General features: G+C 68.4%; 46 protein-coding genes and 13 pseudogenes (2 of these 59 only partly in view). 21 read left to right on the top strand and 38 right to left on the bottom strand.

The annotated features are described in order from the left end of the window. On the top strand, window positions 1-76 hold the end of the coding sequence (locus tag OG883_RS41955; RefSeq protein ID WP_266553297.1) for a transposase. Its footprint begins 263 nt before the window's first position; 76 of the gene's 339 nt are visible here — the last part of the coding sequence; the start codon falls outside the window, past its left edge; it ends in the stop codon at window positions 74-76. Between the two features lie 170 nt (window positions 77-246). Here the strand turns inward: OG883_RS41955 and OG883_RS41950 are convergent. Next, window positions 247-1097, bottom strand: a pseudogene (locus OG883_RS41950) (transposase); the annotation flags it as partial. 48 nt (window positions 1098-1145) lie between these two features. Here OG883_RS41950 and OG883_RS41945 point away from each other — a divergent pair. Both OG883_RS41945 and OG883_RS47140 read left to right on the top strand, forming a co-directional pair. Continuing rightward, window positions 1146-1975 (top strand): annotated as a pseudogene (locus tag OG883_RS41945) (IS5 family transposase). 175 nt (window positions 1976-2150) lie between these two features. Further along, window positions 2151-2312, top strand: a complete 162-nt coding sequence (locus OG883_RS47140) for a DUF6233 domain-containing protein (RefSeq protein ID WP_353963153.1) — start codon at window positions 2151-2153, stop codon at window positions 2310-2312. Between the two features lie 252 nt (window positions 2313-2564). Here OG883_RS47140 and OG883_RS41940 read toward each other — a convergent pair. Together OG883_RS41940 and OG883_RS41935 are read right to left on the bottom strand one after the other, a co-directional pair. Next, window positions 2565-3313: pseudogene (locus OG883_RS41940) on the bottom strand (IS5 family transposase); the annotation flags it as partial. Between the two features lie 31 nt (window positions 3314-3344). After that, window positions 3345-3683: a helix-turn-helix domain-containing protein gene (locus tag OG883_RS41935; RefSeq protein WP_266553294.1), complete on the bottom strand. Its 339-nt coding sequence runs from the start codon at window positions 3681-3683 to the stop codon at window positions 3345-3347. 891 nt (window positions 3684-4574) lie between these two features. Between OG883_RS41935 and OG883_RS41930 the strand changes: the two genes are divergently transcribed. The 3 genes from OG883_RS41930 to OG883_RS41920 all read left to right on the top strand — a co-directional run bounded on the left by OG883_RS41930 (window position 4575) and on the right by OG883_RS41920 (window position 9336). After that, window positions 4575-5546 carry an HlyD family efflux transporter periplasmic adaptor subunit gene (locus OG883_RS41930; protein ID WP_266552871.1) on the top strand — a complete coding sequence of 324 codons (972 nt, stop codon included), beginning with the start codon at window positions 4575-4577 and terminating at the stop codon, window positions 5544-5546. Window positions 5547-5613: 67 nt separating this feature from the next. Beyond that, the gene (locus OG883_RS41925; protein ID WP_266552861.1) at window positions 5614-7341 is read left to right on the top strand and encodes a hypothetical protein; all 1728 of its coding nucleotides are present in this window, start codon (window positions 5614-5616) and stop codon (window positions 7339-7341) included. 165 nt (window positions 7342-7506) lie between these two features. After that, window positions 7507-9336 (top strand): hypothetical protein, encoded by a 1830-nt coding sequence (locus OG883_RS41920; RefSeq protein WP_266552858.1) that lies wholly within the window; start codon window positions 7507-7509, stop codon window positions 9334-9336. Between the two features lie 90 nt (window positions 9337-9426). On the opposite strand, the gene OG883_RS41915 is transcribed toward OG883_RS41920, so the two are convergent. Further along, the gene (locus OG883_RS41915; protein ID WP_266552855.1) at window positions 9427-9708 is read right to left on the bottom strand and encodes a transposase; all 282 of its coding nucleotides are present in this window, start codon (window positions 9706-9708) and stop codon (window positions 9427-9429) included. Window positions 9709-9811: 103 nt separating this feature from the next. Here OG883_RS41915 and OG883_RS41910 point away from each other — a divergent pair. Together OG883_RS41910 and OG883_RS41905 are read left to right on the top strand one after the other, a co-directional pair. Continuing rightward, window positions 9812-10601: pseudogene (locus OG883_RS41910) on the top strand (IS5 family transposase); the annotation flags it as partial. A 276-nt stretch (window positions 10602-10877) separates the two neighbouring features. After that, a pseudogene (locus tag OG883_RS41905) lies at window positions 10878-11426 on the top strand (IS5 family transposase); the annotation flags it as partial. A gap of 200 nt (window positions 11427-11626) precedes the next feature. Here the strand turns inward: OG883_RS41905 and OG883_RS41900 are convergent. Beyond that, a pseudogene (locus OG883_RS41900) lies at window positions 11627-11872 on the bottom strand (hypothetical protein); the annotation flags it as partial. Window positions 11873-11905: 33 nt separating this feature from the next. On the opposite strand from OG883_RS41900, the pseudogene OG883_RS41895 reads away from it, so the two are divergent. Then, a pseudogene (locus OG883_RS41895) lies at window positions 11906-12362 on the top strand (IS5 family transposase); the annotation flags it as partial. 264 nt (window positions 12363-12626) lie between these two features. Here the strand turns inward: OG883_RS41895 and OG883_RS41890 are convergent. Beyond that, complete coding sequence (locus tag OG883_RS41890) at window positions 12627-13148, bottom strand: RICIN domain-containing protein (protein ID WP_266552192.1); 522 nt, start codon at window positions 13146-13148, stop codon at window positions 12627-12629. A 342-nt stretch (window positions 13149-13490) separates the two neighbouring features. After that, a pseudogene (locus tag OG883_RS41885) lies at window positions 13491-14235 on the bottom strand (PP2C family protein-serine/threonine phosphatase); the annotation flags it as partial. A gap of 106 nt (window positions 14236-14341) precedes the next feature. Between OG883_RS41885 and OG883_RS41880 the strand changes: the two are divergent. The 3 genes and pseudogenes from OG883_RS41880 to OG883_RS46970 all read left to right on the top strand — a co-directional run. Next, a complete protein-coding gene (locus OG883_RS41880; RefSeq protein ID WP_266552852.1) occupies window positions 14342-15715 on the top strand; it encodes a 26S protease regulatory subunit in 1374 nt (457 codons plus the stop codon). Window positions 15716-15717: 2 nt separating this feature from the next. Continuing rightward, complete coding sequence (locus tag OG883_RS41875; RefSeq protein ID WP_266553292.1) at window positions 15718-16788, top strand: tetratricopeptide repeat protein; 1071 nt, start codon at window positions 15718-15720, stop codon at window positions 16786-16788. A 124-nt stretch (window positions 16789-16912) separates the two neighbouring features. Continuing rightward, window positions 16913-17393: pseudogene (locus OG883_RS46970) on the top strand (transposase); the annotation flags it as partial. A 108-nt stretch (window positions 17394-17501) separates the two neighbouring features. On the opposite strand, the gene OG883_RS41870 reads toward OG883_RS46970, so the two are convergent. Both OG883_RS41870 and OG883_RS41865 read right to left on the bottom strand, forming a co-directional pair. Beyond that, window positions 17502-18392: a tetratricopeptide repeat protein gene (locus OG883_RS41870; protein WP_266552849.1), complete on the bottom strand. Its 891-nt coding sequence runs from the start codon at window positions 18390-18392 to the stop codon at window positions 17502-17504. Window positions 18393-18548: 156 nt separating this feature from the next. Beyond that, the gene (locus tag OG883_RS41865) at window positions 18549-20468 is read right to left on the bottom strand and encodes a hypothetical protein (RefSeq protein WP_266552846.1); all 1920 of its coding nucleotides are present in this window, start codon (window positions 20466-20468) and stop codon (window positions 18549-18551) included. Between the two features lie 349 nt (window positions 20469-20817). On the opposite strand from OG883_RS41865, the gene OG883_RS41860 reads away from it, so the two are divergent. After that, window positions 20818-21225, top strand: a complete 408-nt coding sequence (locus OG883_RS41860) for a RidA family protein (RefSeq protein WP_266552832.1) — start codon at window positions 20818-20820, stop codon at window positions 21223-21225. A gap of 442 nt (window positions 21226-21667) precedes the next feature. Here the strand turns inward: OG883_RS41860 and OG883_RS41855 are convergent. Both OG883_RS41855 and OG883_RS41850 read right to left on the bottom strand, forming a co-directional pair. After that, a pseudogene (locus OG883_RS41855) lies at window positions 21668-22003 on the bottom strand (arsenic resistance protein); the annotation flags it as partial. Between the two features lie 29 nt (window positions 22004-22032). Then, on the bottom strand, window positions 22033-22425 hold the full coding sequence (locus OG883_RS41850) for a helix-turn-helix transcriptional regulator (RefSeq protein WP_266552829.1): 393 nt from the start codon (window positions 22423-22425) through the stop codon (window positions 22033-22035). An 80-nt stretch (window positions 22426-22505) separates the two neighbouring features. Here OG883_RS41850 and OG883_RS41845 point away from each other — a divergent pair, with 80 nt between their 5' ends. Further along, entirely contained in the window at window positions 22506-22988 is a 483-nt protein-coding gene (locus OG883_RS41845; RefSeq protein WP_266552826.1) for an ArsI/CadI family heavy metal resistance metalloenzyme, read from the top strand. 146 nt (window positions 22989-23134) lie between these two features. Here the strand turns inward: OG883_RS41845 and OG883_RS41840 are convergent, their stop codons facing one another. Further along, entirely contained in the window at window positions 23135-24400 is a 1266-nt protein-coding gene (locus OG883_RS41840) for an APC family permease (RefSeq protein ID WP_266552823.1), read from the bottom strand. 136 nt (window positions 24401-24536) lie between these two features. Here OG883_RS41840 and OG883_RS41835 point away from each other — a divergent pair, with 136 nt between their 5' ends. The 3 genes from OG883_RS41835 (at window position 24537) to OG883_RS41825 (ending at window position 26453) form a co-directional block, all read left to right on the top strand. Further along, window positions 24537-24872 (top strand): helix-turn-helix transcriptional regulator, encoded by a 336-nt coding sequence (locus OG883_RS41835; protein WP_266552820.1) that lies wholly within the window; start codon window positions 24537-24539, stop codon window positions 24870-24872. Then, window positions 24872-25591: a cation transporter gene (locus tag OG883_RS41830; protein WP_266552817.1), complete on the top strand. Its 720-nt coding sequence runs from the start codon at window positions 24872-24874 to the stop codon at window positions 25589-25591. Before OG883_RS41835 ends, OG883_RS41830 begins: the two co-directional genes overlap by 1 nt. A 76-nt stretch (window positions 25592-25667) precedes the next feature. Beyond that, window positions 25668-26453 (top strand): sulfite exporter TauE/SafE family protein, encoded by a 786-nt coding sequence (locus OG883_RS41825; RefSeq protein WP_266552814.1) that lies wholly within the window; start codon window positions 25668-25670, stop codon window positions 26451-26453. A 451-nt stretch (window positions 26454-26904) separates the two neighbouring features. On the opposite strand, the gene OG883_RS41820 is transcribed toward OG883_RS41825, so the two are convergent. The 16 genes from OG883_RS41820 to OG883_RS41745 form a co-directional block, all read right to left on the bottom strand. After that, window positions 26905-30564, bottom strand: a complete 3660-nt coding sequence (locus OG883_RS41820; RefSeq protein WP_266552811.1) for a LysM peptidoglycan-binding domain-containing protein — start codon at window positions 30562-30564, stop codon at window positions 26905-26907. Between the two features lie 8 nt (window positions 30565-30572). Next, complete coding sequence (locus tag OG883_RS41815) at window positions 30573-30959, bottom strand: hypothetical protein (RefSeq protein WP_266552808.1); 387 nt, start codon at window positions 30957-30959, stop codon at window positions 30573-30575. 62 nt (window positions 30960-31021) lie between these two features. Beyond that, window positions 31022-31480, bottom strand: a complete 459-nt coding sequence (locus tag OG883_RS41810) for a TadE/TadG family type IV pilus assembly protein (RefSeq protein ID WP_266552805.1) — start codon at window positions 31478-31480, stop codon at window positions 31022-31024. Then, window positions 31477-31896, bottom strand: coding sequence for a TadE/TadG family type IV pilus assembly protein (locus OG883_RS41805; protein WP_266552803.1), 420 nt, complete (start codon window positions 31894-31896; stop codon window positions 31477-31479). Before OG883_RS41805 ends, OG883_RS41810 begins: the two co-directional genes overlap by 4 nt. 36 nt (window positions 31897-31932) lie before the next feature. Continuing rightward, window positions 31933-32622 carry a hypothetical protein gene (locus OG883_RS41800; protein WP_266552801.1) on the bottom strand — a complete coding sequence of 230 codons (690 nt, stop codon included), beginning with the start codon at window positions 32620-32622 and terminating at the stop codon, window positions 31933-31935. A gap of 52 nt (window positions 32623-32674) precedes the next feature. Then, complete coding sequence (locus tag OG883_RS41795; RefSeq protein ID WP_266552798.1) at window positions 32675-32863, bottom strand: hypothetical protein; 189 nt, start codon at window positions 32861-32863, stop codon at window positions 32675-32677. Window positions 32864-32886: 23 nt separating this feature from the next. After that, window positions 32887-33780, bottom strand: coding sequence for a type II secretion system F family protein (locus OG883_RS41790; RefSeq protein WP_266552795.1), 894 nt, complete (start codon window positions 33778-33780; stop codon window positions 32887-32889). Next, window positions 33777-34691: a type II secretion system F family protein gene (locus OG883_RS41785; protein ID WP_266552793.1), complete on the bottom strand. Its 915-nt coding sequence runs from the start codon at window positions 34689-34691 to the stop codon at window positions 33777-33779. The genes OG883_RS41790 and OG883_RS41785 overlap by 4 nt, the downstream gene beginning before the upstream one ends. Continuing rightward, a complete protein-coding gene (locus OG883_RS41780) occupies window positions 34688-36238 on the bottom strand; it encodes a CpaF family protein (RefSeq protein ID WP_266552791.1) in 1551 nt (516 codons plus the stop codon). Before OG883_RS41780 ends, OG883_RS41785 begins: the two co-directional genes overlap by 4 nt. Continuing rightward, window positions 36231-37100 carry a hypothetical protein gene (locus tag OG883_RS41775; RefSeq protein WP_266552789.1) on the bottom strand — a complete coding sequence of 290 codons (870 nt, stop codon included), beginning with the start codon at window positions 37098-37100 and terminating at the stop codon, window positions 36231-36233. The genes OG883_RS41780 and OG883_RS41775 overlap by 8 nt, the downstream gene beginning before the upstream one ends. Before the next feature lies 1 nt (window position 37101). Beyond that, window positions 37102-37791 carry an SAF domain-containing protein gene (locus OG883_RS41770; protein WP_266552786.1) on the bottom strand — a complete coding sequence of 230 codons (690 nt, stop codon included), beginning with the start codon at window positions 37789-37791 and terminating at the stop codon, window positions 37102-37104. Between the two features lie 37 nt (window positions 37792-37828). Then, window positions 37829-38689, bottom strand: a complete 861-nt coding sequence (locus tag OG883_RS41765; RefSeq protein WP_266552783.1) for an ATP/GTP-binding protein — start codon at window positions 38687-38689, stop codon at window positions 37829-37831. Continuing rightward, window positions 38683-39213, bottom strand: a complete 531-nt coding sequence (locus OG883_RS41760) for a hypothetical protein (protein WP_266552780.1) — start codon at window positions 39211-39213, stop codon at window positions 38683-38685. Before OG883_RS41760 ends, OG883_RS41765 begins: the two co-directional genes overlap by 7 nt. A 723-nt stretch (window positions 39214-39936) precedes the next feature. Next, window positions 39937-40812, bottom strand: a complete 876-nt coding sequence (locus tag OG883_RS41755; protein ID WP_266552778.1) for a hypothetical protein — start codon at window positions 40810-40812, stop codon at window positions 39937-39939. Between the two features lie 867 nt (window positions 40813-41679). Next, window positions 41680-41889 carry a DUF397 domain-containing protein gene (locus OG883_RS41750; RefSeq protein WP_266552775.1) on the bottom strand — a complete coding sequence of 70 codons (210 nt, stop codon included), beginning with the start codon at window positions 41887-41889 and terminating at the stop codon, window positions 41680-41682. Beyond that, window positions 41886-42713, bottom strand: a complete 828-nt coding sequence (locus OG883_RS41745) for a Scr1 family TA system antitoxin-like transcriptional regulator (RefSeq protein ID WP_266552772.1) — start codon at window positions 42711-42713, stop codon at window positions 41886-41888. The genes OG883_RS41750 and OG883_RS41745 overlap by 4 nt, the downstream gene beginning before the upstream one ends. A gap of 172 nt (window positions 42714-42885) precedes the next feature. Here OG883_RS41745 and OG883_RS41740 point away from each other — a divergent pair, with 172 nt between their 5' ends. The 3 genes and pseudogenes from OG883_RS41740 to OG883_RS41730 all read left to right on the top strand — a co-directional run bounded on the left by OG883_RS41740 (window position 42886) and on the right by OG883_RS41730 (window position 43762). After that, window positions 42886-43080, top strand: a complete 195-nt coding sequence (locus OG883_RS41740; RefSeq protein WP_266553289.1) for a hypothetical protein — start codon at window positions 42886-42888, stop codon at window positions 43078-43080. 74 nt (window positions 43081-43154) lie between these two features. Continuing rightward, on the top strand, window positions 43155-43376 hold the full coding sequence (locus OG883_RS41735) for a hypothetical protein (protein WP_266552769.1): 222 nt from the start codon (window positions 43155-43157) through the stop codon (window positions 43374-43376). Beyond that, window positions 43373-43762: pseudogene (locus OG883_RS41730) on the top strand (hypothetical protein). Before OG883_RS41735 ends, OG883_RS41730 begins: the two are co-directional and overlap by 4 nt. A 681-nt stretch (window positions 43763-44443) precedes the next feature. Here the strand turns inward: OG883_RS41730 and OG883_RS41725 are convergent. From OG883_RS41725 to OG883_RS41710, 4 genes and pseudogenes are all read right to left on the bottom strand, one after another. Next, window positions 44444-44768: pseudogene (locus OG883_RS41725) on the bottom strand (VOC family protein); the annotation flags it as partial. A gap of 457 nt (window positions 44769-45225) precedes the next feature. Further along, a complete protein-coding gene (locus tag OG883_RS41720; RefSeq protein WP_266552766.1) occupies window positions 45226-46170 on the bottom strand; it encodes a replication-relaxation family protein in 945 nt (314 codons plus the stop codon). A gap of 14 nt (window positions 46171-46184) precedes the next feature. Then, entirely contained in the window at window positions 46185-48365 is a 2181-nt protein-coding gene (locus OG883_RS41715) for an ATP/GTP-binding protein (RefSeq protein WP_266552763.1), read from the bottom strand. Continuing rightward, the gene (locus tag OG883_RS41710; protein ID WP_266552760.1) at window positions 48362-48826 is read right to left on the bottom strand and encodes a hypothetical protein; all 465 of its coding nucleotides are present in this window, start codon (window positions 48824-48826) and stop codon (window positions 48362-48364) included. Before OG883_RS41710 ends, OG883_RS41715 begins: the two co-directional genes overlap by 4 nt. Window positions 48827-49170: 344 nt before the next feature. Between OG883_RS41710 and OG883_RS41705 the strand changes: the two genes are divergently transcribed. After that, entirely contained in the window at window positions 49171-50292 is a 1122-nt protein-coding gene (locus OG883_RS41705) for a DUF6183 family protein (RefSeq protein ID WP_266552757.1), read from the top strand. A gap of 128 nt (window positions 50293-50420) precedes the next feature. Here the strand turns inward: OG883_RS41705 and OG883_RS41700 are convergent. The 6 genes and pseudogenes from OG883_RS41700 to OG883_RS41675 all read right to left on the bottom strand — a co-directional run. After that, window positions 50421-50717, bottom strand: a pseudogene (locus tag OG883_RS41700) (tetratricopeptide repeat protein); the annotation flags it as partial. Continuing rightward, window positions 50707-51498, bottom strand: a complete 792-nt coding sequence (locus tag OG883_RS41695) for a hypothetical protein (protein ID WP_266552754.1) — start codon at window positions 51496-51498, stop codon at window positions 50707-50709. The gene OG883_RS41695 and the pseudogene OG883_RS41700, both read right to left, overlap by 11 nt. 249 nt (window positions 51499-51747) lie before the next feature. Further along, window positions 51748-52119 carry an SH3 domain-containing protein gene (locus OG883_RS41690; protein WP_266552751.1) on the bottom strand — a complete coding sequence of 124 codons (372 nt, stop codon included), beginning with the start codon at window positions 52117-52119 and terminating at the stop codon, window positions 51748-51750. Window positions 52120-52306: 187 nt separating this feature from the next. Next, window positions 52307-55051: an NB-ARC domain-containing protein gene (locus OG883_RS41685; RefSeq protein WP_266552749.1), complete on the bottom strand. Its 2745-nt coding sequence runs from the start codon at window positions 55049-55051 to the stop codon at window positions 52307-52309. A gap of 249 nt (window positions 55052-55300) precedes the next feature. Then, window positions 55301-55654: a hypothetical protein gene (locus OG883_RS41680; RefSeq protein WP_266552747.1), complete on the bottom strand. Its 354-nt coding sequence runs from the start codon at window positions 55652-55654 to the stop codon at window positions 55301-55303. Window positions 55655-56533: 879 nt separating this feature from the next. Beyond that, a protein-coding gene (locus OG883_RS41675; protein ID WP_323181066.1) for a C40 family peptidase crosses the window boundary here: on the bottom strand, window positions 56534-56652 show its end. The gene runs 1033 nt beyond the window's last position; only the last 119 of its 1152 coding nucleotides appear in the window; the start codon falls outside the window, past its right edge; its stop codon occupies window positions 56534-56536.

Genomic DNA, 56652 nt, shown 5'->3' with positions numbered 1-56652 from the left:
GCGAGCGATGCCGGTGGACTTCCCGGCCTGGGACCGGGTCACGCCTTCTTCCGCCGATGGCGGGAGACCGGGCTGATCGCCGAGTTCCACGACCGGCTGCGCGGGAAGGTCCGCGAGAGGGTGGGTCGGGAAACGGAGCCGACGGCTGCGGTCATCGACTCGCAGTCCGTGAAGGCCGACGCGGTCGTCGGCGCCGGCAGTCGGGGCTACGACGCCGGGAAGAAGACATCCGATGCGAAGAACACGTCAAGCGGCAAGGGCAAGACGGGGCTCTTGAGCGTTCGGGAAGGCCACGGCCTCGTTGAACGGGACGCGGTGAGACAGGCAGTGGTGCAGGCAGCCGATCATCCGGTTGAAGAGGTTTCTCTGCGCGGCCGTGTGGCGGTCTCCGGCCTCTCGTCGGCGGTCGTAGTGGGCCCGTGCTCCGTCCGAATGGGCCATCGCCGAGAAGGCCCACATGTAGCCGACACCGGCCAGTCTCTGGTTCTTGACCCTGCGGGCCGCGACGGACACGCTTTTGCCGGAGGCTCTGGTGACCGGGGCGGATCCCGCGTACGCCTTCAGACCTCTGGCGTCGGCGAACCGGGTCCGGTCGTCGCCGATCTCGGCCAGAACCCGAGCCCCGCTCAGCGGGCCCAGGCCGGGAAAGCTGGTGATGATCTCGGCATCGGCATGGGCTTCGAACGCCTGCACTGAGGCTTCGGCGAGATCATCGGCGCTCGCGCACGCCGCCTCCAGCTGCCGCAGCAGCGCAAGTGCCTGTCGCCCCATGGCCTCCTCGACCAGGGGGAGATGGTGCATCTGCGGAGCTCGGAGCGCGTTGTGCAGACGCTCGACCTCCCGTCGATGGTGTTCTTACGACCGGCCTTCTTCAGCACGGTCCGCAGCTGGGACCGGGTAAGTTTGGCTGCTTGGCGTGGGGTGGGCACCGCGGCCAGGAGAGCCCGGGCTATGGGGTGGTAGATGCCCTCACGTCGGTGGCCGGCGGCGGCCAGGTAGCTGGGGAAGTACTCGCGCAGGTGCGAGGTCAGCTTGTTGCCGGCCTGAGTTCGGTCCCAGACGGCGTCCTGCTGGGCACGGGCAAGGACCGCGACGGACTAGGGCCTGTCGTCAAATGATCTTGCGTGGTGGATCATGGTTGGGTGATAGGTCGCCATGAACTGTCTGATGTCGAGTGGGAGTTCGTCTGTCCGCTGCTGCCCTGTTCGGAGCGGGGCCGGAAGCGCCTGGACGACCGGACGGTCCTCAACGGGATCGTGTGGAAGTTCCGGACGGGCACGGCCTGGCGGGACGTGCCCGAGCGGTACGGATCGTGGGCCACACTCCACACCCGCTTTCGAAGGTGGGCAAAAGACGGAACGTTCGAGCGGATGCTGCGGGCCGCGCAGGCGAAGGCCGACGCGGCCGGGGACATCGACTGGCTGGTGTCGGTCGACTCGACGGTCGTGCGGGCCCATCAGCACGCCGCCGGGGCACGAAAAGGGGGGTCCGAAGCCCGGCGCTCGGCCGGTCCAGAGGTGGCCTGACCAGCAAGATTCATCCGGCCTGCGACGCCGTCGGCCGCCCGCTCGGCTTCGTCGTGACCGGTGGGAACACCAACGACTGCACCCGGTTCACCGCCGTGATGGACGCGATACGGGTGCCCCGCGTCGGACCCGGCCGACCCCGCGTGATGCCCGACCACGTCATTGGGGACAAGGGCTACAGCTCCAGGGCCATCCGCACCTGGCTGCGACGCCGGGGCATCGCCCACACCATCCCTGAACGGACCGATCAGATCCGCAACCGGGCCCGGCTCGGGAGCCGCGGCGGACGCCCACCGGCCTTCGACCGGCAGATCTACAAGCGGCGCAATGTCGTCGAACGCTGCTTCAACCGCCTCAAGCAATGGCGCGGCATCGCCACCCGGTACGACAAGACCGTCGAGTCCTACCAGGCAGCCGTCACCCTGGCATCCCTCCTGATGTGGGCGTGACACTTTGACGACAACTCCTAGGCCGACGGCGACCTTGACCGCGACCGGAGAACCGTGCGGCGATCCGGCAGCCCCGATCAGACCGCCGAGCACGGGACCCGCGGCTCGCACTGCGGCCGACCACATCGGACGGGGCCTTGGGCTCGTCGTGGGCTACCTGGCGCGGTCGCTCGGCATGGTTCCTATGGCTCCTCCCTCACGCAGCGAGGCGCCCAGGGCCGGCGTCGAGTTGCCGAAGCCGCCCGCCCGCGACGAAGCCCGCAACGCACTATGTGACGGAGGGGTCCGGGCCTGCGAGATCTGTCGCCCCGACTCCGAACGCGGCATCGTGAACTGACCACTGATGGGGGCGCCGCCCGCGGATGCCGTGGGCTTTAGAAGCCGTTGTCTTACCGAGCGTGGTGGACATCGGTTCGACTGGGCCGGCCCGATCTGGTGATCTCGGGTCGTGACGCGCATGAAGGCAGGGCCTCCTGCTCAGCTCGGAGTTGTCGAAGCAACGCGCTGCCAGGAGGCCCTTGTGTCGCAGTCTTGCGTGTCCGTGTCCGTGTCCGCGTCGTCCAACTCTGTTGCCCGGCCGTGTGGATGTCCGTCGTTCCCATCGGATGCGGAGCCTGCGAAAGCCGTGGAGCCAGGAGATCGTCCGCTCGACAACCCAGCGGTGGATTCCAAGTCCGGACCCGTGCGGGACGACGCGGCGGGCGATCACGGGTTTGATTCCGGTCGCCCAGGCCAGCTGGCGGTATTTGTCGTGGTCGTAGCCGCGGTCGCCGAGCAGGGTGTCGGGTCGGTTGCGTGGCCGTCCGACCAGGCCGGCGACAGACGGGATCTTCTTCAGCAGGGGTACCAGCTGGGTGACGTCATTGCGGTTGCCGCCGGTCAGCGAGACGGCGAGTGGGATGCCCTGGCCGTCGACGATGAGGTGGCGCTTGCTGCCCGGACGTGCTCTGTCGACCGGGCTGGGACCGCTTTTGGGCCCCGCCGAGCGGCCCTGACGTGGGAGGAGTCAATCACCGCCCGCGACTAGTCCAGCTTCTTCGCGACCCGCAGCTTCTTCAGCAGCACCAAGTGCAGTTGGTCCCAGACGCCGGCATCGTTCCACGCGGCCAGACGCCGTCGGCAAGTCATCCCGGAGCCGAAGCCCAGCTCCTGCGGCAGGTACTCCCACTGGATCCCGGTATGCAGCACGAACAAGATCCCGCACAAGGCCTGCCGGTCCGGCACCCGCGGACGGCCTTCCACCTGCTTCGGCGCTGGCTTCGGCAACAACGGCTCGATCAGTGACCACAGTTCATCCGACACGATCCACGGCCGCGACTGACGCTTTCCCACGGCCAGACCAACGACCTCCGGACCGAAAGTCACATGATCAACAGCTTCTGTTAGGACCTCTTAGCCTCGGCAGCGACGTCGACCCGTGCGACCGCAGAGCCCGCGGACCGCCCTCGTTCCACATCTGCCGCCACCGCTGTATCGACCGGGCACTGACCCGCAGGTCCCTGGCGATCACCTCACTCGCCTCACCTTGGGCGAACCGCTCCGCCGCCTGGCCTGGAGCAGTAACGCCTCGCGGAACTGCTGGCGTTCGGCGGTCAGCCCGCCCCCTTGTGGATACCGCATGCCCTCGGTGATACCGCAGCGGACCGCCAGCCGTCAGCCCCGTACGACGCCACGAGTTCAACCTCAGTAGCCCTCGACGACCCAACATCCTTGATGAGCCGAAGTCAGTAGGAGTTCGAGGTTGTGAACGAAGTGTGCTCCGGCCGGAGGAGCTCCTGTTCTGACTGAACTCCACGCTGTGCTGGCAGGGGGAGTGCTCCTGCGCTACGGTTTCTATTAGAGGCGCCCGGCTGGATGTCCGGTTGAAGGGCCAATTGCCGCCTCCCTCTGGGCGGACCGCCGAGTGCGAGATTGCGCCTGCCCCCCTCCCCCGCGAGTCGAAGCGACCGGGGACACCATGACGGTGGCACGACCATGGCTAGGGGCGTGAGCTCATTCAGGTCAGCGCGCGAGCCAATGCGAACTGACTTCCGGCGTACTTTTCACGTGTATGCATTTTACAGCGGGACCTGAGGTCAGTGACAGCTATGTACACCTATGTAGTCAAGGTCCGCGGCAAGACCTATGTCTGGGGGTCCAGCGGGCTCACCACGGTCTTTTCATGGCCTTTGTTGCTCGTCATAAATAACGACGCGGTGGGTGATCCGATCGAAATCGGGTCCGAAGCGCAAGGTCCGAGCCCCAACTCCTACGGCACCCTCCACCCCGGTGAGTGTTGGACGATTCCGCTCCAGGGGCTGCGAGGGGTTTTCGCTAACTGCCTGACAGACACTACCGTCGCTTGCTCCATCCTGGTTCCATCGTGAAGCAGAGCGGCATTCCAGGAACGTGAAAGCGTCAATCCTTGGCCACTTCGTCGGGACGGAGTTTTCGGATGGCGACTGGAAAGGCGGTGAACCTTCGGGTTCGGCCAGTGAAATCGGTGGATCTTTGCTTCCCTGTGGAGGGGACTGTCCTTTTCCAAGCAGATCCACTGCTTGGCAAGTCCGTTCAGGGGTACGAGCTCCGAGACTTGTACGCTCGCTTGCGAGAAGTCCAATTGGACGAGAGTCGGCTTGTTTGGGATGCGGGCAACATTCTCACGGCCGTACAGACGCATGTGCTGTCCGGGCTGCGGGCCGAACACATGAAAGTCGACTTGGATTCGGCCATAGGGATGCGGCAGAACGCATACATCGCGACCTATTCGGAGCCCATGGTCGGGCACACACGGCGTGTCTATTTCGATAATCCGACAGACCAGTCGGCGGTCCTGCACAGGCTCATAGAGGAACTGGAGATCCATACCAAACTCCAATCCAGGAGCCTCGATCTAGCCTATCAGCAAGACGGACTGTTTGGGCAAGCCGTAAAGAAGGCGTTCACGGACACGACATTCTCAGGGATTGTGCGCGAGCCAACCGGAGATGTTCGCTTCGAAAATACCTCAAAAAGCGTTTCGGAAGCAAAGGGATTTGAATATCGAATCCCATCCGATGAAAATGCCATTCGATCGATCCGGGCACGGATTGGCCAACGGCAGGAATTGCTGTCTGCTATGCGAATGCGTGCACTCTGCGAGCGCCCGGAGACATTCACCAACGAACTGGCTGCACTGGACGCCCAGGTCAGGAAACTGCAGGTTGCGTACATTGACACCCTGCTGGTGTCACCGATTCCCGGTGTCGTCACTGGCGTCTTTCGGAACACGGGTGACTTCGTCAGCGCCGGGCAACCCGTGGTCCGCGTCGAGGACGACAGTGCAGTTTACCTGGTCGGCACCATTAAGTATCGCGGCATGCTGAAGCTGAACAGCCAGGTCGCGGTCACAACAAAGCTCTTCGACGACCCCGTTAGCCAGCAAACAAGAATCGAAGGATCCGTGACCTCTATTCGCGGTCACGACTCCGTCGACGAGCAGTGGGAGGTTCTCGTGCGTTGCTCCAATCGCACGCCGAGCGGCGCCCCGATCCTCCCCTTGAACTACAACTTCGACTTCGACAGCACAATTGTGGAGGTTGCATCCGTGTGACGGCCTGAGTAGTCGTGGGCCCTGCCTGCGCCGACTGAACGTTCGCCGATCGAGAAGGACGCGCACCATGAGCGACTGGTTCGGATGGCTTATGGAGGTTTTGGGTGGCAATGACGAACCCAGCGGTGCAAATAGCGCTGTTCCAGTCGGCGGACTTGCTGGACTCTACTCGTTGGGAATGTCGCACATTTTGGCTCCGGTGCCCGGCCTAGTGGGTCAGGGGCTGAGAATCTATTACTCCAGTGGCATCAATTTTGACGACCCGTCGGAATTGGGCGAGGCGATGTCCATGCTTGCCACGGCATCCGCTAACGCCGTGGACGCCGACGACCGGATGCCGGGATCGAGCGTCAGGAGCACCCGCGGAGAGGCACAGCAGATCGCCGCGTATGGAGAGGCGGCCATCGACGAGTCGGCCGGACACATCAGCCTTGTGATGGGGCAGATGGAGCAGACCACCGGGATCGCGGAAAGCTACGGCCTCGGCCGTCACCCCATCACTTTAGGCGGCGACTCGGACGGCGGGCAGGAAGGGGTCCGCAGACTGTCGCACCTTGACCTCCCGGGTTCACCGCAGACGCCCGACATGGGGCCGATACCGGCCGAACGCGGGCTGCTAGGCAGCCCTGCAGAGCCCCTCCTTAACTCGGAGCAGGCCGATTGGCTTCGCCGAACGCGGCCCGAGAACGCCACGCCCCCACGTCCCCTCGGCACTACGCCACCGGCAAGCAAGCCAGAACAAGCACGCAGCTCACCACGGTCTGTTGATGACGTCCCGGAGGTTCGCGTTCGCGGCGTGTCTCCAATGTGGGGCGAAGGCGTTGAGGAGGTCGTCATCCACGGCGTGCGTCCGCCGCGCCCACAGCAGACCCCTCCACGCCCCGAGAACGACCCCGACATCCAGGACGGCCGAGGGTTCTGGGATCGCGGCGGCCTGGGACTGGCTTTGGGCGTGGCGACTGGGGCAGTCGGGGTTGTCATCATCGCCTCGAACCCTGTCGGCTGGGTGGTTGGCCTCACCGGGGCGCTGATGCTGGCGAGCGGGGCCGCTGCAACAGTGAACAGTGGGGTTGGCCTGGGATCTTCCTACGCCGGCAAGACCACTGCCGAGCAAGACGCTGCTACTAACCAGGCCACGTCGGATGTGCTCGGTATCAGCTCACCAGGCGGTTTCGTCGGTGGCCTTGCCGGAACCGTCTACTCCGGCGACAGTGGCGGCTTCGAAACGGGCGTGTCCTGGGGAGGAGCGGCCGAAGGCGCGGCGTCGCTTGGTACCGGCGTCGGTGGGATGCTCGTACGGGAGTGGCGGTTCGGCCTTCCCCGGAACATGAAGTGGAGCAGTGCCAGACCTCGCAATCAGAAGGTCTTCGGGATTGCTGACAGCGTCCGCCACAGGCCCAGCCCCTACTTCCCCGGAGGGGTGGAGCGCGTGGATTTGTCTCACTTCATTCCGCATCGGCCGACGAAGAATCCGAATACGTTGCCGGCGAAACTCCGAAACAAGGTCGGAATAGCGAGGTACGAACGGATCGTGAACCGGCCGTTCAATCTCGTCCCAATGTGGGCAAGTGAGCATGCACTGATCGACCCTGAGCGGTATAAGCCGACGAAATTTCCGTTCAAGCTCCTGTACCCGCCACTGACTGGGGCCGCCCAGTTGTCGCGTCTAGCCCCGCCATGGCTCCTCCAGACGGCATATGGAGGCATGCGCCTTTGGCTTTACGCCGGGCAGGACTCTCTGGTTGATGAGGAGGACGTCGATCTGGATGCTATCGATCTCCAGCCGCCCGACTGACGGACACTCAGTAGATCCAGGGCCAAATCAGTTGCCTATTCCACAACTTCTTACGCAGCGGCGAGTTTCCACATGCGCTCTGCACGCATGAAGCCGAAAAGGTATGCTATGCCCCTTCCTCCCTCCCCACCTGGAACGCGTCAAGGATGCCTGCCAAGAACACTCATGGCATCATCGGCCCAATCCGCCACCCGGGGCATCACAGAATTTCCCCTGGCCGGCGCGGAAACCTTCCCCGAGCTGACCGCCATCACGACCAGCCGCAATGGAGCCCTTTGGTTCGCCGAGTACGACAGCGCCAAGATTGGCCTCATCACCCCAGACGGAGCTGTCACCGAATACCTCCTGCCCACACCGGAACGCGGGCCAACCTTCATCACCGCCGGCCCCGACGGGAATCTCTGGTTCAGCGAGTACGATGGCAACCGGATCGGGCAGATTACCCCGACGGGAATCATCACCGAATATCTCCTGCCCCACCCCGACAGCTGGCCTTCCGCCATCACGGCTGGCCCTGATGGAAACCTGTGGTTCACGGGGAACGAAGGAAATCGGATCGGGCGGATCACACCGAGCGGGGTCATTACCGAATATTCCCTGCCCAACCCCGTCAGCGGGCCCTACGGGATCGCGGCGGGCCCTGACGGAAATCTATGGTTCACCGAGTACGAGGGAAATCGGATCGGCCGTATAACCCCGGGCGGCATCTTCGCCGAATTTCCGCTATCTGCACCGAATCGAAGACCCACCCTCATCACGAGAGGTCGCGATGGGAACGTTTGGTTCATCGAGGACGACGGAGACGGGATCGGGCGCATCACCCCACAAGGAGTCCTCACCGAGTTCTCCCTGCCCACCCCGGGCAGCGGAGCGGCATACATCACCGCCGGACGCGACGGAAACCTGTGGTTCACCGAATACAACAGCAACCGGATCGGGCGGATCACCCCGGCAGGAGACATCACCGAATACCCTCTCCCCACGCCAAACAGTTACCCAAACGGGATCACGACAGCGCGTGATGGAAACCTGTGGTTCACCCAGCACCGAGGCAAGATCGGGCGCATCACCCCAGCGGGGGCCATCACCGAACACTCCCTCCCCACGCTAAACAGCTACCCGTTCGGGATCACGACGGGTCACGACGGGAACCTGTGGTTCACCGAGTACATGGGTGACCGAATCAGCCGTATCACCTCCGTAGGCTCAGTGACCAAATTCCCCCTCCCTAACCCGGGGAGCCGCCCGTATGGCATCGCCGCGGGGCCCGACAAAAATATTTGGTTCACCGAGTACTGGACAGGAAAGATCGGAACAATTACCCTCTTGGGAGTCATTACCGAATTCTCTCTCCCTAACCCGGAAAACTTCCCCTACTTCATTACGGCAGGCCCCGACGGAAACCTATGGTTTACCGAATTCGTTTACGGCAACAGAATTGGGCGAATCACCCCTGCAGGAGTCATCACAGAATTTCCCCTCCCGAACCCGGACAGCTACCCCTACGACATCGTGGTAGGACCCGACGGGAACCTGTGGTTCACCGAGCCCTTGGGGAACCGAATCGGGCAGATCACCCTGGCGGGAGTAATCACGGAATTCTCCCTCCCCAGCCCAAATCGAGAGCCAACCTGCCTTGCAGCCCGGTCCGACGGCAACCTATGGTTCACCGAGTACAACAGCAGCCGAGTCGGGCGGATCACCCCGGCGGGCATCATCACAGAATTCCCCCTCCCCATATCGAACCGCAAGATAAGCAGCATCGAGGCCAGGCAAGACGGCACGTTGTGGTTCACCGAGGCCATGGACAACCGGGTCGGATGGATCACCTCGACCGGAGCCGTGACCGAACTCCCGCTCCCCACCCCGCACAGCCACCCCGCGGGGATCGCAGCCGATCCCCGCGGGAATCTATGGTTCACCGAGGCTGGAGGCAGCAAAATTGGACGGATCACCGCGGCTGACAGCACCAACCTGACCTCGTCGGATGAATAGCTACTGACTTCGGCTCATCTGGGTGATGTTGGGTCGTCGAAGGTCATGCCGGTGCCGGCTGTGAAGCCGTTGAGGGTGTCGGGCCGGTCTTCAAGGCGTTTGAGCCGGTTTCGGAGGAGGGTTTCGAGCCGGTCGAGCCATGACGATGAGGTTGGCCAGGCCTTCTGAGACGTGCGCCCTGACGTCTTCGGCCGGGTTCAGGTCGGGCGGGTAGGCGGGCAGCAGGAACATTGTCAGCCACGCCCGCTCGGCGACGAGGTCCCTCATTCCGCGGGCGACGTGGGTGTTCAGCCGGTCCAAGACCAGCAGGATCGCTGCCCTGGCCAGCTGATGGAGACTGTCGACCAGCGCGATGAAGTCCTGTTCGCTCATGCTGTGGCGATTGCCTCCGACCGAGGGGTGAGTAACAACCCCTAACGAAATGATCTTCGGGCTGGTTGGATGTCCCGGGGGAGCGTTGATCTGGGGGTGCAGGGTGGCTCGGGGGAAGCCGTGGGAAGTGGACGATGAACTCTGGGCGGTGATCGAACCGCTCCTGCCGAGGGTGGAGCGACGGACTCGTCATCCTGGTCGGAGGTGACATCCGGACAGGCTGGTTTTCCAGGGCTTCCTGTTCGTTCTGCACCCCGGGATCTCGTGGGAACACCTCCCGCAGGAACTGGGGTTCGGATCGGGCATGCCTGCTGGCGACGCCTGGCCGAGTGGACCGAGGCCGACGTCTGGCCGCGGCTGCATGAGACCCTTCTGGCCCGGCTCCGCGGGGCCGGCGCCCTGGACTTCTCGCGGGCCGTGGTCGACGGCTCCCACATACGCGCGTTAAAGGGGGCTCCAAAACAGGGCGAAGCCCCGTTGACCGGGGCAGAAATGGCAGCAAGCACCACCTGATCACCGATGCCACCCACATTCCGCTTGCCGCCCCCTTACTGGTGGCAACCGCAACGACGTCACCCAGTTCATCCCCCTGCTCCAAGCCGTCCCGCCGGTCCGCGGCAAGCGCGGCCGACCGCGTCGGCCGCCTGACACGGTGCTCGGGGATCGCGGCTACGACCACGACAAGTACCGACGCCTGGGCCTGGGCCCTGGGCGTGAAACCCGTCATCGCCCGACACGGCGTCCCACACGGCTCCGGCCTCGGCACCGAACGCTGGGTTGTCGAGCGGACCTTCGCCCACCTCCACTGGTTCCGTCAGCTGCGGATCCGCTGGGAAGTACGGGACAACATCCACGAAGCCTTCCTCAGCCTTGCTTGCTCAGTCATCTGCTGGCGACGACTGAGAAGCCGATGTCGTTCCGATCTTGAGGGGTGTGCGTCGAACGGGAGTCTCGATCGGGTGATCGCTGCTGGCCGCAGGTATGAAGGCAGGGCCTCTTGGTAGCTCGGGGTTGCGAAGCCAACCGAGATCCAGGAGACCCTGTTGCGTCAGTTCTACGTGCTTGCGCCGGTGGAATTCAACTCGGTGTCGCCGTCGTGTGATTGTGTCGCTCACCGGTTCGGAAACGCAGCCGATCACCCGGAACGTGTTCGGCGGTATCCGTCGGACATGACGGATGCGGAGTGGGAGTCGGTCCGGCCGCTGTTGCCGGTGCCGGCCTGGCTGCGTGGCCGGGGCGGGCAGCCGGAGGCGTACTGCCATCGGGCGGGACTGGACGCGATCCGCTACCTCGTGGACAACGGCATCAAGTGGCGGGCGATGCCCGGGGACTTCCCGCCGTGGGACCGGGTGTATGCGTTCTTCCGCCGCTGGCGCGACCACGGCCTGGTCAAAGAGTTCCACGACCGGCTGCGCGGACAGGTCCGCGAAAGGCTGGGCCGTGACGCGGCACCGACGGCCGGCGTGATCGACTCGCAGTCAGTCAAGGCGGACGCCGTCGTCGCCTCGGACAGCCGCGGCTTCGACGGCGGCAAGCTGGTCAACGGCCGCAAGCGGCACGTCGTGGTCGACGCGCTCGGCCTGCTGCTGGGCGTGATGGTCACCGCCGCGGACACCGGCGACCGCTCCGCCGCCCGGGTACTGCTCGGGCAGGTCGCCGACGTGCACCACCGGCTGGAACTGATCTGGGCCGACGGCGGATACACCGGCAGCCTCGTCGACCACTGCCTCACCACGCTCGCGCTGGTCCTGGCGATCGTGAAACGCAGAGACGGCATTGCGCGGTTTCGTGGTGCTGCCCAAGCGGTGGATCGTCGAGCGGTTCTTCGCCCACCTGATGCGCACCCGCCGTCTGGTGCGCGACTTCGAACGCCGCACCGCAAGTGCCGAGGCGATGGTCTACTGGTCGATGACCCTGCTCATGACCCGCCGCCTTGGCCGGCCAGGCCCTGGGCGAGGGTGAACTGGCCCGGCTGTCGCTCGGCCAGCCAGCCCCGCGCGACCAGGCGTTTCGCCTTCGAGTGCAGCGTTTCCACCTTGGTCGGCACGGCGTCCAGGCCGAGCATAACGGCCAGTTCCTGGCAGGTCAGTGGCCCTTGGTGGAGCCGGTGCCGCCTGTCGAGAGCCCCGAGGATGCGCTGATAGTCCACCGACAGCACCGACCAGTCACGTCAGGGCCCTCAAAGGGGGGGGCTCACACCGGACCTTCGCCGGTCGACCGTGCCTCGGCCCGGCAGCAAACACCACCTCATCGTCGACCGGCACGGCACACCGCTCGTCGTCACGCTGACCAGCGGAAACCGCCACGACGTCACCCAACTCATGCCGCTTCTGGACGCCATCCCGCCGGTCCGCGGGTTACGCGGCCGACCCCGAAGCCACCCTCGACGGCTCTTCGCCGACCGGGGCTACGACTTCGACAAATACCGCCGCCTCGTCCGGGCTCGAGGGATCACACCCAAGATCGCCCGCCGCGGCACCACCCACGGCTCCGGGCTCGGCAGGACCCGCTGGGTCGTCGAGCGCACCTTCGCCTGGCTCCACCAGTTCAAGCGACTCCGCATCCGCTACGAGATACGCGCCGACCTGCACCTCGCCCTGCTCCAACTCGCTTGCAGCATCATCTGCTTGAGACGACTCCGAACCTCATTCTGAAACGATCAGTTAGGGGCTGGTGCCTCCGTACCAGTCCTGGTATCGGCGGGCCCGGGGGGGTGACCTGATGGTCGGCGGGGGTCTGCTTGATGGGGAGGTCGCGGCCGAGGGCTCCGCCTCGCACATCGGGCGGGGATCTGGCACGGCAACAGCCGTTGTGCACGCTTCCCTACTCAACCAGACCGCCGTTGACGCACGAAGGCGGACCTGGGCACAACAAAGGGTCCCCCGCGGCTAGAACGCCACGGGGGACCCTTTGTGTCTCTACCAGAGGTGCTGCACCCACAGCTGATTGCCTCCGCCGTTCGGCTCCCACATGATGGGCCGAGCGCCCCAGGTGCCCGTGCCTCCCGGGACGTCGACCACCTGGTTGAGAGGGGTGTTCACGATGGCATTAGTTCCTCCGCCAAAGGCGAAGACCTGGTTCCAGGTGTTGTTGCAGTGCCAAAGGATCAGCTGGGAGCCCGTCCTGGTGTCGTCGTGCCGGTCCAGGCACAGGTTGCTCCTGGAGTTGACGATCCTCGGGCGTCCCTTGGAGTCCCAGCTTGTGTACCAGAACTGGTTCGAACCCCCGTTGCACTCCCACTGGATCACAGCGGCGCCAGGGCCGGCACCGCCACTGCCGTCCAGGCAGAGCCCCGTCTGATAGTTCCACAGCGACCCCTGGAAAGAGGCTGCGGAGGCGGGCTGTGCCACCACCAGGCTGCCGCCGACCATCGCCAGGCTCGCCGTGGCCACCGCCATCAAACGCCTGACGGTTCTACTCGACTTGATCTTTGAGATCATGATCCCCCCTCAAGGAAACAGGCCGTGCCCCCCTTGGCACGGCTTCCTACCAAGATCGATAGTAGGCCATTTCGGGGTACACAACCCCTCTCCGGGAGCCGCCGTCTCACCGTCCGGACTGGCCTCAACTCCCCAGCCGCCTAAGCGGAATGCTTCCGGGTGACCTTCGTCGCCACTCGCACTACGCGTCCCCTTGATGCGTACTCGAGGCATCGACGACAGTTCCCGGTCCCCGGTGTGCAAAAGTGGAACCGCGGCCATCGCTGTGGACGCTGATCAGGCCGCGGGCATGTTCGGCGTTGGCCTCAGCGTTCTGCCGAGTCAGTGAGAGTGACACCCTGATCAGGCGTCGCCCTCGGCATCGTGACCGGAATCGTACTCGGTGAGGAGCAAGGCGATGTCGTCGGCTCGGTACGAGGAGCCCCGGGCGTTGCGCAGGAGCCGGTCGGCGAGTTCGTCCGGTGACTCCGCAGGGGCGTGGGCCAGGGATGACCGCAGGCGGTCATCCCCACGTTGATGTCGGCGCCGCGTTCCTCGACCAGTCCGTCGGTGTAGAGGGCGAGGACGGGCCCTGGCGGGAGGTCGATCCGGGTTGCCGGATAGGCGCTTGTACGGTCCACGCCGAGGAGCGGGCCGATGTCCAGTTCAAGGGCGTTGGTCGTCGCGTCGGGACGGCGGAGCAGGGGTGGGGGGTGGCCGGCGGTGACGGCGTAGGCGTGGTGGCCGTGGGGTTCGAGGTGGATGTAGCAGCAGCTGGCCAGCAGCCCGGGGTCGAGGTCGAAGAGGGTTCGGTTGACGCCCGCCATCACATCGCCGGGCGTGTGGCCTACTGCCGCGAAAGTCCGTACGGCGCTGCGCAACTGGGCCATGGTGGCCGCGCGGCGACGCTGTGCCCCTCCACGTCTCCGATGACGAGAGCGACCCCACGACCGGCGGGAATGACGTCGTACCAATCGCCACCGATGTCCATTCCGCTGGTGCCGGGCAGATAGCGCGCGACAGTGCGGATGCCCGGGACTACTGGCGGCCTGTGCGGCAGGAGCGCCTGCTGCAGGCCGCGCGCGAGGACGAACTCCGAGTCGTAGACGAGTTGGGTGACGACGAGCCGGTCATGCGGTGGATCGGCGCTGTGGTGATCCACCACACACCACCCCGCCTGGACTACCGTCGGCGGTTCCGCGTAGACATGGATCATGCCGGAAGAGTCTCCCGCCCCTGAATCCCCGCTCATACAGAGCCTGCGCACAGCCGTGGCCGCGGCCCCCGAGGATGTTCCTCTGCGGCTGCACCTCGCCGAGTTGCTGCTTGCCGCGGGCCTGCACGACGCCGCTGTAACGGAAGCCGCGGCGGCGTTGCAGCATGCGCCGGGGGACACGGCAGCGCGGGAGTTGATGGTGCGGGCGATGGGGATTCCGGCGGCCCCCGCGCCCCCGGCACCCGGGACCCAGGACACGTCCACGGCCGCTGAGCCGGCCGCGTCCACCGAGCCGGTCGCACCCGCGGAGCCGGCGGACACCGCCGAGCCGGCCGTGCCCGCGGAATCCGCCGCCCCCGACGAGTCGTCCCGCCGCGGCGGATTCAACTGGCGGGCGGCCGAGCAAGAGGTCGACGGCATCGTCGAACCCCGCTTCGTCGAGCCCCCGCTCGCCGCCGACGGCAGCGGCGACCCCGGGGACGCCGACGCCTGGGACGTGACCGGTCCCGGCGCCGTACGGCTCGCGGACGTCGGCGGCATGCAGGAGGTCAAGGACCGCCTCGAAGCCGCGTTCCTCGCGCCGATGCGCAACCCCGAACTGCGCAAGCTGTACGGCAAGAGCCTGCGCGGCGGGCTCCTCCTCTACGGTCCGCCCGGCTGCGGCAAGACCTTCATCGCGCGTGCCGTTGCCGGCGAACTCGGCGCGAGCTTCCTGTCCGTGTCCGTCAACGACGTCCTCGACATGTGGATCGGCAACTCCGAACGCAACATGCACGAGGTCTTCGAGACCGCCCGCCGTCAGGCGCCCTGTGTCGTCTTCCTCGACGAGCTGGACGCGCTCGGCGCCAAGCGCAGCCGTACACAGCACAGCGGCATGCGCAACACCGTCAACCAGCTCCTCACCGAGCTCGACGGCATCCACTCCGCCGCCAACGAAGGCGTGTTCGTCCTCGCCGCCACCAATGTCCCCTGGGACGTGGACATCGCGCTCCGGCGTCCGGGACGGCTCGACCGCACGCTGCTCGTCCTGCCGCCCGACGCCACCGCCCGCGACGCGATCCTCCGCTACCACCTGCGCGAACGTCCCATCGAGGCAGTCGACCTGGGACGCCTCGTCAAGGCGACGGACGGCCTCTCGGGTGCCGACCTGGCCCATGTCTGCGAGTCGGCCGCCGAGAGCGCGCTGCTCGACTCGGCACGCACCGGCCGGATCCGCATGATCGGCACGAAGGACCTGCTCGACGCGGCGAAGTCGGTCGTCCCGTCGACCGAACCGTGGTTCGCGGCGGCGCGGAACGTGGCGATGTTCGCCAACGAGGGCGGTATGTACGACGACCTGGTGACGTACCTGAAGAAGAGGCGGAAGCTGTGAGCATGAATCCGGTGGTGGCGCGCGCCGGTGCGCTGCAGGCGGCAGACCGGTTCGAGGAGTCCAAGGCCGTACTGGCCCCCCACCTCGCCGAGGAGCCGGACGACGAATGGGCCTGGCAGCTGCTCGCCGTCGCCCACGAGAAGCTCGGCGAGTACGAGCCCGCGGAGCGGGCCGCCGCCGAGATGCTCCGGATCTCGCCCGGGCACGTCGGCGCGCTCATTCTGCTGTCCCGGGTGCTGCTCCGCCTCGGCAGGCAGTCCGAGGCGCGGGCGGCGGCAGAGGAGGCCGTCCGCAGGGCGCCCGACAAGTGGTCCTCGCATCTCGCACTGTCCGGCGTGCTCGTCGCCTATTCGTCGGCCCCGCCCGCCGATCACGAGCGGGCGTACGAGGCGGCCCACGAGGCCGTGCGCCTCGCCCCGCATGAGCCCGACGCCCACCAGGCCCTGTGCTTCGCGGCCGTACGCACGCAGCGTCAGGACGTCGCGAAGCAGGCCCTGGTCGAATGGCTGCGCCTCGACCCGTCCAACGAGACGGCCCAGGCCATGCACACCGACGCGACGGCCAACGCCCCGGCCGTCACGGCCGCCCAGGCCGCGGAGATGTACTCAACAGGGCTGGCGGGCACACCCCAGTCCCCGATGCTGCGCAGCGGCCTCGACCATGCCACGTACCGCCTGCTGCGGGGCACACGCTGGCTCGCGCTCGTCTGTCTGGCCGCTGCGGGGGTGACGATCGACCTCTTCGCCACGACCAAGGACCCGATCCTGCGGGAGCTGCCCGTACCGCTCGGCAACCGCGTCTGGGTGCTGATGGTCATGGCCGCGATCTGGGGCTTCGGCGCGCTGTTCCGCTACCACCGGATGCGTACCGGAGTGCAGCTCAACATCCGCTCCCTCGTACGCCGCGGCCCCTGGGCCCGGATCGTGCTGGGACAGGCGGCGTGGACCATGCTCTGCGCGCTGCTGATATCCCAGATCCCGTGGACCGATCGGGGTGTGCCCGAGGTCCTGTTCTGGGCCGGCTTGGTGGTGCCGCTGTCGACCATGGCGTACGACCGCAGGAAGACTGGGTGACCGGGGCTCGCGGGCGTCGCAGGCCTCGGGGGGAACGGAACCGTGGTAGGTCGGCTACGCCTCCGACATCTACCACGGCGCCGTCAATGGCTTCACCACGTCCGACACCGACGCGTTCAGTCCGATAACCAGCCGGGCGGCATGGGGCGATCACGAGGGCCCGTTGCCGATCATCGAGGGCACCGTGATCCGGTTGACGGTCGCGAAACTGCCCAGTGGCGGGGTGAACAAGCCCGTCTGGCTGTGGTGGTCAGGAACCGGCGCCCGCGCCGAGGACGTCGACCGGTGCTGGCGGACCTTCCTGCGAAGGTTCGACGTGGAGCACACCTTTCGTCTGCTGAAACAGACACTGGACCCGGCCCAAGCTCCGGGACTCCCAGGCCGCCGACCGCTGGACCTGGCTCGTCCTGGCCGCACACGCCCAACTCCGGCTCGCCCGCCCACTCGCGAGTGACCTTCGCCGGCCCTGGGAGAGGCCAGCGGAACCGAACAGACTCACCCCCGCTCGGGTTCGGCGGGGGTTCAGGAATCTGCACGCGAAGACCGGCACGCCAGCCGGTGCACCGAAACCGACCCGGCCCGGCCCCAGCCGACCACCCGGGTCAGCCGTGACCGCCGACCTGACCCTGGAGTGGAGTTCCGGCGGCACCGAGGGCGCCGTGAAAATCCTGCGCCACTCCCGCGCACACTTCCCTGTAGGGGGTCGGTGAGTGTCACGTACTCCGTCTGCCCCGGCGCGTCTTGGCAATGCGGTGCCATAGTCCGCCTCTCTCGGCAGCAGGCGGGAGAGCGCGGGTGATTTCGGTCAGCACCGCGGTTACCTCGGCGTTCTCACCGAGTCGCGCCGCCAGTGCCATCGCCTGTGCGTGGAGTTCGCGAGCCTCCTCGGTGCGCCCGCCGGCGACGAAAGCGAGCCCGAGCCGTGCGAGGGCGTCGCAAAGGGCGTGCTCGTGCGCCCTGAGATCCTCTGCGGCCAGCTGCCTGAAGACGTCCACGCCCTCCGCGGCCCGCAGCACGGCGTCTTCCGGTCGGCCCGCCTCCAACAGCTTCGCACTGAGATGGATCAACAGGTCGGCGAAGTACCTCTGGAAGGCTCCCGGGGCCGCCTGTGCCTGGCGTCTGCGGATCTCCATGGCTTCCTGAGCGGGGGCGACGGCCTCCGAGTGCCGGCCCAGGTCCGCGAGCGCAACGCTGAGGTTGTGCAGTGCTCCCGCGAGTTCCACCTCGGGAAGTGCGGGGTCGTCCCCGCGTGCCCATCGGCGTCCGATGGACACGGCCTCCTCGGCGGCCACCCGGCGCCTTTCCGGATCGGGCTCCTGGATGCCGAGGTTCGCAAGGGAACGTCCCACCAGGGGTTCGGCGTCAGGCTGGTCCCGGGCGAGTTCCCGGTAGATCCTGATGGACTCTTGTGTCGCGGCGACAGCCTCCGCCCGCCGCCCGGCCCCGAACAGCGCCATGCCGAGGATGGTGTGGAGCCCGCCCCTGTCGCTCGTCGTTCCGTGACCGTCGACCACTGCCAGCGCCGCCTCCGCCACAGCGGTTCCGTCGTCGAAGTAGCGCCACTGGAAGAGGCGATACACGAGGTCGAAAGCGATGCGTACCACGACGTCCGGGTGGCTCCCGGAGAAGGTCTGGGCGGCAGCGGTGAGGTTCGCGCGCTCGCCCTTGAGCCAGCCGAGCGCTTCACTCGAGCCGCCCGGGCGGGGGTGTGCCGGAGTTCAGGGTCAGACCGCCACGGCCGCCCTGCGGGGTGGCGGTGTTCAGCGCCGGGCTGCCACGGCTGCCGCGGCCGCGGCCATGATGCGGTGCAGGACGGGGACCGGGATCGCGGGATTGGTGACCGCCGCGCATGCCGTGTCGCGGTCGTGCAGCAGCCCGGCAAGGACGCGGGCCGGCAGCCGCAGATTGCGCATCGCGGTCCCGCGGACGTGGGCTGCTGGGTCGTTCAGCAGCCGCACCGCGTCGGCCGGTGACAGCCGGGTGTCCTCGGCCGCGCGGCGGCGCACCTCGGCTTCTGGGTCGCGGGCGAGACGTGCGACGTCGGCAGGCGTGGACTCCGGATCGTCCAGGGCCAGGCGGCGCATCCGCCCACCGGGGTCGCCGGCGTAGCGCAGCAGTCCCGTACGGGGGAAGTTGGGGTGGCTGCGAGGGCGGTCGGGGTGAGTGAAACTGCCGTCCCACCAGCGCCAGACCTCCAGCAGCATCTCGGCCGGCGCGTCATCGCACGATTCGGCGAGGAACAGGCGGACCGTCCGGTCCTCGTCCCGCGCCAGACGCTCCACGACGTCCGGTGGAAGATGCCGGGCACGGGCCACGCTTCGGCGGATGAGCGGATGGGACGATACGGCGAGGCGGCGCATCGCGTCGGCGTCACCGTGCAGGCCCTCGACCCAGGGCAGAGTGCGCGACATCGACGTCGGGTCGAAGTCGTAGCGCACCGCGGCACGCTGCTCCTCGTTGAGGTCGGGCCGCAGTGCCACCGCCGAGCGGATGTCGTCGTATGGGTCCTCCGCCAGGACGGCGACGCTGTGTGCACTGAGCCGCGGGTTGGCGGCCAGCGCTCGGCGTACCTCCGCGTCCCCGTCCCGGACCAGCTCCGCCTCCAGCTCGGGCGAGAGACGGCACTGTTCGAGCGCGCGCCGGGGCGCGGGCAGCGCGGCAAAGACCTCGCGAGGCATGGGGACGCCGGTGTGGTGGGCGAGCAGCGCCGCCGTACGCACCGCGTCGTCGGTGTCGGCCAGCAGTCGCGCCCGCAGCGGCGCGGCGAGGTCTTCCCACCGGGCGCAGGCAGTCGCCCGCACCCGGGGATCGGCGTCGGCCGCGAGGCTGGGGAGGTGGTGTGCGGGGAGCCCCGGGAGTTCGGCGGCCTGAGCGTGGGACGGGCCAGCGAGGAGGTCGTCGTACAGGTCCCCGGGGAGTTCGACGCCCCAGGCGCAGGCATGCTCGGCCCAGAGCACGCGCCGGCTCGGCGACGGTTCGGCGCGGACCAGGCGTACCCACTGGTCGGACGTGAGCTTGGGCCGGAAGGTGTCCGCGGGCCTTGAGCGCACCCGCGGATCGGGATGCGCCACGGCGGCGTCGAGGACGGCGGGCCGGTCGCATCCGTGCAGGAAGCCCACCTCCACATCCAGCAGCCGGATCAGCAGCTCGTCCGTCGCGGCCGGATTGGACCCGATCCCCTCCGCCCAGTGCAAAGGCCACGCGTGTCGGCGGGGCACCGCCGCCCACACCTCGGCGCGCTCGACCTCCGTCTCGCGCCCGGCGGCCGCGGCGGCCTCATCCAGCCGCTCTGACAGTCGGTCGAGGGCCGTCACCCGAGGCCCGTCCGCGCCGGGCACCTCCGCCAGCAGCACCTGCCCATCGAGGGAGAGCGCCACGAACCCGGGGTCGCCGGTCAGCCCCGGCACACCGCCGCCGGCGTAGCGGACCCGGGTCCACCAGGAGTCGTTGCCGCCGATCCGATGTCCGAGGACGGCCACCAGGAACTCGCCGTCGGCATCTGCAAGGCGGCGCCACCACGCGGCGTCGAGCGCCTCCCGGACCGCGCCGTCCGGCGCCGCGATCCCCCGCGCGATCCGCCAGCCGGCCTCCGGCGGGAACAGGCTGCCCGGGCGCATGTCCTCGACGACCGTGAGTCCGGCGCATGGGAGCAGTTCGTGGAGTTCCTCTCGGTGCTGCACGCGGTCATGATCCCCGCCGACTCGCGGTGGGACAAGGCCCTCAGCCCAGGCGCAACCGGCCCTCACCCGCGTACACGTCATTGGCTGCGATGTCGTTCGGCCCCGCCCGGGCGGCTCGAGTTGGCCCCACTCGTGCAGCAGAGGCTTTCGCTGGCTCCGGCAGAGACCGGGCATCTAGGAACAGCGTTTGTCGACTGGTTCCGGAGTCAGTTGGTGATCATGCGGTTCGTGAATGTCGAGCAGAAGTGACGGCGTTCTCGCGGGGCGGCGAGAAAAGGGAAGGCGGAAGCCAACTGGCCGTTGACAGGATGTCCGCGCTGAACCCCCGAGGGGAAAGGACCCCACGACCGTGGCTCGTGCCATCACTTTGATCCGCTCCACCGCCCTGTCCGACGTCGCCGAGTACGCCTACGCGGCCACGGCGCCCGCCGAGTCACGCCTGATCTTCCTTGCAGGGGCGTGTCCGCTGAACGATGACGGCTCCACAGCAGCGATCGGGGACTACGAGGGCCAAGCGGCAAAAGCCATCGAGAACATGCAGGCCGCTCTTACTGTCTCAGGCGCGTCACTCCAGGACGTCATTAGCACACGGGTTCTCGTCGCATCGGCCCGGCGGGAGGACCTGGTGGCCGCCTGGCAGGTTGTCCGGGACTCGTTCGCTGACCATGACGTCCCCAGCACGTTGATGGGCGTCACCGTGCTCGGTTACAAGGACCAACTCGTCGAGATCGAGGCCGTCGCCGCCGTGCTCGATTGAGACATCTTCCAAGGACACCGCAAACGCGGGATGGCCAGGCGTCCGCCAGGACGGCTGGCCATCGAGGAACGTAGGCTGCGGTCAGCCGGCCTTTGCAGGATCCTCGGCTCGGGCTCGTAGGATCCGGTCCCCAGTGCTGCCGTATTCGGCGGGGGCCGTGCATCCCGATGCTGCCCTGGCAAGAGCCGCCATGCCTCCCAAACTCAGGTTCTGGCTCAACTTCTGTGGAGCTGCGCCGCGCCTCGGTGCGTTGCCGTGTGCAGCCGCCCCACTGACGTGCCGCTTTCAGAGCGCTAGCTTTCGCAATCCGCCCAGCAGCGGGCCCCACCACAGAAGTTGAGCCAGAACCCAAACTCATCAACATCACCCGACCGTGGTTTTGGGCGCCTCCCAAACCCATCGACAAGTGACGTCAACTACTGCTCGATAAAGCCACACACCCGAGGCCGGTGCGGTACTCGGGCAGGTCCGGCAGGAAACCCCAGGCGAGCGCGAACATCAGCGCCGGTCCGACGATCCAGTTCAGGAGCAGGGACGTGATGAGCAGGCGCCGGTCGCCGGTAACCGTGTCCAGGCGGTCGTAGCGGACCTTGGCGAGGACCGGGCACATCATCACGAGCAGGCCGAGCGCGATCGGCAGTGAGACGCCGGTGACGGTGACCTTCGCGAGCGCGTCCCCCAGGCCGGGAACGAGGCGGCCCAGGCCGAGACCCGACGGCCACCGCGAGCAGGATCCACACGGCCAGGAACCGGTCCAGAACGACAGCCGTCCGGCCATCGGCCCGGCCGCAGTGGCAGTAGCCCCGCTCACGATGCGGCCCCGGCAGGTTCGGCGACCGGGGCGCCGGGGCGGGTCAGGACGGCAGCGAGCCGGTCGGTCGTTTCGGGCAGCAGCCGGTAGTACACCCACGTCCCGCGCCGCTCGGAGTCGATCAGCCCGGCCTGCTTCAGCAGCTTGAGGTGGTGGGAGATCGTCGGCTGGGACAGCTCGAAGGCCGGGGTCAGATCGCAGACGCAGATCTCCCCGCCCGCACGGGACGCGATCATCGACAGCAGCCTCAGCCGCACCGGGTCGCCCAGCGCCTTGAACACCTTCGCCAGATCGGCGGCCTCATCCTCGTCAAGCGGCGCGGCCAGCAGCGTGGGGCAGCATCCGCCGTCCCCGTCCTGGCCGAGCACCACAAGCTCTTGTTTCGACATGCTTCTATGTTGACGTTTTTCTATCCAAGGCGCAAGGTTGTATCGACAGGCATCAATGCAACTCGATTGGGGAGACCGTCATGTCCCGTGCTCAGCTCGCGCTCAACGTCGCCGACCTCGAAGCGTCGGTCGCCTTCTACTCCAAGCTGTTCGGCGTCGAACCCGCCAAGCGCCGCCCCTGCTACGCGAACTTTGCCATCACCACCCCGCCGCTCAAGCTCGTCCTCATTGAGGGCGAGCCCGGCCAGGAGACCCGCCTGGACCACCTCGGCGTCGAGGTCGACACCACCGACGAAGTCACCGCCGCCACTGCCCGCCTCAAGGACGCCGGCCTCGCCACCTTCGAGGAGAACGACACGTCCTGCTGCTACGCCCTCCAGGACAAGGTGTGGGTCCACGGCCCCGGCAAGGAGCCGTGGGAGGTCTACGTCGTCAAGGCCGACGCCTACCAGCTGGGCAAGAGCCCCGCTCTGGGCGGCGACGCCTGCTGTTCCGGGCAGAGCGAGACCGCCGGGACAACAGCGTCCGCGCCGGCTGCCGCAGGCTGTGCCTGCGGCAGCTGAGACCAGCGACCTGCCAATCCGCTGATCCGCGAGGGCCCGGGTCCCGTCAGGCCGAGGCCGTTTGCCAGGGTGCACCGGGAACGGGCCGACCGTGCGCCGCCGGCCAGTGCTCCGGCCGCGCCAGGGCGGGTGAAGGTAAGCGCCGGTTAGCTGCGGGCACGGGACTTTCGTGCGCCGTAGACGGCGGCGCCGACGGCCAGGACGGCGGCTCCGGAGATGACGGAGGTCAGCGGCAGGGCGAACGCGAGGACCGCGCAGCCGGCCAGGCCGAGGACGGGGACGGCGCGCGGCGGAAGGCCCTCGGCTGGGGTGAGGTTGTAGGCGGCGGCGTTGGCGATGGCGTAGTAGGCCAAGACGCCGAAGGATGAGAAGCCGATCGCGCCGCGCACGTCGACGGTGGCGGCGGCGATGGCGACAACCGCTCCGACGGCGAGTTCGGCGTGATGCGGTACGCCGAAGCGTGGATGGACCGCAGCCAAGGTGTGGGGCAGATGGCGGTCGCGGGCCATGGCCAGCGTGGTGCGGGAGACCCCGAGGATCAGCGCGAGCAGGGACCCGAGGGCCGCGACGGCCGCTCCGACGCGCACGACAGGGGCCAAGTCGGGAACGCCCGCCGCCCGTGCGGCCTCGGTGAGCGGTTCGGTGGCGTGGGCGAGCCGGTCGGGCCCGAGCACCGACAGGACCGCGACCGCCACGCAGGCGTAGACGACGAGGGTGATGGCCAGGGCGAGTGGGATCGCGCGGGGGATGGTGCGGGCCGGGTCGCGGACCTCTTCGCCGAGGGTGGCGATGCGGGCGTAGCCGGCGAAGGCGAAGAACAGCAGCCCGGCCGCCTGCAGAACACCGCCTGCCGTGGCGTCCGTGCCGATGTCCAGCCGGGCAGCCTCGGCGGTTCCCCCGGTCAGGCAGGCGGTGACCACCGCGGCGAGGACCGCCAGGACAAGGGCGACAATGACGCGGGTCAGCCGTGCGCTCTTCTGCACACCGGAGTAGTTGAGCGCGGTCAGCGCCACCACGGCAGCCACCGCGACCGTGTGGGCCTGGCCGGGCCAGGCGTAGGTGCCCACGGTCAGGGCCATGGCCGCGCAGGAGGCGGTCTTGCCGACGACGAACGCCCAGCCGGCCAGGTAGCCCCAGAAGTCACCGAGGCGCTCGCGGCCGTAGACGTAGGTGCCGCCGGAGGCCGGGTATCGGGCGGCCAGCCGCGCCGAAGACGTCGCGTTGCAGTACGCGACCACTGCGGCGAGAACGAGCCCGAGAAGCAGTCCGGACCCGGCCGCCTTCGCCGCCGGAGCGAGCGCGGCGAAGATGCCCGCCCCGATCATCGACCCCAGCCCGATCAGCACGGCATCGGACACCCCAAGGCGCCGCCTCAACTCGCCGCCACCGGCCGAAGCCCCCACCGCGTTCATCGCCCACCCCTTCGCGGCAGCCCGCTGCCGAATGCCCGCACACAAGATCTCGGCGCACCGTAGCGGAGCAAGGTGTCCCGCCGGAGCCAATAATCCACGCTTTCGTGAATTCAGCGAAAGCTGTACCGTTTGAAAGGTGCTGACTCTCGCTCCCGACATCGAGGTGCTGGCGCGGTTCGGCCGCGCGCTCGCCGACCCGATCCGCTGCCGGATCCTCCTCGCGCTGCGCGAGGCGCCGGCCTACCCCTCCGACCTCGCCGACGCGCTCGGCGTCTCGCGGACCCGGCTCTCCAACCATCTGGCCTGCCTGCGCGACTGCGGCCTCGTCGTCACCGTGCCCGACGGGCGCCGCACCCGCTACGAGCTCGCCGACGAACGCCTCGGCCACGCCCTGGAGCAGCTGCTCGCCGCCGTGGTCGCCGTCGAGTCGGACAAGACCTGCCCCGACGCCGCCACACAGGGCTGCTGCTGATGACCGCGATATCCCTCGGGCCGAGCCCGGCCCGCCGCGACGTGCTCACCCGCCGCATACGGCTGCTGGTCGCGGCCACGATCACCTACAACGCGATCGAGGCGGTCGTCGCGATCACGGCCGGGACGATCGCCTCCTCCACCGCGCTGGTCGGCTTCGGCCTGGACTCCGTCATCGAGGTGTCCTCCGCCGCGGCGGTCGCCTGGCAGTTCTCCGCCCGTGACCACGCCCTGCGCGAGGCCCGGGAGAAGACCACGCTGCGGATCATCGCCGTCTCCTTCTTCGCCCTCGCCGCCTACGTCGGCATCGACGCCGTCCGCGCGCTGACCGGTACCGGCGAGGCTGACCGCTCCATCCCGGGCATCGTCATCGCAGCCCTGTCTCTGGCGATCATGCCGTTCCTCTCCGCCGCCCAGCGCCGCGCCGGCCGGGAACTCGGCTCCGCCTCCGCGGTCGCCGACTCCAAGCAAACCCTGCTCTGCACCTACCTCTCCGCCGTCCTCCTCGTGGGCCTGGTACTCAACGCCACCCTCAACTGGTCCTGGGCCGACCCGATCGCCGCCCTCGTCATCGCCGTCATCGCGGCGAAGGAAGGCCGCGACGCCTGGCAAGGCAAAGGATGCTGCGCACCCTCCGCCCACTCCGTCTCCGCCGTGCCGCCCTCGGGCGGCGAGGCAGACGCATGCGGCTGCCGACCGGGCTGCACTTGCTGCTCATGAACATCTCGTTGCCGACCAGCCACGCCGTCGGCGGGCGCCCTGATACTGGTCCGGCAACAGACGAGCGGGGGCAACGGTGGACTGGTGGACGGCTCTGGGAGGTCTGGCCGCAGGGCTGCTGATCGCGACGATGACCGCGCCGGTCGGGGTGTCCGGAGCGGTGTTCCTCCTCCCGGTCCAACTGAGCGTCTTCGGCGTACCAAACCCCGCGGTCACCCCGACCAACCTCCTCTTCAACGGCATCACCGGACCGGGTGCCCTGTGGCGCTACAGCCGGACAGGCACCCTGCGCGGACCGCTCACCCGGCGCCTGGTGGCCGGCACCCTGCCAGGAGTGGTACTCGGCGCCGCCATCCGGGTCTTCGCCCTCCCCGGCCCCACCGTCTTCCGGCTCCTCATCGCAGCCCTCCTCCTCCCGCTCGGCCTGTGGCTGTGCGCACGCACCCTGCGTCCGGTGCCCGAGCGGGCCGTCGCAGGTGAACCGTCCGCCCGTACCCTCACAGGGCTCGCTGTGGCCGTGGGCATCATCGGCGGGATCTACGGAATCGGCGGCGGCTCGCTCCTCGGACCGCTCCTCGTCGGCCGCGGCCTGCCGGTCGCCCGCGTCGCCCCGGCCGCCCTTGCCTCCACGTTCGCGACTTCACTCGTCGGCGCGGCCACCTTCGCGCTGCTGTCCCTGGTCAGTCGCGGGGACGTAGCACCGGACTGGCCCCTGGGCCTCGCCTGCGGCATCGGCGGCCTGATCGGCGGCTACCTCGGCGCCCGCCTCCAACCACACCTCCCCGAAACGGCTCTGCGCGTCCTCCTCGGCACGCTGGCCACAGCACTTGGCGCCCTCTACCTGGTGCAGACCGTCCGCTGATCGTGTCCCAAGAGCCGGGTTCCACCGCCCTACGGAGCTATGTTGCGGCCGGGATCCGGGACAGCAGCCCGATCAGGAGGTCTCGGCCCTCCAGCCCTCTACGTCGCTATGGCTGCGGTCCTGGAGCGGATACACAACGGGAGATGACGGACGGCGCGGGCGGGATCTAGGCGGTTAGTGGCCGGAGTCGAGGAAGTGGCCTCGACATGAAGAGTCGAGGCTCGACCCTACAAGGCGCTGGTCGACGGTTGTTGCGAGGCGAAGGGCGCCGTCAGCGTGCGGTCCTGCGGGCCCTGAAGGCGGCAGCTGTGACGCGGCTTTGGCAGGCGGTGGAGCAGAACTGGCTGACAACCGACAACTACTCAAGGAAGCCACTGCTCATGATCGTGCGGAAATGCTCGATCAGTGCTCATGGTCACTCGGAATTGCTTACGAAATCGCGGAACCCAGATCAGCGGGCGCGGGTGATCGGGCGGGGCAGCAGGTTCCGCAGGAGTTCGGCGGTCTCGGCTTCCATGTCGACGCCGCCGCCGAGCTGTTCGTTGATGCGGACGAGCTGGGCGGCAGCTTCGCGCAGGGCGTCGATGTCGCCTGCGGCGTGGTGGGCGAGGAAGATCTGGCGGTGCAGCATCTCGCTCTCCTCGGCGGCGAGCAGGCCGCGGCGGGCCGCCCACAGGGCGCCGGGGATGTCGTCGGCTTCCCGGCGGCGGGTGGACAGCTCGTACGCGACGTCCACGACGGCCGAGACCATCTCCTGGATGAGCGGCTCGGCCCAGGCGTAGCGCTGTGGGTCGATGCCGGTGAAGGGCCGGCCCCGGACCAGGGCGAGTGCACGGCGCAGGGCGAGGTCGCCGTCTTCGTCGTGGCGGGCCAGGCCGGTGCGGGCGAAGCGCTGGAATCGTGTCCAGTCGCAGGCGACGGCCGGGCCGAGGCGGTACCGGCTGTCTCCGGTGTCCTGGACACGGGGCAGGTGGGCGTTGTTGTCGGTGTCCTTGCCCAGCCAGGAGCGGGTGCGGGAGATGACGGCGTTGCGCATCTGCTTGTTGACCAGGCGCCCCGGCCAGAGGGCGTCGTCGATGGCGTGGTGGTCGACGCCGGGGTTGAGGGCGAGGTAGGCGATCAGTTCGGTGCCGATGCTGAGGCGGTTGGAGTCGATGCGGCCGGTGGCGCCTTCGACGCTGATGGGGCCGAGCAGCAGCACGGCCGGAGTGCCTGAGTCCGCGGTCTCGACCGGCAGATCGGGCGCCGCCGTGGGAGGCGCCTGCTGTGCCGCTGGCTTCGGGCTGTCGGCGGGCTCGACTTCGGCGGCCGGGGCGGGTGCGGGAATGGTGACGTGAACAGCTGGCGGCGTGGGGGTTGCGCAGGGCGTGGCTGGGGCGAGCGCGACTTCGGCGGGGCCGGCTGTCGGCGGAGCCGTCGCGCTCGGTGCAGCCTGCCCTTCCGCGGTGTCTTTGGCAGCAGCGTCACCGTCAGCGTCGTCGTCTTCGGTCGCCAGCACGTCGGCAAGCGAGGGCCCAGCCGTAGGTGCCGCGTCCTTTGTCTTGGTGTTCTCGTCCGTGTCCGTCTTGGCCAAGTCGACTACCCGGGCGGGGTTTTCGTCGCTGGCCTCTGGAGCTTCGGCAGCGCCGATTTCGCCGGCGTCCGTGTCCTCGTCTGCCAGGGCGTCCTGCTTGAGTTCGGCGTATTCGGCGGGCAGACCGTCCTCGCCCAGGTCTTGGTCGTCGACACGCACGTCCTGGCGAAGGCCGCCGTCTTCGGCGAGCTCGTCCTCTTCGTCGACCGGGTCGGTGCGGGTCCAGTCGGGGGCGGGGACGTCGGTGTCGCTCGCGGCGAGGGTGAGCAGTTCGATGGCGTCGGCGAAGTGGGCGTCGCTCAGGCCCTGCAGGCGAATGGGAAGGTTGGAGCCGGGCAGCATGATCCACTCGTCCGTGCTCTGGCATTCCAGCGTCCAGGCCTCAGCGGGCGCCTGGATGGTGGTGCTGGATGTGATGACGGCGCCGGCGGTGCGGGGCTTCTCGGTGAGCGTGTCGAAGAGCTCGGTGACGGTGTCGTCGTCGGGCACCTCCTGGGCCAGGAGGATGTGCGGCGTCCAGGCGCCGCCGGCGTCGTCCATCAGCCGGGCGGCGCGCAGGCTGCTCGCGCCGATGGCGGCCAGGGCGCGGCGCTGGTCGGTGGTGTGGCTGGCGATGTCGGCGGTGGCGTCGGTGAGGTCGTCGATGCGGGCGACCCGTTCGGGGGCGGCGTCGTCCAGGCCGGGTGCGGTGTCTGCGAGGGCGGTGACTTCCAGGTGACCGGGTAGCGGGGTGCTGGCGAGCTCAACGGCGATGGCCTGCAGGACGTGGCGGGCGAAGTCGGCGTCGCCGGCCAGGTGAAGGATGCCGACATGCTCGAGGTCGACCAGGACCAGGCGGCCTTGGGCGTCCCAGCCGATCGAGACCAGAGCCGGGTACGGAGTGTCGGCGTCCTTCAGGACTTCTTCGGTCAGGTCGGGGCTGCTCGCGGCGCAGGTCCATACGTCCTTGCGGCCGGCCGTTGCGGCGAAGGGCTTCATTGGCGCGGTGTCCTGGTCCAGGTGCAGCTCGACCTTCGACTCGTGCAGGACAACTGCCTCGAGGACGGGCAGTTCCCGGCCGGCGGCGGCGAGGTTGAGGGCGAGGCAGCGCAGGGCGGTGCCCAGCAGGTCGAAGCCGGTGGGGTGCTGGGCGGCCCGCAGACCCTGCTCGGTCGCGGCGGCGCGTCCTTGCGGCATGGGGATGCGCCAGCCCGGGCGGCGGCGGCGCTGCTGCAGGATCCGGCGAGTGGCGAGCGTTGTCACCAGCGCGGCTGCCAGGGCGCCGGCGCCCATCCATACGGCTGCGGGCGCGAGTGCCTGCCCTCCCTCCTCCCTCTGCTGCGCGGCGGGCGTCTGGTCGCGGCCGCTGTCTTGGGTGCTCGGCGCGGGCGTGGGCGTGCTGCTGGAGTTGGGGGACGGCTCTGTCGTACGGGACGGGTTCGGTGTCGCAGGCGGCGGTGCCGACTGCTCGGCCTGGTCCTCATGCCTGTCCGGGATTTTGTTGTCCGGCTCGGCCTCCGGCGCGTCGTCGCTCTCCTTGTCGGAAGCTGCGGGCTTCTCTGGCTGTTCGCCGGTCTGCGGGAGGTCCAGCTCCTGGCCCGGGTAGATTAGGTTCGGGTCGTTGAAGTGGCCACCGCCCGGCTGGCCTTCACCCTTGTTGGCGTCGTAGATGGCGGGCCATTGCGTCGGCTCGCCGTACGTGTCCGCGATCGACCAGAGGCTGTCGCCCTCCTGGACGGTGACGCTCTCGGGCCGCTCAGCATCGGTGGCGGCAGTCCTGTCACCGTCGGCCTGGTCCTGCCTACCGGCCTCGTCTTGCGCAGGCGGCGTCGGGGGCTTCACCTCCGCGGCCGGGCTCTTGCTCGCTGTGGGTGCGGGGCTGGTGGCGGGGGCGACGGGCCGGGCGTCGGCGGGCAGCTTGAGGACCGCACCCTTGGGCAAATACTGGTCGCCAGCGGCGAGTTGCGGGATCTCGGGGTTGAGGGCGGCGATGTCCTTCCACCGCTTGCCGTCACCGAGGTACTCCTCCGCCAGGTCCCAGGGCAGCTCGGAGGTGGATGCCACGGTGTGCTGGGGCCAGTCGGCTTCCTCGGCCGCCGTGGTCAGATTCCCGCTCGGCGTCGCGCTGGTGCCTGCCTCGCCCACCGTCTGCACGGCGGTCGCCGCGACCGCGGGCGTCACGGTGGCTGCCGACGCGGCGGTGGGGGCGAGCAGCACAATTCCGCCGATGAGGAAAGAAGCGAGGGACTGCAGGCCGCCCAGGCCCTTGATCTTGGGTGCGGAGCGCCGGCGTAGTACGGCCACGCTCTCGACCAGGACGGAGAACGTGAACGCGGCCCATCCAGCCCAGCCGATGCAGGTCAGGACGACCAGGAACAGTGATCCGTCGTCCTGCTGCATCAGCAGGTCGAAGCCGCCGGACAGTTCGGTCGGCTGGTGGCCCACTTTGAGCAGCAGGTACGGGACGCCGCCGACCAGGGCCACCAGAAGGGCCGTTCCGAGCAGGGCCCGCAGCAAGGTGCCAGTGGCGCGCAGCGGGGTGGGGGTGTGGTGGGCCATGGGGTGGCTCAGCCTCCAGCTTGGGTCTGCAGGTGTGCTTTTGCGGTGCCGGTCACGTTGATCGTTGACTTGCCCACGAACTGTGCGAAGTACGTGTCATAGGTGTCGTGCACGGTGACGGTCAGGGTCTGCCCGCCGTTTGTGATCTGCACGTCGCCCTGGACGTTGGCGGCGGCGAGGTAGTCCTGGGCCGCGCCGACCGCCGCGTCGGGGTCGATCGTGATGGCGGTGCCCTCGACCGCCTGGGCCGGGTCGAGCTGCTGGCCGGCGGTGCGGGCAGCCTCCTGGGCGAGCGAGGTGACCCGGTTGCCCGCGTTCAGCGCGCCGGCGCCGTCCACGAGCAGGCCCATCACCATGAGGATCGCGAGGGTGGAGACGGCGAAGAAGGTGGACATGGAACCGCGGCTGGCGGACAGTGCCGCACACCGCCGGTCCGCGAAATCCTGAACCCAGGGCATCATTGTCGGCCCCTGTAGGTGTCGATGGGGCTGGTCCATGACGCGGTGAGCGTCTTGGCGCCGGGCAGGCCCGGCAGGCCGATGTCGGAGAGATCGGCTGTGCAGGCGATCGTCGCCGTCACGTTGGCTTCCACTCCGATGTCCAGCGCATAGCCGGCGGTGTCCACCACCACGCTGGAGGTCTGGCAGGTGATGCCCTCGCCCTGCAGGCTTCTGCTGGCCGCCGCCTGAGCCTCGGACTGGGCGCTGCCGGCGTCGCGTTCGAGCGATGCGGCCCTGGCGGCCGCGCGGGCTGCGGAGTCCACGGCGCCGTCGGCGTCGGTCACCCGGCCAAACGCGATCATCAGCAGCAGCAGAGCGATCATCACCGGTGCGAGGACCGCCGTCTCCACTGCATAGGATCCCCGGTCGCGGCGAAGACCCCGCGCCAGCCGTAGACCGTAGGTACGGGCACTCACGGGTTCGTCCAGACTTCGATCGGAGCGTCGGCGTGCTGGACGACGTCCAGCTCCAGGCCAGGGACGAGGGTGGCGACGCTGCCGCGCACGGTGATGCGGATCTCCTCCGCGGTACTGCCGGCCGAGGACACGCTCGAGCCCTGCACGCTGCCGCCGAACCGGTTCAAAAACGTCTGCGCCTGGGCGACACCATCGTCCTCGCCGGCGCCGAAAGCGCGCCCGGCCTCCACGCCCTGACGCGCGGCGGACTGGGCGACCTTACGTGCGTGGTAGTACAGGCCGACCTGGATGACGGTAAAGATCAGCGCGAGCACGACGACGGCCAGGACCGCGAACTCCACACTGCCGAAGCCGCGGTCACTGCTGAGCCGTTGGCGAAAGCGCGCGGCTACGAGCCTTCTGATGGTGCGGTTCACCGCCGCTCCCCCCTTCTCGTCCCTCGCGGCCATGGTTCATCGGGCCGAGGCCGTGGGCGGCTTACCGGCCTGTGCCTGCTTAATGCGCTGGACGACCATGTCGGCGAGAGACCGGAGCCTGTCCGACGGGATGTCCGTGCCGGGCTCCCACGTGTACTCGATCTTTGCGACGACAGCGCCCTGCCGCACATAGAGCCCCTTACCGTTCCAGGCCGCCACTTCATCCGGCTGGTCGATCTCGTAGACGTCGATCTGGTCGCCGGGCGGATTCTCGCCCACCTCGTCCACGGTGCCTTCGCCTATGAAGAAGCGGGCAGCGGTGGCGCTGTCGGAGAAGGAGATGAGCCGGATGGCCAGCTCCTGGTCGTCAAGGTTTGTGAACGCGGCCAGCCCGATGGTGAGCGCCTCGCTGCACCACTCATCCGGCCAGCCCTCGGACTGGCAGTGCGTGGCGTCGAAGTTGTCCCATGCCTTGCGGGTGCGGGACTGGTCCAGGTCGGTTGGAATGCTGAACTGGTTGGGCAGGGTCGCCTCGAGCAGCGGCGTGTTCAGCACACGCTGTGCGGGCGGGCTCGCCTTGCTCTTGCCGGGTGCGGTCGTGCCTTTCCCGGCAGGGGTCTGCGGGTCGCTCTGGGTGCCGCATCCGGTTCCCAGTACGGCCGTCAGCATGATGGCCGACGCGGATGCGGCCAGACTGGCGATGCGGGACCGGGGTACTCGGATCACCTGACGGTTCCTCTTTCTCGACGTGTGTGCGGGTTGGGTGCGGGGCGCTCGGTCAGCCGCCGTTGATGATGCCGATTTTCTCCATGAGCTTGCTGCGGACGGCGACGACCAGCAGGCCGGCTCCGACCAGCAGCGCACCGGTGATGAGGGCGAGTTCGGTGCTGGTCGCTCCGTCGTCGCGGCGGGCTTTGAGCTGCTCGTAGCGGGTGCGGATCCACACGGTCAGGGTCTGGATGTCCATGTGTCGGTCTCTCCTGTATCTGTTCAGCTGCCGAGGATGGTGATCGTGATCGGGATCATCACGAAGGTGAGCATCAAGATGACGCCGAAGGTGACGGGCAGGATCATTGCCGCGCTCGCCTCATTCGCCTGTGTTTTCGAGTCCGCCAGCAGCGCAATGCGCAGTTGGCGGGCCTGGGCCTGGAGCGTGGTGTAGACGGCGGCCCCGTCGCCGGCGAGGGCGAGGGTGTCGGCGGGCCGGGTCAGTTCGGGGATGTCGAGCTCCTCACCGAGCTGCCTGAGCGCCTCCCAGACGGTGACCCCGGAGAGATCTGCCTGGTGGAAGACCTGCCGCATCCGGACGAAGATCCAGCCGTCGCCGACCTCCGCGGTCTGGGTGAGGGCCTGGGCGGCGCCGGAGTTGGCGATCCGGGCAAGGGCGACGCGCTCGAGGTAGGAGGCGGCAGCATGCCTCACGATCAGGCGTGCTGCGGCTGCATCCCGGGCGACTTCCTTGCCGGGCCAGAACCAGAACAGCGCTCCGAGGGCCAGCGAGAGGAACGCTGGCACCGTGAACGGGAGCGCGGTGCCAGCAAGTGCGAGCAGAACCTGGAGCAGCTGCGGCAGGAGCAGCCCGTACAGCGCGAACAGGAATCGCTTGCCGAGGTGTTCGGCCGGGCTGATGCGCAGCAGGTTCAGGTCTTTGACGGGCAGGGTGAGGCGGCCGCCGAGCACGCCGAGCAGGCGGTTGCCGACCCGTTCCGGGAGCGATCCGGTCGTGGTGGGGGCTGCGGACGGCAGGGGCGTGCTGACCTTGCCGGCGTCCAGGTTGTCCAAGGCTGAGGCGAGGTCACGCCGGGCCGGCAGGGCGGCTCGTACGGCCAGTCCGATCAGGGCGCCGGCGGCGGCCGCGGGCAGAACGGCCTCCATGGGGATCATGCGGCCACTCCGGTGGTGGGCTGGGCTGCGGGCAGTGGGTCCAGCAGTCGTGGGTCGGGCTGGGTACGCGCGATGCGGCGCAGCCAGGAGAGCGTCCAGGCGAACAGGCCGCCGAGGACGGCCAGGACGATCTGCCCGATGGGCGACTGGTACCAGCCGGACCAGGCCTGATTGAGCATGCAGCCGACCACGACGACGCAGATGACGACGGAGACCATACGGGAGGACTTGCGGACCTTCGCGCGGTCGGCCTCGATGTCGCGGGCGTCTGCGGCCTGCTGATGAATGGTCACCGCCAGCGCTTCGAGGGCGTCAGAGAGGCCCGGGCCTTTGTAGACGGCGTGGGACTGGAACAGCAGCACGACGTGGTCGGAGACGCCGTCGGCGAGTTCGTCGGCGAACCGGGCGAACGCGTCCTGTGCCTCCGCTCCGCCGCGCAGGCGGTCCGCCAGGGCGCGGACGTTCGGCGCGATCGGGCCGGGGGCGCCCTTGGCCGAGGCTCGGATGGTCTGCGGCAGGCTGATGCCGGCCTGGTGGACACCGGCCAGGTGATTGAGCCACTGCCCGAGCGCCTCGAGACGCTCGATGCGCAGGGTGGCCGCGGTGCCCGGGTTGAGGATGTAGGGCAGGCCGAGGACAGCGGCGCCGGCCAGGATCCCGTGGACGGGCCAGCCGGTCCAGGCCCACACCACCAGTGTGACGACGACGGCCGCGGTGACCAGGTGCCGCCAGCGGCGCTGCCACTTCGCCGGCAGCTCGGCCTTCGCGCGCTGGATACGGCCTGCAGTGCGGGAGGCGGGCTTGACCGGGTCGGGCACGCGGCCGCGGAACTCGCGGACCGCTGCGACGATCGCCAGCAGAGCGAGGACGGCGCAGCAGGCCGCTACCAGAGCGAGCTGTGACGTGGTCATCGCTTTCCCACCGTCTGCAGGGCACGTCCCCACGCGCCGTACGGGTTCTCGGTCAGCCACTGCCGGTGGAACAGGCCGGTGCGTTCGAGGTCGTCGATGAAGGAAGGCATGTTCTTGTAGACCGCCCGTACTTCACTGCCATGGGGAGAGAAGAGTTCGGTGGTCGTGGGCCGGCCACCTTCACCGACGACGTCGTGGACCTCGTAAATGTTCGAGACGAAACGGTGCTTCTTGCCGCTGAGCGCAGTCTCGTCCAGGTACGTGAGGTAGACGACGACATCGATGGATGAGGCGATGAGGTGGTGGGCGGCCTCGGTGGCCATGCCGGCCTCAGTGCACAGCTGGACCAGACGGCTGACGATGGCGTGCGGCCGCCGCACATGCAGGGTGCACATCGATCCGGAACCGCCAGCGGACATCGCCTGGAGCATCGGCACGATTTCCGTGGAACGGACCTCGCCCACGATGACGCGGGTGGCGTTGTAGCGCAGCGCCGTGGCAAACATGTCGGAGATGGTGACCTCGCCGGCCATCTTGTCACCGTGGCGCTCGCCGTTGGACTGGCGCGCTTCAAAGGCGTAGGTGATAGGGCCGGGCTTGGGGCCGGGTTCGTCCAGGTACAGCTCGCGGTCCGACTCCAGCGTCACCAGTCGCTCGGCGGGCGGGACCTCGCGGCCGAGCGCGCGCAGCAGCGAGGTCTTGCCGGCACCCATGTCGCCGACCACGAGAATGTTCATCTTGGCGTGAACGCAGGCAGTGAGGAACCGCTCCAGCAACGGGTTGATGGATCCCCACTGGACCAGCTCGGCGATGCCGTGCTGGCGGATGCGGTGCTTGCGGATCACCACGGACGGGCGGCTGGTGAGCAGCGAGGCAGTGACGCGGGAGCCGTCGGGCATGCGGAAGCCGACCATGGGAGTGGCCTGGGTCAGGCCGCGCTCGCCGTGTCCGGACAGCCTCGCCATCCGGTTGACCCAGGCGATCAGCTCTTCATGGCTGTCGGCGACCCGGTCGATGGTGCGGCGCGGCTTGTCGTGATACTCAACGTGCGCTCGCAGGCCATCGACCATGACGTCCTCGACGCCGTCCTGGTCGAGAAGGGACTGCAGGCGGCCGCCGCGGTACATGCTGTCGAAGACGGCGGTTCCGATCGCCGCTTCCTGTTCAGCGGTCAGTGGGGTGTTGCCCTGGGCGTACTTGGTGGACCAGTCGGCGACGGCGTTTCGCACCAGGGACTTGGCCAGGGCCCGGCGGTCGGCCTCCTCCAGCAGCTTGTCGGGATCCTCCGCGCTGAGCTGCTTGGACACCAGGGCCTGGAGGTCCTCGATGACTTCCCAGCCGACGGGGATCTCACCGGGCAGGCCGGCCAGCCGCGGCACGGCTGCCGGACTGGCTGGCGCGGGTGCTGCGGCCGTCGTGGCGGGAGCCTGCGGCGGCTCGGCCGGGCGGCGCTGGCCGATCTTTCCGGCGAGCAGGCCGGCGATGTCGTCACGGCCCATCGGCGGCGGGCTGCCGTTCACGCCGGGGCGCTGCTGAGTGTCAGCCACGCGATCCTCCCTTCTCCGTCAGCCGCTGCAGGACGCCGGCCAGTTGTGGGTTGGCGGGCCTTGGCGGGTACTGCTGCTGGATCTGCCGCCGGGATGCGGCGGCTTCGAACTGCTCGGTGGCGGTGCGGGCGTGGCGCAGCAGGGGGCTGCGGCCGTAGCCGCGGGGCGGGCGGCCGCCGTTGATGAAGTAGCCGGCGGTGTCCCGGTCGACGGGCAGGGCGGCCAGCACTGGCACCTTGAGCGCTTCAGCGACCTGATGGGCGCGGTACGGGCCGTCCTCGATGAGGAGCAGGCCCAGCGCGTCCGGGCCGGAGCCGCGCTCGGAAAGCTCGGTGCGCAACGGGTCGATGAGGTGGCGGGCCAAGGTGAGGGACTGCTCGGTGGCGCGGACCACAAGGAGGACGAGGTCGGCCTGGTGCAGCAGCGGTGCTGGCGTCAGCGTGGTGTGCAGGCGTCCGGACTCCAGGACGAGGCGGCCGGCGTCGATGAAGACGTCGTATCCGGCCTCGTCGGCCAGGACATGCATGACCTCGGACAGGGCCGGCCAGGTCCGGCCGAGGGCTGCGGCCTGAGCGGGGTCGGTCAGGCCGGGCAGCAGCTTGCGATGCCCGGCCTCGTCCAGGGGCCACAAGTGGGACGCGAAGGCGTTGGCGAGCGCGTCGGATCCGGTCCGTTCGGCGGCGGCAAGGTGGTAGAGGCCGAAGCCCGCGCTGACCTGGCCCTGGAGGAAGCCTGCCCGGATGGTGCCGCCGGCCGGGTCGCACTCGGCGAGCAGTGAGGGGCGCTTCGAGGCAAGAGTGAGCGCCAGGGCGGCGGTGGTGACGCCAGACGATTTAGCGGAGACAAGTGCGGTGACCGGCATGTCAGCTGCTCCGCGGTTCGCGGACCAGCGCGACGCGACCCTGGGCGGCGCGGGTGGCCAGCAGCGGGCCGTCGGTCTGCGCGACGGCCAGGTTGACGACGACCGTGCCGGAGGCGTCCGGGCGCGAGACGTTCACGACCACGGCGTTGATGGTCGAAGGCGGCGCTTCGGCGTCTTTGCCACTGGTCTGCTCGCCCTGGGCAGGCGTGGTGACGGCGAGGGCCTTGTCGCCGGGGGCGAGCGTGCCGGCCGGGGCCTGGCCACGCTTGACCTGCACGCCGACCTGCTGCTTGTCATCGCCCAGGCCGGTGCCCTCGGCGAGTTGTGAGGAGGTGAGCAGGCCGCCCTTGCGCAGGTCGACAGCCGGCCGCTTGCCAATCACGGAGGGTTTGTCGACGGCGGGCACCGGGGTCAGCGCGGCGTCGGCACTCACTTCGGCCACGGCGAGGTCCGCCGCTGTCAGGGCCTGTCCGGCGGGCACATCGCGGGCGATGGCCAGCACCTTGACCCGGTCACTCGCGGAAGTGACGGCCGCGGCCGCGCCGAGACCGGCGAGCACGGCCAGGACGATGCACAGCGCCACCACCGACCAGCGGCGTTCCCGCTTGACCGGAGCCGTCGTCGTGATGGGGATCTCGGGGCGGGCCGGGGCGGCCGGGCGCGGCACCGACGGCGCGGCGGGGGATTCCATTCGGTGAAGTGCCTCTCGAGTTCTTAAGCAGGGTGAGCTAGTTGAGGACCTGGACCTCGGCGACGGTGATATCCACGTCGCTGGTACGGGTCTCGGTGAGTTGGCCGGTCTGCCCGCCGCCTTGCCAGTTGACGGTCCAGGTCGAAGTCGCAGTGACGTGCCACTTCCCCGATGCTTGGGTCGAGGAAGGCTGGGAGTAGCGGTGGCCGCAGTCAGGGGACGGCTTCTTGCCGTACTCCGCGTTGTAGGGCGTGCCAGCTGTGGTACAGGTGACGGTCTTCCCGTCGCCCATCGCCCAGACGATTTTCGAAACCTTGGCGGTGGCAGTGACCGTCACGCCGCCAGCCGATGCCGATGCGGTGTTCGGTCCGTACGTCTCCGTGCCCTTCGCCGTCCACATGTAGACCGGCATACCCACCACGCCCTTGCCGCCTGGCTTCGGGGTAATGCCAATCTCCGGGCCCCGCAACAGCATTCGGTCAACGGCTTGCTGGGCCAGGACAGCCGGATCGACGGCTGTGCCAGTGGGCGGCTCCGCCCCCCAGACCGTCCCGACCGTAAAGCCGCCGGTGCCCCCGCACTCGCGCGCATACACGGCACCGTCGCCCGGCTTGTGCCCGTCCCAGAGGAGACTGCCTTCCGGCGGTTGCGGATCAAGTTTCCGGAAGGTACAGACCGGCGCGCTGCTGTCGCTGCCGTTGCCTGCCTGGTCTGCGCCGCCCGATCCACCCGGCTTGCTGCCTTCGGGCTTTCCGTCCACTCCCGCGCCGACACAGAAGTGCACCCCGCAGAAGCCCGCTCCCGTGCCGGGGCCATCCGCGGCGTGGGCAGTACCAGTCAGCGTGAGCGTGGTCAGGACCAGGGTGGATGCCACGAGCAGCAGCCGGCCCGTCAGCATGCCTTCTCCTGCGGCTCGTCCTTGATGACCTTCCAGCCGTCAGGCCAGCGCTCGACCGTCGCGACAGAGACGTACTTGGTGAGGCGATCCTTGGGCAGGGCGGCCCTCTTCTTGGTCTTGCGGTCGACGACGTCCCATTTCGAGACGTCAAGGCAGGTGGAAAGCGTGGCGTTCGGCACCTTGCGGTTGAGATCGAGCTTGGTCACGGTCGAGTTGCCCAGGGTGACCTTTCCCGTGACGATCTGGCTGGCCTGATACATGCCCTTGATTTCCTGTTTGGCCCCGACGAGCGCCGGCCCTGCGGCGTACTTCTTAAGATCTGTACCGTCCGCGCTGCCCTTGGCGTAAGCGCGCTCCATCTGCTGCCAGTACTGGCTGTAGAGGCTGATCACATCAGCTTTGGCGCGCTCCGTTGGGTCCGCGGCCTTTGTCGGCTCCGTCGATGGTGCGCTGGTTGACGGAGATTCCTTGGGATCCTTGCTCGCTGAATCATCGTTGTCCGAACTGCACGCGGAAGCAGTCACGAGCGCTACGGACACGAAAAGCAGAGATGCCGAGCGCACTCGATTCCAGTCGCGAAGCGGTCGTCGGTCTGGTCGTGCCAGCGGTGCCACAGTGCCTCCCCGTAAGTTCTTCGTCAGCGTGTTCACCTGCGGCTGCGGTGCGTGCTGCGACACCCCGTCTGCACATCCACCGCCGCAGGCGGCTGGCCTGGCCTCACACGTTACGCAAAGATTCTCGAATGCCACAGCCCGTTATGGCAGTTCAGGCCGCCCGGCGAGCCCAATCCCGCACTACGGGAGTGAGTGGGAGGCATTCCTTCCGCCCGCCCCGCCCATCGATAGGCAGATAGGCGAGAAGGAATGCTGAGGGCGGCGAAGATTGTCGATTCATCGGCACAGTGGATTGCACGCCCAGAGTTCGGTCGGCTCGGCCAGCAGGCCTCGTCCGGTGCAGAACTCTCCAAGCGTCCGGTCGGCCATCAATCGGGCGCCGCATAACGCGCAGGCCCATCCTTGGGCTTGATCGAACGTGAGCTTCTTCAGGTTTGGCTGGCCTGGAGGGGATTCAGCCGCCCGCGGGCCGAGCACGCTCTCCAGGGCGCCTCGCAGATATCTGTGAGCACATGCGGGCCAACGAGAAGATGGCCGGCCCGGCGCAGATCGAGAGCCCTCCGCCCCGCTGAACTGTCGGCAGCAAGCCCCGGATCCGTGATGGCATCCGGGGCTGCGCGCGGCGTCAACCGGTCAGTTCTGGACTTCGCCCTGGTAGGTGGCTCGGGTGCTGCCGCCATTGGGGTAGTTGACTTCGATCGTCACTGGGCCGGGGATGGCCTTCTGGGGTAGGGAGAATCGCAGGGTCTGTGTGGCAGCGCGCTGCGGAGCAATGGGTCCGCCGCCGTCGTAGCCGCCTGGGCCAGGGCCAGCGTGCAAGGTGATCGGGCCCTGAAGACTCTCGCCGTAGTAGATACGCAGGGAGTTGTCGAACGACGTCCTGCTCACCTCCACGCGCGGGCTCGTGTTCATGACGGTCAGTTCGAGGGTGCACTCACGCGCATCCCGGTTGAGCTCGTCGATGGCGAGTTGTGCGACGCGGATGCGGGTGGCTCCGTCGTCGTGCCAATCACCCAGGCGCAGCACACCCTTGCCTGTGGCGGCCTTGCCGGGCAGAGGCGCCAGCCTCGCGGGTCCGCCGGGGAAGGGGCCCTCGAAGTATTGAGCGGTCTGATCCATCTGCAGGTACGCCTGCGTTTGCACGGTGAAGGTCACCGGTAGTCCTGCGGCGTTGTTGGGTACGGCGATACCGAGTCGGGAGGTGACAGCCTGCCCCGGACCGACTCGCCTCGGTTCTTCTCCGAGTGCGGGTACGGGCACCGGGGCGATGCCGGTGTCGGTGAAGGCCTCCGCCGTGCGGCCCTCTGCGCCGTAGCGGCGGGTGACCGAGACGATCGGGAAACGCTGGATCTCATCGCTGGTGTTGGTGAAGACGAGGTCGGTCGTGGCCGTCAGCCACCCGGCCGGTACGCCCTTGGCCTTCGCGCTGGGCTGGGCCGGCTTGAGCCGGGTCGTCTTGAGTGTCCAGACGTCGTCGTCGAGAGCGGTGGTGGCTCCCAGAGCGTGCATGCCCTGAGGCAGTTGGGCGGCGGGCTTCGGAGATGGTTTGGCGGGGGCGCCCTGCTGACCGGACGGTGGCGCCGGTGGGGGTTCACTGGAGCATCCCGCCATCACTCCGGACAGGAGTACACACCAGCGCTTGTTCATCCCAACCCCCATGATCTCCAGGCCGACTGCCGCTCGATTGTGCCAGCAGGTCCTGACAGTGAGTCGTCCCGTGGCTTCATTCCGCTCTCGCCATGGCGTGGAGAGCAGCCGACCGTCGAACCGGCTCAGCGTCGTACGAATCAGCGCCATTACCGGGTACCGCCATCCTGCAAGTTCCTTGGCACCGCGGTGGTCTGCTCGGCCTCCCAGTCGGGGAGTTCGATACGCAGTGCCGCGCAGGCCCGTTCCGCCTCGCGCTGATCGCGCAGGTGCTCCAGCCAGCCCTGTCGGCCTCGGGGGCAGGGCGGCCGGCCGGTTCGGGCATGCGGAGGGCGCGCGCTCGGTAGACGTCGCGCGGTGACACGTCCGCTCCGCAGGATTGCGGCGGCATGGCCTGGGCGAAGGCCTGCTCGCTCTCGCGCATCATCGGCTGGTACTCGAGGCGCGGCGGCCGCCGGTCCTGGCAGGCTTGCTTGGCTTCGGCCAGGCGGCTGCGCAGCTCGGAGCGGAGCTGGCTGGCGTAGTGCTGCCACGTGGGGGCGTTGCATTCCTGCCTGCGCCGCAGCATCTCCGCGTGCCGGGCGCCGGTGTCGTCGACCTGGTCATCCCAGACGACCGGCGCTGCTGGGTGTGGCGGGGCTTTCGATGTTGGCCTACAGCGGACACAGCGAAGCCCACCATGTCGTTGCACGATGGGCCGCTTTGAACTGGTGCGGGTTGGCCGACTGGTCAGACGATGCCGAACTCTCCAGCCTTTACGCTCGCCACGAAAGTTGCGAACGAGCCTGCGGGGAAGTCTAGGACCGGACTGGTCGGGTTCTTGGAGTCACGGACGGGGACCACGCCGTGCGAGGCGACGAAGTTGGCAGCAACCTCGATGCACTGACCGCCATTTTCACTGTACGAAGACTTGAACCAGCGGGGGGATTCGGTCGTCACGGGGTGCCCTTTCGTAACCGTTCGATCATGGCGACAGACGCCGCCTGTGAAGCAGCTTCGGCCTGTAGCTGATGGTAGGCCGTCAGCATGGGGAGCACGAACGTGGTTTCTCGTTCGAGATGGCCCCGTTGGGCAGACTCGGCGTACGACATGAGCGACCGATCAGGCATCGTAAGGACGGTCACGGGCAGACTGAGCGGGCGGCGAACCCCCATGTCGAACGGGGCTACCTGTACAACCGTGTTCGCCAGCTCGGCGAACTCGACTAGCCGCGCAAACTGGGTATCCATGATCGCACTGTCCCCGATCGGTCGTCTAAGGCAGCTCTCGTCAAGCACTGCGAAGACCAGCGGGAGCGGTGTCCGGTTCAAGGATGCTTGGCGCTTTGCAACGAGCGCGATCCGCTCGTCCCCCTGCTCGGGGGTGATCGCTCCCCGCTTGACGGTGCCCGCTGTGAGCGCTGCTGCGTACTCCGGTGTCTGGAGTAGACCAGGGATGACGCCGACCTCGTACAGCCTGATCTCTGCTGCCTTCGCCTCATGTGCGACGAACTCCGGGAACCCTTCTAGCAGCGCGTTTGTGCGCGCGGCCCTGCCCTGGCGTTCGAGCTGGTCGCCCGTCCCGAACACCTTGTCGGCACTGTTCGTGAAACGGGGAGTTGGGGACCGACGACCAGTTTCAATGGCGGAAATATGCGTCCCCGAGTAGCCCATACGATCGGCTAAGTCATCCTGCGTCCACCCGCGCTCGTCTCGCAACGTGCGTAAACGCTCGCCGAACGCTGCTTCCGGCGAACTTTCGGGGTTCAGCTCTTTGCGGTTCAACAGTGATCACCCAACTCTCCGTTCAAATGGCGCAAGTTGAAGACTTCTGAACTGTAGGACACGCTGAATCGCCCTGGTAGTGGAACCACTACGGAGAGGAGCGGCGGTGTCTGCGCAGAACAGTCCCACAGACAAGCAAGAACCCGCCCACGTTCCGGACCCCGGCACGCTCATGGTGGACACCCGCCGTGGAGACCGTGTTGGGGAGTTCCGCGGAGTCGCCGGCCCGTACTGGTCGCTCCGCCCGATCAGCGGCGGGACCGAATGGGAAGCGGAGCCTGAGCACGTCCGCCTCGCGAGCCTCACAGAGCTTCTTAGCGCCAAGACCGCGCGAGAGAACGCTAGAAGCCGGGGGGAAGTGGCGTGAGGCTCTTACCGGTCCGGCTCGTCCTCGCCGTGGGGGCCGCGGAAGTTTGCTTACGGCAGCGCTTCCCCCGGATCATGTGGGCACTCGCCCCCCGCCCTTCCAAGCGTGACGAGCCGTTCGTCGAGCTGCAACGCATCGAATCGGACCCCGAGTACCGCGCGCTGTTCCTCGCTGGTCTGGACGCTGCGATTGTTCAGCGGAACGCAGAGCACGCGGCCGAGATGCAACGGATTGAAGCGGCAGCCGACCACCTTCGGAACCTGTTCCGCCCCGGCAACGGCGAGCGTGCCGCATGACCGATGTTGGGTACGTCGCCGAGGTGTACGCGGGCGACGCCGTGACGACCGTCTATCTCGGCGGGATCGTCGCTCCGTCCCGTCGGCTCGCGCTCCGATGGCTACGCAGGCAAGCTCTCCGATTCGCGGGAGCGCTGGACCCCGACCCGTACGCCGAGTGGGTTCCGCCCCTCGCGCTTCAACCGGTAACGCACGCCGAGCGGGACGCACCCGCCGAGCTTCGGTTTTGGACCGGCAACAACGACCACTAGGACCACGCGTTGCGGCAGCTCGCAGCCGGTTTCGCCTTCCAGTTCGTTGCGCGCGACGAGACCGGTTGGTACGGGCTCACCGCTCACCCGGTGGTCGTCCCGACCCCGATTCCGGATGTGCTCGCCCATGCGTAGCCCCACAAGCCCCCGTGCGCCTGGGCCATGGATGACCCCGAGTACGACGACGCATACGCCGCGTGCGCCCCCTAGAACCCCGCCCGCCTGCCGCCTGTCTGGGGACGGTGGCAGTCAGGCGGCATCACCACTCACCAGCACGACGGCACGGGAGGAATACCAGCATGACGACACTCATTGAGTCGCCCACCCGCGAACCGGTTGCCGGAATCCAGTCCCTTGAACTAAGGAACACCGGAAGGTGTCAGCTCACGTGCACGCATTGTCTGTCTGAGTCCAGCCCGCGAGCCAGGCATGGGGAGATGACCCCCGCGGAATGGCGAGCGGTCATCATCGACGCTGCCGAGTTCGGCATCCGCAGTATCCAGCTCATCGGGGGGGAAGCCGACTGTTCACCCGCAGTGGCGCGAGTTCGCCGAACTGGCGCTCTCGCTCAGGCTGCGTGTAGAGATCTACAGCAACCTTTTCCACGTTCGCGAGGAGTGGTGGGAGGTGTTCGCCCGCGAGGGTGTCACGCTCGCAACGAGCTACTACAGCGATGACCCCGCCGAACACGACGAGATCACCAAACGAGCGGGAAGCTACGTCCGGACCCGGTGCAACATCAGGGAAGCCGTCAACCGGGGCATCACGCTGCGGGCTGACGTGCGCGTATGTTCAGAACTGGTAGTTAGAAGTGTTGGGGTCGGCGAGCACCACATGACCCTCCTCCCGGCGTTGACCGATGTCGATGTGCCGGGCGCCGAGTCCGAGCGACGTCGCCACCGTCTTCTGCTGGTCGTCGAGGGACGTGCTCGTCAGATCGAAGTGCATCAGGTTCTGGCCGGCCTTCTGCTCCCGGGTCGGGAGAAACCGGATCCGGAACCCGGTGTCATCGCTCGGCAGGAGGGGGATGCCGTCGTGGGAGTCGTCAGCCATCTCCCAGCCCAGGACGCCGACCCACGAAGCGCGCGAGGCGGAGCGGGTCGTTCGCGTCGAAGCACAGCGCGTGGAGGTGAGAAGTCATCCCTCGGCATCTCCGATCTGCTGACTCGCTGCCCCACCCTCCGATCGGGTAGGGCAGTCCACCAGCAAGAAGGCTTTCATCCAGGTCGTGGCTGGAGCTTGCCCAGACGGCGCTACCCGGTCAACTCATTACACCGTCGTCACAACAGCCCTCCTCGTCCACCAAGTCACAAGCTCGCGAGGAGGTCGTCGAGCGGGGTCGGTACCTGTTCGGGTTCGAGGGCCTCGATTCGTCACGGCAAGTCTTCGGTCTGGGAGAGCACGCCGAGAGGGCGGGTGTAGCAGTACAGCGCGAGCATCTCCCCGACCAGCGGTAAGAATGGCCGGGTGATGGCGCCGAGCTCATTGCAGGCCCGGTACTCGCCCGGCAATCTCCCTCGGTCGGCGTGGGAGCCAGCTCCCTGAAGTGGCGGCTGAGGAACCCGAAATGCATGAGGTCTTGCTTCCCGAGAGGGCGGTCAGGCGGCGATGCTGACGGGCCGCAGCCAGGCGTCCGAGTGCTCGGCCGGTCCGAGGGCTGGGGTGAAGATCGGCTCGAACGGGCCGCGGTGCTGGAGCTTGCCCAGGGTCGTGACGCCGGCGCGCAGCCCGGTGTTGGTGAGCGCGGGGTCGCTGGCGGCGAGACTGCGCAGGTCGGCAATGCGCCGGGCGAGACGGGCGTCGGAGGCGCCGGTGAGGACCAGGAGCAGGCGCGGGAAGGCGGGGTAGCGGTATCGCCAGGCCGGGGTGCTGGTGGTGCGCCGACCTGGCTTGGCTCCGCGGCCGGAGGGCTGCTGTGGAGTGAAGTCGTGGTAGGCCGCGTAAGCGTGAAGCTTCTGCGCGAGGCGGGCGGTGGTCATTTGGGTGCGGTCGACCTCGATGAAGAAGGTGAGCAGGGTGCGCTGCTTGGCCTTCTGGTCGGTGTGGACGTAGTGGAGGACGGCGTCGGGGATGAGGCTGAGCTCTTGGCCCGGGCGGGCGTCGTCGCGGTAGTAGTGAGCTGTCTCGGGTGACCAGTCGAGCGGTCCGCATTCGTGGTCGAGGCGGCGGGCCCAGTCGACGAACGCCAGGCCCGTTTCCACGGTGGCGAGGGTGTGTTCCTGCAGCGGGCCGAGGGCCGCTTCCGGGCTCATTCGGTACGGCCGCTGAGGCAGCAGTCCGACCGATTCGACGGCGTTGGCGCCCTTCTCGGTGAGCCACCACAGCAGCTCGGTCTGACCGGAGACGCGCCGGCCGACCGTCTCGGCCAGGCCTGTCTCCCGCAGCGTGTGAAGCTGGCGGCGCAGGTATTCGGCACGGGTGTGGTGTGGGGTGATCAGCTGGTGCAGTTGCCTGGTGGAGACCAGGCGGTGCTGGTAGAGGATCTGGGTTGCCTGCTGCGCGATCTGGCCCAGGCCCGTGGGCCCGGTGTGCGGGTACGGCATCGTGGTGCTCCGTTTCAGTCGATGAGGGTGGTGGGGTCGCCAGCGCCGTTCGGGCCGGGGCGGCAGCTGGTGTGGTGGGCGAGGATGAGGGTGTCCAGGTTCTCGAGGTCGGTGAGGATCTCGGCGACGGGCCGGCGCTGGAGGTTGGTGTCGATTGCCTGGTCCAGCTCGGGGACACCGTCGGGGTTGTTGTAGTGGTCGAAGATCTCCTCGACCGGCAGGCCGCGTACACGGAAGGGCTGGGTCGGCCTGCCGTTGAGGTTGATCGACATGACGTAGTGGTATTTCGGGAGCTCGGTGATGGTCTCCGGCGTGACGTGGCCGTTCCATCGGCGGGCAACGAAGGCGGCCTCGTCGAAGTCGGCCGCGCAGGTGGACAGCAGGCTCTGGTTCTGCAGCAGGGACTGCCGGGTCATGGCGCTCAGTCGCAGGGCCATCTGCGTCATGCCGATGAAGCGGACCTCGTACTTGCGCAGTTGCTCGGCGATGGCGGCCAGGAATCCCTTGCTGGAGGCGTCCAGGGCGGTGAGCTCGTCGCCCCAGGCCCAGAACGTGCGGCGGTCCTCGCGCAGGGTGTCCTGACGGGACAGGCCGGCGCGGTGCAGATCGTGAATGAGTAGGCAGGAGACGAGCGCGTCGGACTCGGATCCTGACGGGCAGACGAAGACGACGCGGCCGGTGTCCATCGCCTTGCGGATGTCGTACGCCGAGCGCGGGCTGCCGAAGAACGCCTGCAGTGACTGCGAGGTATCCAGGCGGTCCATGACATAGGTGACGGTGGGCACCGCGTCCTTGGCCAGTGACGGAAACGTCTTCGTCCAGTAATCGCGTACCCGCTGCGGGAGTGACGGCAGCAGACCCTCGCGCCAGTCCTCATCCGTCAGCCACGACCTCAACTGGAAGAGCGTGCACTGCGCATCAGGCCGGCCTGCCTGGACAGCCTGCAGATTGAGCAGGGCCATGGCCTGGGCGGCGCGGGCGAGGATTGTCCGGGCTCGAGGGGCGTTGTCGCCCCAGTCTTGGGCGGCGGCGATGCCTTCGGTGACCGAGCGGACGACGTCCTGCACCGCGCTGAGGGGGCGGCCCTCCATCGACAGCGGATTCCACGAGACGACCAGCTGGTCCGGCTCGGAGCGGGCCAGGTTGATCTCCCACACCCGGGACGCGATCGCGGGGTGGGCCAGGTACGGCTTCGCCCGCATCCAGCCTTCCCCGTGCGGGTCGAGGAACCAGGTGCCGTATCCGCTGTGGGCCATGGCGATGCACTGCACCAGCGCGGCCTCGGTCTTGCCATGGCCGCTCTTGCCCAGCTGCAGGCCGAAGAGCAGGTCCTTCACGCGAGCAGCACCGATCCGCTCGCGCCCGTCCCCGTAGACCACGGCGCCGAGCGGCACCAGGTCCCGCTGGCCGGTGTAGACGGGCAGGTCCGACGGCGCTGGCGGGAGCAGGCCGCCGGAGCGCACCACGCTGGAAGCGCGGCACTTCACGGTGGGCGGCTTGAGGAAGCCGGCCAGCTCGGGCACAGTCAGCCACTGCCGCTTCCGGGGCGCGAACTCGCCGGTTGCGAAGCGCTTCTCGAAGGAAGCGATCCGCCAGCGGGTGCGCGGCCTGCGGGGCTTGAGGTAGTTCTCGCCGGAGGTGGCGGAGAAGGCGGCGAGCAGCTGGTTCATGCGGGCCAGTGCGATCTGCGGGTGCGGCGCCTCGGTCCGCAGCAGCAGCTGCACAGCGAACACGGCGCCTGCTGCCGGGTCGAACTTGCCGATCCCGTCGCGCAGGTCGGTCATGCGGGGCAGCCGCTCGCCGACGGCGGTCTTGCCCCCGGACCATGCGGCGAGGACCGATTCCCACGCCCCTCCCCCGCCCAGGCCGCCGGTCAGGCGCTCGCCGTACGCGGATGGCCCGCGGCGCCCGGACTGCAAGAGCAACTGGCGCCGGCGCCGGGCGAGCCGGCGTTCGCGAATGGGGACCAGGTCGATGACGACGTCAGCGCGCTCGCCGTCCTTGGTGCGCACTGAGGCCATCGCGGCTGCCAGCTGCTGGAGCGGATCGGGATTTAGACCGAGAGAAGCCAGCGGCTTTTGGTCGGCCAGCGCCATGGCCAGCTCGACGCGCTGCACGTAGCGGCGGGAATCAAGCCCACCGACGGCGCTGGTGGGCTTCGAGAAGTCGAAGTCGAACTCAACTGCTGCAGTCACTTCGCCCCCTCGTTCGGGGCCGGGAAGCGGATCGGCTGAATGTCCTTTTGGGCGCGGTGGGCGCGGACTTCGACCTCGGCAAAGCCCGGCATGGCCAGAACGGCGGCCGCGGTGACCGGCCCCTCGAGAAAGCAGCGCATCTTGCCGTCCTCGGCGGTGTAGCGCAGCCGGGCAGCGGAGCCGCGGGCCGGTACGCCATCGGCGGAGTGGTGGACCCGGCTGAGCTGGCGCGCCCACCGGCCGACTTCGCCTTCACTCGGATCGAAGGTACTGGTGGGGACCACTTCCACGATGACGCGGTCGGTGAGGGCCTCCCGCACGAGACGGGCGCGCCGCGCGGCAGCGCAGATGCAGACGGCCAGGGCGACCGGGGAAAGCGCGGCAAGGTACGGGGCGGCGGCAGTGGTCCAGCCGACGATGTCGGCGAGCAACTGGGCGCCCGGCAGGTCGGCGACGTTCATGCCGGCCGCCGGGCGGTGGTACGGAGTGCTGCGTGCACGGTGGCCTCCTGGTCGGTGCGGGGAATCTCCCTTCACCTGGACCAAGTCAGGCCGGAAGGCCGATTCAGACACCGATCGCGAGGCTTTACTTTCCCTTTACTTTTGGGTGTCTGGGTGCTCGGACAGTGGTGTCCGCTCTCGCCGAAGCCAGTCGCCGTCTCATCCAATCCAGTCGGACTACAACCGTTTCCACGCGACTGTACGAAGAGGTCGGCTGTTGGTAGGGGTGCAGACGGAGTGCGGCACATATATCGGTGTCCAGCCCCGTCCGGTCGCTGGAGCCCGCAGGCATAGGGTGACAGACCGTGGAAGACGCTAAGGACGATCTCGGAGCTCTCGTATGGGGTCAGGCCGAACAGCGCGCCGCGCACGGTGACGCCTCTTACGTGCGCGAGCTGGGGTCACAGCTGGCCGACCGGCACGCGGCCGCTGTCGAACAGGTACGGGAGTACGAGCGCCAACTGGCCCACGTGGTACGTGTGCTCGCCCTCACCCCCAGCCGCGACAGCCTGGTACAGCTGCTCCGACTCCTCGACGAAAAGCGCCCATTCACTGCGGGCTCCAACCTCGCGCCGCGCTTTGTCGCCTCGCTCCTCGCGGAGCATCAGCACGTCAGCGACCTGGCAGCCACCGTCTTCGATCGCAACGAGCGGGAGCCGCACCGGCTGGACGAGCTGCGCGCCTGTCTTTTCCACGAGTTGGTGCTCCGTGGCGTGGATGTCGAACAGTTCCCGCCGCTGCGCTGTTGGCTGCTCGTAAGGCCCGGCTGGCAGGCCCTGTCCTGGCTCCCGGTGCAGCGCCGCGACTTCGAGGCCGGCGTCGGTTTTCCAAGCCGCTCGATGCACGGCTCCGCCAGCGGGAGCGGGACCGGTGTACCCACCGAGGGCCGTGTGGACCCGCCGACACCACGCACGTCCGAGCGTTCCGCCCTTCGGGACATCGCCACCACGGAAGTGCACGAGACCATCGTTGCCGCCGTGCAGGCGGGCGACTGGGGTGACTGCGGGGCCTGGGTCTTCATGCTGGACGAGGCCGTCGCACCCGCCCGGGTGCCCGCTCTGCTGCCGACCCTGCCGATGCCCTGTGTCGACGGGCTCAGCCCAACGGATCGCTTTGAGATCGCGGTCCGCCCGGTGGACGAAATCTGGCGCCTGCTCTTCGTCACCGCGTCGATGGGCGGCATGCACAGCTCGGGCGTGCAGGGTGCCTACGGGCGGCTGTGGGCATGGCGTTCGATGGCGGGGCTCAGCGGCGCTCCGGCGGGCGCGAGCGCGGACGAAGTGGAGCGCCACGTACGGCAGAGCACATGGTTCCACTTCGAGGCCGATGCGGACTGGTTCCAGAACGACATTTACGACTACGGCATAGCCGCCCTCTCCCCCGACCTCCGCCGGATCGCTGTGCTGGCGGCGACGGACACCGACTAGAGAAGACAGCGGGACCAGCTCCCCGGCATGAACTGGGTTGGATGTCAACGGGAGGCTGTTGGTGGCCATTTAATTCCCCGCTCGCGGCTGCTTGACGGGGAGTGAAATCGCCACAGATTATGTGACCGTCAGTGACGATCTTCGCCCTCGTCGGCCGTCCGCTGCCCCAACGCTGCCACCCTCTGGTACAGCTCCTCGGCCTCCTGGCTGCGGCCGAGCTGTTCGAGGCAGTGGGCCTCGTCGTTGAGGCTGGCAAGGGCGTCGGGGTGGTCGGCGCCCAGGACGTGTTCGCGGGCGACTGCGACCGTGAGGTATTCGGTGAGGGCGTCGGCCCAGCAGCCGAGCCAGCCGAGGCCGACGGCGACTTCGCGGCGGCTGACGAGGGTGTCGGGGTGGTCCGGGCCGAGGAGGCGCTCACGGATGGCGTTCGGCCGCTGACCACTGGCGGTCGATTCTGATGGTTCGAGCGCTTTGCAGCAGTTCGCGGGCTCGCATCGCCCGCTCTTCTGTGGAAGCGTCGGTGGGGGGAGAGAGGAACTGTTGATGCTCGTGAGCTCGCATGGTGGCTATGACAAGCGCGTCGCGTGAGCTGTCGCCGAGTAGTTGGGTGAGTAGTTGGGCGGTGAGTCCCTGGGCGCCCAGGTAGCGTTCGAGGTCATCCAGCCATACGACGCACTTCTTCTCTTTCTGCACTGCGGGCAGGAGGGCATAGAGCGCCGACGGGGTGGGGCAGGCGAAGGCGTGGTTCGGCCGCAGTGTACGCAGGGCCTCGTAGGCAAGGCGTGTCTTCCCGGCCGTGGACTCGCCGACGATCAGAACGAAGCCGCCGCTTGTGACGGCGGCGTGCACGTCGGCTTCTCGGTCCCGCTGGATGAACGGCGCCACGCGGTCTGCGACACCGTCCCTGACAAAACTTTCGGCGGCGTGCACGCCCAACGCGATCGGGTCAATCAGATCACGCACGCAGGGCAGTCGGCCAGTAGCACTGACCGCGTAGAGGTTGGCTGACATGAGTTCGCGCTGCCGGGTAGCAGTGTCGATGCGGGCCGAGACGCGGGTGACGGGCAACGCTGTGATCGCTACAGCTGTGGCCGCGACGGCTGCAGCTCGCTCCGGTGGCATCCAAATCGCGGCGACAACTCCTGCCAGGCCAGCGATCACGGCAAGTACGAAGTACACGATCCATAAACGGACGCGACCCACCATGATCCCTCCCCCCGAAGATTGGAAAAACCATCCTGAGGGCTCAGATCAGCGCCGTCCAGACTGCGCCGACGCTCGCGTGCATCCACGCACGAAACCTCGACGTACGGCACGGCCCCGTCCGCCCCAGCCGGTACGGCTGCGTTCGTAGTCAAACGCCTCGATTGGATGACAGGGGACAGTGGGGCCGGCCCGCCTCCAAATCACCCTGCTGCGACAGGGCAATCGAGAAGGACTTGCACCTTCTTCGAATCACGGCGCTTCCTGGCGCACGTCCAACTGCATGCATACGTGCGGCTTGAGGCCGGACTTCGCGACCCATCCTGTGGAGCCGGCCTTCAGGCCGGACTTGGAGCGGTCCTGCAGGCTCACCCGGTACCAGCCGCCCTTCGCCTTGTCGACGCTGACCAAGTCGGCCGGGTAGAGCACCCCGAGCGTCGTGTACTTCGTGCCTGGGCCGGTCCGCAGTCGCAGAGCCGACTTCGGGTAGTAGCCGCACGAGTTGAAGTCCTGGGCCATGGCGGTCGCAGCGGTTGCGGACGGCAGTGCCTGCGCCGCCCGGGTGGGCAGGGCGGGAAGGGCCAGCGCGGCCACTGCCAGGGCGTACGAGATCAGTTTTCGCATGACCCGCTCAACATGCCGTCGTCCGGCGCGCGTCACGGCCAACCCTTTGTGATCACTCTGACGTGCGACAGCGGACCGTGAGGGGGCGGTCTAACTCCCCGCTTCTGGCCTGCGCAATCGGGCACCAGCGCCGCACTGGCCGGTGAACGGGGCTGCGGCGGGAGCGGACTCGCGCCGGGGCCGCGTCTCAGGTGAGGAGTTTGAAGATGTACAGGCCCCTTTCTCCCCCCACTGCGAGTTCGCCACCAGCCCCCCAGGCACACGGGAGCAGCGCATCTTCGGCTCGTGCCATGGCCACGGTGCATTGATCCGCGACGGCCCAGATCCGCACCGTCTTGTCGTGACTGGCGGTGGCGAGCCAGGCCCCGTCCGGCGCGATCGCCACCGCCTGCACCGAGCCGGTGTGGCCGGTGAGGGTGGCCGTGCACGACCGGGTGGTCCGGTCCCAGATCCGCACCGTCCCGTCGTAGCTAGCGGTGGCGAGCCAGCTCCCGTCCGGCGCAATCGCCACCGAAAGCACGCGGCCGGTGTGGCCGGCGAGGGTGGCCGTGCACGACCCGGAGGATCGGTCCCAGATCCGCACCGTCCCGTCGCCGCTGGCGGTGGCGAGCCAGCTCCCGTCCGGCGCAATCGCCACCGATTCCACCAGGCCGGTGTGGCCGGTCAGGGTGGCGGTGCAGGTGCCGGTGGCTCGGTCCCAGATCCGTACTGTGAGGTCGTTGCTGGCGGTTGCGAGCCAGGTGCCGGCCGGGGCGATCGCCACCGAGCGCACCGAGTCGGTGTGGCCGGTGAGGGTGCCGGTGGTCCGGTCCCAGATCCGCACCGTCCCGTCGTCGCTGGTGATGGCGAGCCAGGTCCCATCCGGGGCGATCGCCACCGAATTCACCGAGTCGGTGTGGAGGGTGGCGGTGCAGGTGCCGGTGGCTCGGTCCCAGATCCGCACCGCCTGGTCGCTGTTGGCGGTGGCGAGCCAGGTGCCGGCCGGCCCGATCGCCACCGAATACACCGAACCGGCGTGGTCGGTGTGGAGGGTGGCGGTGCAGGTGCCGGTGGTCCGGTCCCAGATCCGCACCGTCCCGTCGTCACTGGCGGTGGCGAGCCAGGTCCCATCCGGGGCGATCGCCACCGAATTCACCGAGCCGGCGTGGCCGGTGAGGGTGCGTTGCAGAGCGGGTGAGGGGCCGTCGGGCAGGGGCCATTGGTTGGTGAGGCAGGGGCGTTGGGCAGGGTCGTGCTGGCGTGCGGTGATCTGGGGGTGCCAGTGCGGGTGGTTGTCGAGGCGGGTGTGCAGGACGCCGGTGAGGGCATGGGGTGGGTCGGTGGGGGTGAGGAGGTGGGCGGTCTGGGCGAGGCTGCGGGCCAGGGGGCGGGTGTGGGGGGTGTCGATGCGGGTGAGGTCGCTCCAGGGGGCTGTCGGCCCGCGCTGGGTGAGGCGGGCTTCCACCCATCGCAGGTCGCCCGCGATGGCCTCGGCGGAGGTGGTGCGTCCGGCTGCGAGGAAGTGGTCGAGGAGGTGGTCGAGGAGGTAGCCGTCCTGCAGCTGCCACCAGGCGCGTTCGGGGTCGGGCGTGGTGGGGGCGAGGGGCTGGGCCGGTGGCAGGGCGTTGGCGACGGCGTCGATCAGGAGGCCGTTGATGCGGGTCAGGCCGGCGGTGCCGAGTTCGCCGCGGAGGTAGTCGCGGATGACGTCGTGCAGGCTGATCGTGCCGCCGCGGCGTGGGTTGAGGGTAAGCAGGGACAGGCGTTCCAGGTCCCGGCACAGCGTGCGTGTCTGGTCCTCGGTCAGCTGGCTGCTTGTCTGCCACAGCAGGGCGACGACGGTGATGGGGATGGACTCGTCCTCGGCGAAGATGCCGAGCTCGGTGAAGCGGTCCGGGCCGCCGGGCGGCAGCAGGGTGGTTGCGGCCTCGATCGAGGCCTTGACGGCCTGGTTGCGCAGGCGTGGGTCGTCCAGGTTCCAGGTGGCAGCGGGATCGTCCACGGCGACGGGCCCGTTGCCGCGCAGCCGGTGAAGGATCCGCTCGGCGGTGGCGGTGGGATCGGCGCCGGCGGCGCACTGTTCGGCGATCAGGCGGTTCGTCAGGCGCAGCAGCAGGGCCCAGCGGCCGGTGGCCTTCAGCAAGGCGTCCACCAGGGGCTCGGGCAGCGGTGGCAGGGTCCAGATCAGCACGGCCTTGGCCTGGTCGCGGGACATCTGGTCGACGGGGATGCGCTGCGCGCCGGGTGGCAGCAGTGCGGGGTTGCGGGTGGTGACCAGCCGTACACAGCGGCGGCCTCCCTTCAGGAAGGGGTCGAGCTGCTCGGCTTCCCACACGTCGTCCAGGACGAGCAGGGTGCGGGGGCGCTTGTCGAGGAGCCGGCCCAGATGGGCGCCGGCCAGAGCGGGGTCGTCGAACTCGGTGGTGTCGCCGGTGATGAAGCGGGTGACCTCGACGACCTTGGCCGCCACAGCCGCACGTCCGCGGACGTCCCGGCCGATGGTGACGGGATAGATCCGGGACCGGAACCGCCTCCGCACACGCCGGCGGGCGCACACGGCAGTCGCCAGGGTGGTCTTGCCGAATCCTCCTGCTCCCCACAGGGAGGTGGTGATGCCTACGGCGCGGCGGCCGCCGCACACAGCCGACACGGTGGTGCGGGTCTGGCCCCGATCGACGAACCAGTCCGGGACCGCCACGGGCGGGGGTGGTGGTGGGTCGTTCAGGGCCGCCGGTGGACGTAACTGCAGCCACGCCGCGAAACCGCCTGCCACGATCGCCAGTGGCCCAAAGATGCCGAGCGACCACCACGGGTGCTGTCGGAGATCATCCAGCGGCCAGTGCCAGTGCTTAGCGGCCGTGGCGGCGTTCCCCGCCAGCGCCAGCACGATCGGCAGCGCAATACCCAGGCCGGCAAGCGCCACGATTCCCGCCACCCACATACGGACCCGCACGCGCCCACCCCCGGCAACACGATCTCCTGCACTGGACCTTAGCGACCCGCCATCCGCACCATCAGCGGAATGCCACAAGACCGCATAGATGCGGCTCTTGGAGTTCTGTCACCCTGTTCGTTGCATTCCGTCCCTACCCTCCACATGGGGTGTGAGGGTGACACCACCCGCACGAGGGACTTCTCATCACCCTGTCCAACCGGACAAGCGATGGACAGGACGATGAGAAAGGCCAACTCATATGTGGCCCTAAATGTCGTAGAACGCGGCGTATTTCCCCGTCCAAGCCGCTGGCGCCCTTCCAGGTGGAGGGGAGGAACTGCATCGGCCCCACGGTCGCATCCCGGCACACTTCGGGCGCAGGGTGGTGATGGTCGTGGCGGCGCGGGAGTACGCGGCGAGCATTACCGCGTGCACACCCGCCACCTGTGAGGGCGCTCCCTGTCCGGCCGTCATGCCGTTGCTGCTGTCGTCGAGTTCGTCTTCGTAACCGGCTGCGCCCCCGGCAACGGCGGCGATGAACAGGACGCAGAGACCGAGCACGAAGGCGATCGGCGCGAGCGCGATGCCGGAGATGAGGATGGCCTTCTTCTCTCCGGTCACGGGCGGCCACCGCCCCGGCGGGGTGCGGGCCTTGCCGGCCGTGCCGGGCGCGGGGAGGGAGGAGCTGCGGGGGCGCGGGGGTCTGGCGGTTGCGCATGCGGTGCAGCCACATCTGTAGTGCTGCCTGGGCCGGGCTCGCTGCGGGCTGGGGCGCGCGGGGGAACCGGGCGGTGCCTGGCGGCCGGAGGAGCCGCTACCGGCGTGGGGCGCGGGGGGCGGCGCCGAATGGGCGGGGGGCCTGGGACCGGCTGGGGGCGAGCCGGAGTGGGACGCCGGGGCGGCGTATAGGGGCCCAGCGGGCGGCGGCCGCTGACCAGGCGCCCGAACGAGCGCAGGCCGTGGGCGTATTCGCTCATGAAGTCGCGCGCGGGTGGGGCGTACTGCTGGTGGATCTGCTGCAGACGCCGGCCCAGGCCGGCGGCACCGTTGGTGACTTGGCCGGGCACTGCGGCGCGCGCGGCACCGGTTCTGCGGGCGGCGCGCGGCCCGTACACGGGCAGCCCCAGGGTGGACTTCAGCCCTGCCTTGCCGACCGCGAGGGTGCCCCTGGCGGCAAGTTTCGTTGTGCCGGCTGCGGCCCTGGCGGTGCCGCCGATCAGGCGGCCGGTGCCGCGGGCCAGGCGGGAGGCGAGCGCGGTGGACCCGCGCGCGGATCCGAAGGTGGCACGTCCGCCCCGACAATCACTTCTCCTCCGCATCGTGAGCACGAAGGCAGTTCGTCTGAGAGCTGGATCGAGCTGTGGGTCATCGCCGGGCCTCCTCGCGCAGGAGTGTCATCCAATGCGGACGGAATGGGATCAGTCAACCCACCTGGCCCTGCGTGAGTTGGAAGCCGGTACGGCGTCGTGGGGGCGGACTTGCGGGGCTCTCGAAGCCGCGTCAGGGCACGATGCGTCGGGCCACGAGGATCGTTCCGTGGGTAGCCACCTTGGCCACTTCCACCACGCGTCCCGGGCGCGGTGCGTGCACGACAAGTCCATCTCCGATCGCCATGGCCA

The organism is Streptomyces sp. NBC_01142, assembly GCF_026341125.1.
Classification (GTDB): Bacteria; Actinomycetota; Actinomycetes; order Streptomycetales; family Streptomycetaceae; genus Streptomyces.
The sequence above is the reverse complement of the archived record's forward strand: the minus strand, read 5'-3'. Positions and strand labels throughout refer to the sequence as shown.

What these genes read in the sequence shown, in the direction of transcription:
- OG883_RS41820 (WP_266552811.1), bottom strand. Translation starts at nt 30,564, where the DNA reads ATGGCCCACCACACCCCCACCCCGCTGCGCGCCACTGGCACCTTGCTG.
- OG883_RS41840 (WP_266552823.1), bottom strand. Translation starts at nt 24,400, where the DNA reads ATGAACGCGGTGGGGGCTTCGGCCGGTGGCGGCGAGTTGAGGCGGCGC.
- OG883_RS41770 (WP_266552786.1), bottom strand. Translation starts at nt 37,791, where the DNA reads ATGGAATCCCCCGCCGCGCCGTCGGTGCCGCGCCCGGCCGCCCCGGCC.
- OG883_RS41790 (WP_266552795.1), bottom strand. Translation starts at nt 33,780, where the DNA reads ATGATCCCCATGGAGGCCGTTCTGCCCGCGGCCGCCGCCGGCGCCCTG.
- OG883_RS41830 (WP_266552817.1), top strand. Translation starts at nt 24,872, where the DNA reads ATGACCGCGATATCCCTCGGGCCGAGCCCGGCCCGCCGCGACGTGCTC.
- OG883_RS41795 (WP_266552798.1), bottom strand. Translation starts at nt 32,863, where the DNA reads ATGGACATCCAGACCCTGACCGTGTGGATCCGCACCCGCTACGAGCAG.
- OG883_RS41890 (WP_266552192.1), bottom strand. Translation starts at nt 13,148, where the DNA reads ATGATCTCAAAGATCAAGTCGAGTAGAACCGTCAGGCGTTTGATGGCG.
- OG883_RS41690 (WP_266552751.1), bottom strand. Translation starts at nt 52,119, where the DNA reads ATGCGAAAACTGATCTCGTACGCCCTGGCAGTGGCCGCGCTGGCCCTT.
- OG883_RS41710 (WP_266552760.1), bottom strand. Translation starts at nt 48,826, where the DNA reads ATGAACGTCGCCGACCTGCCGGGCGCCCAGTTGCTCGCCGACATCGTC.
- OG883_RS41935 (WP_266553294.1), bottom strand. Translation starts at nt 3,683, where the DNA reads ATGTTGGGTCGTCGAGGGCTACTGAGGTTGAACTCGTGGCGTCGTACG.
- OG883_RS41850 (WP_266552829.1), bottom strand. Translation starts at nt 22,425, where the DNA reads ATGTCGAAACAAGAGCTTGTGGTGCTCGGCCAGGACGGGGACGGCGGA.
- OG883_RS41920 (WP_266552858.1), top strand. Translation starts at nt 7,507, where the DNA reads ATGGCATCATCGGCCCAATCCGCCACCCGGGGCATCACAGAATTTCCC.
- OG883_RS41915 (WP_266552855.1), bottom strand. Translation starts at nt 9,708, where the DNA reads ATGAGCGAACAGGACTTCATCGCGCTGGTCGACAGTCTCCATCAGCTG.
- OG883_RS41755 (WP_266552778.1), bottom strand. Translation starts at nt 40,812, where the DNA reads ATGCACGCTCTGGGAGCCACCACCGCTCTCGACGACGACGTCTGGACA.
- OG883_RS41720 (WP_266552766.1), bottom strand. Translation starts at nt 46,170, where the DNA reads ATGCCGTACCCGCACACCGGGCCCACGGGCCTGGGCCAGATCGCGCAG.
- OG883_RS41815 (WP_266552808.1), bottom strand. Translation starts at nt 30,959, where the DNA reads ATGTCCACCTTCTTCGCCGTCTCCACCCTCGCGATCCTCATGGTGATG.
- OG883_RS41735 (WP_266552769.1), top strand. Translation starts at nt 43,155, where the DNA reads ATGTGGGCACTCGCCCCCCGCCCTTCCAAGCGTGACGAGCCGTTCGTC.
- OG883_RS41785 (WP_266552793.1), bottom strand. Translation starts at nt 34,691, where the DNA reads ATGACCACGTCACAGCTCGCTCTGGTAGCGGCCTGCTGCGCCGTCCTC.
- OG883_RS41740 (WP_266553289.1), top strand. Translation starts at nt 42,886, where the DNA reads ATGGTGGACACCCGCCGTGGAGACCGTGTTGGGGAGTTCCGCGGAGTC.
- OG883_RS41695 (WP_266552754.1), bottom strand. Translation starts at nt 51,498, where the DNA reads ATGGTGGGTCGCGTCCGTTTATGGATCGTGTACTTCGTACTTGCCGTG.
- OG883_RS41775 (WP_266552789.1), bottom strand. Translation starts at nt 37,100, where the DNA reads ATGCCGGTCACCGCACTTGTCTCCGCTAAATCGTCTGGCGTCACCACC.
- OG883_RS41875 (WP_266553292.1), top strand. Translation starts at nt 15,718, where the DNA reads ATGAATCCGGTGGTGGCGCGCGCCGGTGCGCTGCAGGCGGCAGACCGG.
- OG883_RS41925 (WP_266552861.1), top strand. Translation starts at nt 5,614, where the DNA reads ATGAGCGACTGGTTCGGATGGCTTATGGAGGTTTTGGGTGGCAATGAC.
- OG883_RS41765 (WP_266552783.1), bottom strand. Translation starts at nt 38,689, where the DNA reads ATGCTGACGGGCCGGCTGCTGCTCGTGGCATCCACCCTGGTCCTGACC.
- OG883_RS41880 (WP_266552852.1), top strand. Translation starts at nt 14,342, where the DNA reads ATGCCGGAAGAGTCTCCCGCCCCTGAATCCCCGCTCATACAGAGCCTG.
- OG883_RS41845 (WP_266552826.1), top strand. Translation starts at nt 22,506, where the DNA reads ATGTCCCGTGCTCAGCTCGCGCTCAACGTCGCCGACCTCGAAGCGTCG.
- OG883_RS47140 (WP_353963153.1), top strand. Translation starts at nt 2,151, where the DNA reads ATGGTTCCTATGGCTCCTCCCTCACGCAGCGAGGCGCCCAGGGCCGGC.